This is a genomic window from Xylophilus sp. GW821-FHT01B05 (genome assembly GCA_038961845.1).
Classification (GTDB): domain Bacteria; phylum Pseudomonadota; class Gammaproteobacteria; order Burkholderiales; family Burkholderiaceae_C; genus Xylophilus.
Genome location: CP152408.1, coordinates 5563290 through 5619118, shown reverse-complemented (window position 1 = coordinate 5619118; position 55829 = coordinate 5563290). Strand labels below are relative to the sequence as shown.

General features: G+C 68.2%; 49 protein-coding genes (2 of these 49 cut by a window edge). 25 read left to right on the top strand and 24 right to left on the bottom strand.

Annotated elements, in window-relative coordinates; genetic code table 11:
• Positions 1–1510: the 5' portion of a TonB-dependent receptor gene (locus AAFF27_26200; GenBank protein XAH23430.1), read on the bottom strand. Its footprint begins 623 nt before the window's first position; only the first 1510 of its 2133 coding nucleotides appear in the window; the start codon lies at positions 1508–1510; the stop codon falls past the left edge of the window.
• Positions 1511–1637: 127 nt separating this feature from the next.
• Positions 1638–2156 (bottom strand): fasciclin domain-containing protein, encoded by a 519-nt coding sequence (locus AAFF27_26195; protein XAH26331.1) that lies wholly within the window; start codon positions 2154–2156, stop codon positions 1638–1640.
• 447 nt (positions 2157–2603) lie between these two features.
• On the opposite strand from AAFF27_26195, the gene AAFF27_26190 reads away from it, so the two are divergent.
• On the top strand, positions 2604–2813 hold the full coding sequence (locus AAFF27_26190; protein XAH23429.1) for a hypothetical protein: 210 nt from the start codon (positions 2604–2606) through the stop codon (positions 2811–2813).
• Between the two features lie 79 nt (positions 2814–2892).
• On the opposite strand, the gene AAFF27_26185 is transcribed toward AAFF27_26190, so the two are convergent.
• On the bottom strand, positions 2893–5085 hold the full coding sequence (locus AAFF27_26185; GenBank protein XAH23428.1) for a malate synthase G: 2193 nt from the start codon (positions 5083–5085) through the stop codon (positions 2893–2895).
• Between the two features lie 167 nt (positions 5086–5252).
• On the opposite strand from AAFF27_26185, the gene AAFF27_26180 reads away from it, so the two are divergent.
• Positions 5253–6188, top strand: a complete 936-nt coding sequence (locus AAFF27_26180) for a LysR family transcriptional regulator (GenBank protein XAH23427.1) — start codon at positions 5253–5255, stop codon at positions 6186–6188.
• A gap of 5 nt (positions 6189–6193) precedes the next feature.
• A complete protein-coding gene (locus AAFF27_26175; GenBank protein ID XAH23426.1) occupies positions 6194–6832 on the top strand; it encodes a response regulator transcription factor in 639 nt (212 codons plus the stop codon).
• A gap of 401 nt (positions 6833–7233) precedes the next feature.
• Here AAFF27_26175 and AAFF27_26170 read toward each other — a convergent pair whose 3' ends face one another.
• Positions 7234–7365, bottom strand: a complete 132-nt coding sequence (locus tag AAFF27_26170; GenBank protein XAH23425.1) for a hypothetical protein — start codon at positions 7363–7365, stop codon at positions 7234–7236.
• A 37-nt stretch (positions 7366–7402) separates the two neighbouring features.
• Positions 7403–10003, bottom strand: coding sequence for a PAS-domain containing protein (locus AAFF27_26165; protein XAH26330.1), 2601 nt, complete (start codon positions 10001–10003; stop codon positions 7403–7405).
• 273 nt (positions 10004–10276) lie between these two features.
• Here AAFF27_26165 and AAFF27_26160 point away from each other — a divergent pair, with 273 nt between their 5' ends.
• On the top strand, positions 10277–11623 hold the full coding sequence (locus AAFF27_26160) for a dicarboxylate/amino acid:cation symporter (protein ID XAH23424.1): 1347 nt from the start codon (positions 10277–10279) through the stop codon (positions 11621–11623).
• A 61-nt stretch (positions 11624–11684) separates the two neighbouring features.
• Here the strand turns inward: AAFF27_26160 and AAFF27_26155 are convergent, their stop codons facing one another.
• A complete protein-coding gene (locus AAFF27_26155) occupies positions 11685–13547 on the bottom strand; it encodes a subtype B tannase (protein XAH23423.1) in 1863 nt (620 codons plus the stop codon).
• 259 nt (positions 13548–13806) lie between these two features.
• On the opposite strand from AAFF27_26155, the gene AAFF27_26150 reads away from it, so the two are divergent.
• Positions 13807–14262 (top strand): DUF2214 family protein, encoded by a 456-nt coding sequence (locus AAFF27_26150; GenBank protein ID XAH23422.1) that lies wholly within the window; start codon positions 13807–13809, stop codon positions 14260–14262.
• 161 nt (positions 14263–14423) lie between these two features.
• Here the strand turns inward: AAFF27_26150 and AAFF27_26145 are convergent, their stop codons facing one another.
• Positions 14424–14762 carry a PsiF family protein gene (locus AAFF27_26145; GenBank protein ID XAH23421.1) on the bottom strand — a complete coding sequence of 113 codons (339 nt, stop codon included), beginning with the start codon at positions 14760–14762 and terminating at the stop codon, positions 14424–14426.
• Positions 14763–14902: 140 nt separating this feature from the next.
• Between AAFF27_26145 and argS the strand changes: the two genes are divergently transcribed.
• The 6 genes from argS (at position 14903) to AAFF27_26115 (ending at position 21347) form a co-directional block, all read left to right on the top strand.
• Positions 14903–16576 carry an arginine--tRNA ligase gene (gene argS, locus AAFF27_26140; GenBank protein XAH23420.1) on the top strand — a complete coding sequence of 558 codons (1674 nt, stop codon included), beginning with the start codon at positions 14903–14905 and terminating at the stop codon, positions 16574–16576.
• 17 nt (positions 16577–16593) lie between these two features.
• Positions 16594–17277: an SPOR domain-containing protein gene (locus AAFF27_26135; GenBank protein XAH23419.1), complete on the top strand. Its 684-nt coding sequence runs from the start codon at positions 16594–16596 to the stop codon at positions 17275–17277.
• A gap of 50 nt (positions 17278–17327) precedes the next feature.
• The gene (locus AAFF27_26130) at positions 17328–17993 is read left to right on the top strand and encodes a thiol:disulfide interchange protein DsbA/DsbL (GenBank protein ID XAH23418.1); all 666 of its coding nucleotides are present in this window, start codon (positions 17328–17330) and stop codon (positions 17991–17993) included.
• A gap of 180 nt (positions 17994–18173) precedes the next feature.
• Positions 18174–18818 carry a lipopolysaccharide transport periplasmic protein LptA gene (gene lptA / locus AAFF27_26125; protein ID XAH23417.1) on the top strand — a complete coding sequence of 215 codons (645 nt, stop codon included), beginning with the start codon at positions 18174–18176 and terminating at the stop codon, positions 18816–18818.
• Positions 18815–19621: an LPS export ABC transporter ATP-binding protein gene (lptB, locus tag AAFF27_26120; GenBank protein XAH23416.1), complete on the top strand. Its 807-nt coding sequence runs from the start codon at positions 18815–18817 to the stop codon at positions 19619–19621. Before lptA ends, lptB begins: the two co-directional genes overlap by 4 nt.
• 148 nt (positions 19622–19769) lie before the next feature.
• Complete coding sequence (locus AAFF27_26115) at positions 19770–21347, top strand: RNA polymerase factor sigma-54 (protein ID XAH23415.1); 1578 nt, start codon at positions 19770–19772, stop codon at positions 21345–21347.
• Positions 21348–21359: 12 nt separating this feature from the next.
• Here AAFF27_26115 and AAFF27_26110 read toward each other — a convergent pair whose 3' ends face one another.
• Positions 21360–21692: a YegP family protein gene (locus tag AAFF27_26110; GenBank protein ID XAH23414.1), complete on the bottom strand. Its 333-nt coding sequence runs from the start codon at positions 21690–21692 to the stop codon at positions 21360–21362.
• Between the two features lie 120 nt (positions 21693–21812).
• Here AAFF27_26110 and AAFF27_26105 point away from each other — a divergent pair, with 120 nt between their 5' ends.
• Positions 21813–23189: a THUMP domain-containing protein gene (locus AAFF27_26105; protein ID XAH23413.1), complete on the top strand. Its 1377-nt coding sequence runs from the start codon at positions 21813–21815 to the stop codon at positions 23187–23189.
• Here AAFF27_26105 and AAFF27_26100 read toward each other — a convergent pair.
• On the bottom strand, positions 23161–23583 hold the full coding sequence (locus AAFF27_26100) for an RcnB family protein (GenBank protein XAH23412.1): 423 nt from the start codon (positions 23581–23583) through the stop codon (positions 23161–23163). The genes AAFF27_26105 and AAFF27_26100 overlap by 29 nt on opposite strands.
• Before the next feature lie 118 nt (positions 23584–23701).
• Here AAFF27_26100 and AAFF27_26095 point away from each other — a divergent pair, with 118 nt between their 5' ends.
• The 5 genes from AAFF27_26095 (at position 23702) to ureC (ending at position 27721) form a co-directional block, all read left to right on the top strand.
• Positions 23702–24544: an urease accessory protein UreD gene (locus AAFF27_26095; protein ID XAH23411.1), complete on the top strand. Its 843-nt coding sequence runs from the start codon at positions 23702–23704 to the stop codon at positions 24542–24544.
• Between the two features lie 105 nt (positions 24545–24649).
• A complete protein-coding gene (locus AAFF27_26090) occupies positions 24650–24952 on the top strand; it encodes an urease subunit gamma (protein ID XAH23410.1) in 303 nt (100 codons plus the stop codon).
• A 32-nt stretch (positions 24953–24984) separates the two neighbouring features.
• Positions 24985–25593 (top strand): HupE/UreJ family protein, encoded by a 609-nt coding sequence (locus AAFF27_26085; GenBank protein ID XAH23409.1) that lies wholly within the window; start codon positions 24985–24987, stop codon positions 25591–25593.
• Between the two features lie 14 nt (positions 25594–25607).
• On the top strand, positions 25608–25913 hold the full coding sequence (locus tag AAFF27_26080; protein XAH23408.1) for an urease subunit beta: 306 nt from the start codon (positions 25608–25610) through the stop codon (positions 25911–25913).
• Positions 25914–26002: 89 nt separating this feature from the next.
• The gene (ureC, locus tag AAFF27_26075; GenBank protein XAH23407.1) at positions 26003–27721 is read left to right on the top strand and encodes an urease subunit alpha; all 1719 of its coding nucleotides are present in this window, start codon (positions 26003–26005) and stop codon (positions 27719–27721) included.
• Here the strand turns inward: ureC and AAFF27_26070 are convergent.
• Genes AAFF27_26070 through AAFF27_26050 form a run of 5 tightly spaced genes read right to left on the bottom strand, consistent with a single transcriptional unit; the run spans position 27706 to position 35615 of the window.
• Entirely contained in the window at positions 27706–29103 is a 1398-nt protein-coding gene (locus AAFF27_26070; GenBank protein ID XAH23406.1) for a heavy metal sensor histidine kinase, read from the bottom strand. The genes ureC and AAFF27_26070 overlap by 16 nt on opposite strands.
• Before the next feature lie 2 nt (positions 29104–29105).
• A complete protein-coding gene (locus tag AAFF27_26065) occupies positions 29106–29786 on the bottom strand; it encodes a heavy metal response regulator transcription factor (GenBank protein XAH23405.1) in 681 nt (226 codons plus the stop codon).
• Positions 29783–32935, bottom strand: a complete 3153-nt coding sequence (locus AAFF27_26060) for an efflux RND transporter permease subunit (GenBank protein ID XAH23404.1) — start codon at positions 32933–32935, stop codon at positions 29783–29785. Before AAFF27_26060 ends, AAFF27_26065 begins: the two co-directional genes overlap by 4 nt.
• Positions 32932–34113, bottom strand: coding sequence for an efflux RND transporter periplasmic adaptor subunit (locus AAFF27_26055; GenBank protein ID XAH23403.1), 1182 nt, complete (start codon positions 34111–34113; stop codon positions 32932–32934). Before AAFF27_26055 ends, AAFF27_26060 begins: the two co-directional genes overlap by 4 nt.
• A gap of 5 nt (positions 34114–34118) precedes the next feature.
• On the bottom strand, positions 34119–35615 hold the full coding sequence (locus AAFF27_26050; protein XAH23402.1) for an efflux transporter outer membrane subunit: 1497 nt from the start codon (positions 35613–35615) through the stop codon (positions 34119–34121).
• Positions 35616–35808: 193 nt separating this feature from the next.
• Between AAFF27_26050 and ureE the strand changes: the two genes are divergently transcribed.
• From ureE to AAFF27_26030, 4 genes are all read left to right on the top strand, one after another.
• Positions 35809–36444 (top strand): urease accessory protein UreE, encoded by a 636-nt coding sequence (gene ureE, locus AAFF27_26045; GenBank protein ID XAH23401.1) that lies wholly within the window; start codon positions 35809–35811, stop codon positions 36442–36444.
• On the top strand, positions 36371–37132 hold the full coding sequence (locus tag AAFF27_26040) for an urease accessory UreF family protein (GenBank protein XAH23400.1): 762 nt from the start codon (positions 36371–36373) through the stop codon (positions 37130–37132). Before ureE ends, AAFF27_26040 begins: the two co-directional genes overlap by 74 nt.
• Positions 37133–37294: 162 nt before the next feature.
• Entirely contained in the window at positions 37295–37945 is a 651-nt protein-coding gene (ureG, locus tag AAFF27_26035) for an urease accessory protein UreG (protein XAH26329.1), read from the top strand.
• 5 nt (positions 37946–37950) lie between these two features.
• Complete coding sequence (locus tag AAFF27_26030; GenBank protein ID XAH23399.1) at positions 37951–38415, top strand: PIN domain-containing protein; 465 nt, start codon at positions 37951–37953, stop codon at positions 38413–38415.
• Positions 38416–38916: 501 nt separating this feature from the next.
• On the opposite strand, the gene AAFF27_26025 is transcribed toward AAFF27_26030, so the two are convergent.
• The 5 genes from AAFF27_26025 to AAFF27_26005 form a co-directional block, all read right to left on the bottom strand.
• Entirely contained in the window at positions 38917–40314 is a 1398-nt protein-coding gene (locus tag AAFF27_26025) for an efflux transporter outer membrane subunit (protein ID XAH23398.1), read from the bottom strand.
• Entirely contained in the window at positions 40311–43472 is a 3162-nt protein-coding gene (locus AAFF27_26020) for an efflux RND transporter permease subunit (GenBank protein XAH23397.1), read from the bottom strand. Before AAFF27_26020 ends, AAFF27_26025 begins: the two co-directional genes overlap by 4 nt.
• A 14-nt stretch (positions 43473–43486) precedes the next feature.
• Positions 43487–44683, bottom strand: coding sequence for an efflux RND transporter periplasmic adaptor subunit (locus tag AAFF27_26015; protein XAH23396.1), 1197 nt, complete (start codon positions 44681–44683; stop codon positions 43487–43489).
• A gap of 224 nt (positions 44684–44907) precedes the next feature.
• On the bottom strand, positions 44908–45711 hold the full coding sequence (locus AAFF27_26010) for a hypothetical protein (GenBank protein ID XAH23395.1): 804 nt from the start codon (positions 45709–45711) through the stop codon (positions 44908–44910).
• Between the two features lie 20 nt (positions 45712–45731).
• A complete protein-coding gene (locus AAFF27_26005; GenBank protein XAH23394.1) occupies positions 45732–47438 on the bottom strand; it encodes an FMN-binding glutamate synthase family protein in 1707 nt (568 codons plus the stop codon).
• A gap of 182 nt (positions 47439–47620) precedes the next feature.
• Here AAFF27_26005 and AAFF27_26000 point away from each other — a divergent pair, with 182 nt between their 5' ends.
• The 4 genes from AAFF27_26000 (at position 47621) to AAFF27_25985 (ending at position 52508) form a co-directional block, all read left to right on the top strand.
• Entirely contained in the window at positions 47621–48457 is an 837-nt protein-coding gene (locus AAFF27_26000) for a UPF0149 family protein (protein XAH23393.1), read from the top strand.
• A gap of 244 nt (positions 48458–48701) precedes the next feature.
• On the top strand, positions 48702–50444 hold the full coding sequence (gene araD / locus AAFF27_25995; GenBank protein ID XAH23392.1) for an L-arabinonate dehydratase: 1743 nt from the start codon (positions 48702–48704) through the stop codon (positions 50442–50444).
• 172 nt (positions 50445–50616) lie between these two features.
• Positions 50617–51603: a tripartite tricarboxylate transporter substrate binding protein gene (locus AAFF27_25990; protein ID XAH23391.1), complete on the top strand. Its 987-nt coding sequence runs from the start codon at positions 50617–50619 to the stop codon at positions 51601–51603.
• Positions 51600–52508 (top strand): dihydrodipicolinate synthase family protein, encoded by a 909-nt coding sequence (locus AAFF27_25985; GenBank protein ID XAH23390.1) that lies wholly within the window; start codon positions 51600–51602, stop codon positions 52506–52508. Before AAFF27_25990 ends, AAFF27_25985 begins: the two co-directional genes overlap by 4 nt.
• Before the next feature lie 66 nt (positions 52509–52574).
• Here AAFF27_25985 and AAFF27_25980 read toward each other — a convergent pair whose 3' ends face one another.
• The 5 genes from AAFF27_25980 to AAFF27_25960 form a co-directional block, all read right to left on the bottom strand.
• Entirely contained in the window at positions 52575–53603 is a 1029-nt protein-coding gene (locus AAFF27_25980; protein XAH23389.1) for an alpha/beta fold hydrolase, read from the bottom strand.
• Positions 53604–53623: 20 nt separating this feature from the next.
• Positions 53624–54613 (bottom strand): tripartite tricarboxylate transporter substrate binding protein, encoded by a 990-nt coding sequence (locus AAFF27_25975; GenBank protein ID XAH23388.1) that lies wholly within the window; start codon positions 54611–54613, stop codon positions 53624–53626.
• A gap of 134 nt (positions 54614–54747) precedes the next feature.
• Complete coding sequence (locus AAFF27_25970; GenBank protein XAH23387.1) at positions 54748–55227, bottom strand: CinA family protein; 480 nt, start codon at positions 55225–55227, stop codon at positions 54748–54750.
• Positions 55224–55766 carry a phosphatidylglycerophosphatase A gene (locus AAFF27_25965; GenBank protein XAH23386.1) on the bottom strand — a complete coding sequence of 181 codons (543 nt, stop codon included), beginning with the start codon at positions 55764–55766 and terminating at the stop codon, positions 55224–55226. Before AAFF27_25965 ends, AAFF27_25970 begins: the two co-directional genes overlap by 4 nt.
• Positions 55767–55808: 42 nt before the next feature.
• A protein-coding gene (locus tag AAFF27_25960; protein XAH23385.1) for a glycerophosphodiester phosphodiesterase family protein crosses the window boundary here: on the bottom strand, positions 55809–55829 show its final stretch. The gene runs 1350 nt beyond the window's last position; only the last 21 of its 1371 coding nucleotides appear in the window; its start codon lies off the right edge, out of view; its stop codon occupies positions 55809–55811.

Here is a 55829-nt window from a genome sequence, read left to right as displayed (position 1 = left end):
TGGCGGCCAGGTCGGTGTTGAGGCCGGCCAGGCCGCCGGCGCGGTAGGCGGCTTCGTTCAGCGTGGGCGTCTCGAAGCCGCGCCCGATGCTGGCAAAGGCCTGCATGGCGGGTGTCAGGCGCCAGCGCACGCCGGCCACGGGCGAGGTGCCTGAGTAGTTGGTGGCGCCGCTGTCGTCCGGGTTGCCCGGCACGATGTAGTGGTCGGCAGAGCGAAAGCGCACGCGCGAGTGGCGCAGGCCGGCGGTCCAGGTCCAGTCGGCGGTTTCCCATTCGGCCTGCACATAGGGGTCGAGCGTGGTGGCGCGGTTGACCTCGTCGCGCCGCAGCGCGCCTTGCACGCCGAGCGCGGTCGGGGCGGCGGCGCTGCCGGTGAAGTTTTGGTAGCCGCGCCGCACTTCGCGCTGCACGTCAGAAGCCAGGCCGGCGGTGATGGTGAAGCGGCGGGCGTCGGGGCCCGTGCCTTCGCGTTGGTCAAAGCGCCAGCGCGCGTTCCAGCCGGCGTAGTCACGGTCCAGGTCGATCACGCCGCCGGGGTAGCTGGCCGGCACTTGCGTTGCGGGCGGGATGGCTTGGTACTGCAGGGCGCTGCGTGTGCCGCCGTAGGCGATCAGCTCCAGCTGGTGGCCGCCGCCCAGGCCTTGCTGCCAGGCCAGGCCGAGCTGCGATTGCTCGGTTTCCTTGCGCGTGTTGTAGCGCTGGGCGTTGGCGGTGGTCTGGCGCGGGTCGGCGTTGAACTCGGCGCGGGTCAGGCCCAGCGGGTCTTGCGCGCTGCCGGATTGCCGGCTGCCCAGCAGCACGATGCGGCCGGCGGTGTCGCCCGAGCCATAGCGGCGCGACAGCTTGAGCGTGCCGCTCTGCCGGTCCGCCGCCGACTGCGGCCGCGCGCCATCGGTGGAGAAGGCCGAGGCGTCGAGCGCGTAGCTCCATTCGCCGACCGTGCCCAGCGCTTGCGTGGACGCGCGCCACAGCCCGTCTGAGCCCGCAGCCAGGCCGGTGCGCACTACGGTGGGCGTGCTGCCATCGGCCGTGGTCAGCGCGATCACGCCACCAGACGACGCGCCGTACAACGCTGAGAAAGGTCCGCGGATCACCTCGATGCGCTCGGCCAGGCCCAGCGGAAAGTTGGCGGTCTGGCCCTGGCCGTCGGGTGCGGTGGCGGGAATGCCGTCGACAAACAGACGTATGCCGCGCACGCCAAAGGTCGAGCGCGCGCCAAAGCCGCGGATGGAGATCTGCAGGTCTTGCGCGTAGTTCTGCCGGTTCAGCACCACCAGGCCGGGCACGCGGCCGAGGCTCTCCGACAGGTTGATTTGCAACTGGCCGGCGCGGATCTCTTCGCCGTCGATCACGTCGATGGAGGCGGGCGATACCCAGCGCTGGCGATCCGGCGCGGCGCCGGTGATGACCACCGGTCGCAGCGTGGGGTCGGCCGTGCCGGCTGCATCCTCGGCCGCCTGGACGGCGCTGGGCAGAAGCGAGGTGCCCGCGAGCAGCGTCGCGAGCAGCATGGGCGGTGTAACAGTCGGCATCGGCCAAGTCTGGCACAGCACTGCCGCTCTGTGCCGGTTTCAAAGGAAAAGTGCCTTTAGCCCAGGTGCTACCTGGGCTTATAGCTATCTATTTGGTAGCTATCCTTTAGCCCGGCAGCAGCACATGGTCCACCACGTGGATCACACCATTGGATTGGTAGACATTGCTGGTCGTGACCGTGGCCCAGCCGCCCTTGGCGTCCGTGATGACGATGCTGGCACCGCGCATGCTTGCGGTCAGCGTGCCGCCGCTGGCCGTATTGAGCACGGCGCGGCCGCCCCCTGCGCGGATCAACTGGCTGAGCGCGGCGGCATCGAGCCGGCCAGGCACCACGTGGTAGGTCAGCACCTTGGTCAGCGTGGGCTTGTTGGTGGGCTGCAGCAGCGTGTCTACGGTGCCGGCGGGCAGTAGCGCGAAGGCCGCATTGGTCGGCGCAAACACCGTGAACGGGCCCGGGCCCTTGAGGGTGTCGACCAGGCCGGCCGCCTTGACGGCCGCGACCAGCGTGGTGTGGTCTTTGGAGTTGACCGCGTTGTCGATGATGTCGCGGTTCGGGTACATCGGCGCGCCGCCGACCATGACCGGGCCGGGCATGGAGGACTGCATCGGCATGGAGTTGGCCATGGGCGGTGGCGCCATGCCGTTGACGGAAGGGCCATTGGGCGTCATCACGCCAGTGCCGCCGTTGGTGGTCATGGGATTGGAGCGCGCATCGACCGAAGATGTGCCGCCGCCGTACATGCCGCCGGAACAGGCGGTGAGCAAGGCGGTGACGCCAGCTGCAAGAACAAGTTGCTTCATGGAGAGCTCCTGGTTGGATCGTGACAAAAGGGCGAACAGCATTTGTTTGCCTGATGTCTTTACGCAGCGGTTTGGCGTTTGGTTTGTAGGATGAAACCCCGAGAGGAAAGCTGCATCTGGCGTGGGGTTTGCTGCGTGGGCGTGGGCGTGGGCGTGGGCGGTGGAAGGCAGGGAGGCTGTGTGCTGCTGCTGTCGATTGCGGCGGTAATCGGCGCCGCACAATCGGAATCCGCACAACGAGCCCCAATTGAAGAGCTGGAGCGACAAGCCATGACAAGCCCCAAACATGTGAGCGAACCACTGGCCCACTACGGCCCCCTGACAGCGGCCGAGGATGCCAATATCAAAGGAGCGATGGCGGCGATGAAGCGTGCGGCGCTGCGGGCGCGGCAATTGGCCGAGCAGACGGGCACGGACCTGATCGTCGTGCGTGCGGGGCAGGTGGTGCGTGTTCCCCCGCGCAGCAAGACCGCGCCATGATGCTTTCCTGAGGCCCGCGCAGGCCACAACGAAAACGGCGCCCGCAGGCGCCGTTCTTTCATCACTGATACCTGCAGCTTCAGGCCGCAGCAGCCTTCACCTTCAGCCGCCACGCATGCAGCAGCGGCTCGGTATAGCCGCTGGGCTGCTCGATGCCCTTCAGCACCAGATCCAGCGCAGCCTGGTAGGCGGCCGAGGTGTTGAAGTGGCCGGCCATGGGCTGGTACAGCGGGTCGCCGGCGTTTTGCTGATCGACCACGGCGGCCATGCGTTCGAAGGTTTCCTTCACCTGTGCCTGGGTCACCACGCCGTGCAACAGCCAGTTGGCGATGTGCTGGCTGCTGATGCGCAGGGTGGCGCGGTCTTCCATCAGGCCGACGTTGTGGATGTCGGGCACCTTGGAGCAGCCCACGCCCTGGTCGATCCAGCGCACCACGTAGCCGAGGATGCCCTGCGCGTTGTTGTCCAGCTCTTGCTGGCGATCGGCGGCGCTCCAGTTCACGGCGGGGGCGATGGGCACCTGCAGCAGGCCGGCCAGCAGCGCGTCGCGCTCGGCGGCGGCGTCGGTCTTTTCCAGCGCTTGCTGCACCTCGGCCACGTTGACCTGGTGGTAGTGCAGCGCATGCAGCGTGGCGGCGGTGGGCGAGGGCACCCAGGCGGTGTTGGCGCCGGCCTTGGGGTGCGCGATCTTGGCCTTGAGCATGTCGGCCATCAGGTCAGGCATGGCCCACATGCCCTTGCCGATCTGCGCCTTGCCGCGCAGGCCGCAGGCCAGGCCGACCAGCACGTTGTTCTTCTCATAAGCCGTGATCCAGGGCGTGGTCTTCATGTCGCCCTTGCGCAGCATGGCGCCGCCCTGCATGGCGCTGTGCATCTCGTCGCCGGTGCGGTCGAGGAAGCCGGTGTTGATGAAGGCCACGCGCGCGGCGGCCTCGGCGATGCAGGCCTGCAGGTTGACGCTGGTGCGGCGCTCTTCGTCCATGATGCCCAGCTTCACGGTGTTGGCGGGCAAGCCCAGCAACTGCTCGACGCGGCCGAACAGCTCGCTGGCAAAGGCGACCTCGGCCGGGCCGTGCATCTTGGGCTTGACGATGTAGACGCTGCCGGTGCGCGAGTTGACGATGTCTTCCTTGCCGCGGCGCTTCAGGTCGTGCAGCGCGATGGTGGTGGTGACGACCGCGTCCAGGATGCCCTCAGGAATCTCCTTGCCGCCGTCCCACAGGATGGCCGGGTTGGTCATCAGGTGGCCGACGTTGCGCAGGAACATGAGCGAGCGGCCATGCAGGCGCACCGGCTGGCCGTTGGCGCCGGTGTAAAGGCGGTCGGGGTTCAGGCTGCGGGTGAAGGTCTTGCCGCCCTTGCTCAACTCTTCGGTCAGCGTGCCTTGCAGGATGCCCAGCCAGTTGGCGTAGGCGACGACCTTGTCCTCGGCATCGACCACCGCCACCGAGTCTTCCAGGTCCAGGATGGTGGACAGCGCGGCCTCGACCACCACGTCTGACACGCCGGCCGCATCGGTCTTGCCGATGGCCGTGCCGCGGTCGATCTGGATGTCGATGTGCAGGCCGTTGTGCACCAGCAGCACGGCCGAGGGCGCACCCGCATCGCCCTGGTAGCCGACGAACTGCGCCGGCGTCTTCAGGCCGGTCTTGCCGCTCTGGAGCGTGACCACCAGTTGGCCGCCTTCCACCGCATAGCCGGCGGCATCGGCGTGCGAGCCGCCGGCCAGCGGCACGGCATCGTCCAGAAACTGGCGCGCAAACGCGATCACCTTGGCGCCGCGCAGCGGGTTGTAGCCCTTGCCTTTGTCGGCGCCATCGGTCTCGGGGATGGCATCCGTGCCGTACAGCGCGTCGTACAGCGAACCCCAGCGCGCATTGGCGGCGTTGAGGGCGTAGCGCGCGTTCAGGATCGGCACCACCAGTTGCGGGCCGGCCTGCAGCGCCAGCTCGGCGTCGACATTGGTGGTGGTCGCCTTCACGCCGGCGGGCTGGGGCTGCAGGTAGCCGATCTGTTCCAGAAAGGCGCGGTAGGCCGGCAGGTCTTGAATCGGGCCGGGGTGGGCCTTGTGCCAGTCGTCGAGTGCGGTCTGCAGGCGGTCGCGCTCGGCCAGCAGCGCGGCGTTCTTCGGGGCCAGCTCATGGACGATGGCATCGAAGCCCTTCCAGAAGACTTCGCTGGCGACGCCGGTGCCGGGCAGGACCTGCTCTTCGATGAAGCGATGGAGAACGGTGGCGACCTGAAGGCCGTGGACGTTAGTGCGTGCGGTCATGGTGAAGCGCCTTGGATGAGCGTGAGTGAGTGGGGAATCGCAGCCGATGGCATCGGCCCGTGTGGCAACTGTATTGGATCTCTCCACCAGCATTAAGCGCCTCGATGTCGATTAATTCGTGACTTTTTAAGATGCAATCCGGCGGCGCACCACGATAATTACCGCCCATGGACAAGCTCAAAGCGCTGGAAACCTTTGTCTCGGTCGCCAGCCGCGGCACGCTCACTGCGGCCGCGCAGGCCGAGGGCGTGGCGCCGGCCATCATCGGCCGCCGCATCGACGCGCTGGAGGCCCAATTGGGCGTGAAGCTGCTGGTGCGCACCACGCGCCGCATCACGCTCACGCATGAGGGCAGCGCCTTCCTGGAAGACTGCCAGCGCGTGCTGGCCGAGCTGGCAAACGCCGAGGCGGCGGTCAGCGCCGGTGGGCTGAAGGCGCGCGGCCACTTGCGCATCACCGCGCCGGCGGGCTTTGGCCGGCGCCACGTCGCGCCGCTGGTGCCGCTTTTTCGGGATACCCATCCGGAGGTGACGATCTCCCTGAACCTGAGCGACCGCGTGGTGGACCTGGCGGGCGAGGGTTTCGACTGCGCCGTGCGTGTCGGTGACCTCCCTGACTCGGCGCTCGTCAGCGCGCGCATCGCGGACAACCGGCGGCTGTGCGTGGCTACGCCGGACTATCTGGCGCGCCGCGGCACGCCGCGCCATCCGTCGGAACTGGCGCAGCACGACTGCCTCACCCTGTCGAGCGACGCCTCGCAGACCCGGGGCTGGGCCTTTAGCCTGCCGACCGAAGGCGGCGCGGGCGAGGTGGTGCATTTCAGGCCCGGCGGCCCGCTCGACTGCTCCGACGGGCAGGTGCTGCACGACTGGTGCCTTGGGGGCTGGGGCATTGCATGGCGCAGCACCTGGGAGGTCGAGGCCGAGATTGCCGCAGGCCGCCTGCTGGCCGTGCTGGAGGATTTCGCCGCACCGCCCAATGGCATCTACGTGGTGTTTCCACAGCGCAAACACCTGCCCCTGCGCGTGCGGCTGTGGATCGACTGGCTGCGCCAGCACTACGCGCAACCTGAATTCTGGCGCCGGGGCCTCGTGGCAGACTGAGGACCATGTCCCTGCCCACGCTGCTGATTGCCGATGACCACCCGCTGTTCCGGGCCGCCGTGCTGCACGTGTTGCACGAGCGCCTGCCGCAGTTCCGCACGCTGGAGGCCGCGAGCGCGGCCACCTTGGGGGCGGCATTGCAGGAGCATCCCGAGGTGGAGCTGGTGCTGCTGGATCTGAGCATGCCGGGCACGCGGGGCTTCTCCGCCCTGCTGCATGTGCGGGGCGAATACCCGCAGCTGCCGGTGGTGGTGATCTCGTCCAACGACCATCCGCGCGTGATCCGCCGCGCCCAGCAGTTCGGGGCGGCCGGCTTCATCCCGAAGTCGGCACCGGCCGAGGCCATGGGCGAAGCCATCGCCGCCGTGCTGGACGGCGGCAGCTGGTTCCCGCCGATGGCAGCCGAGCGCTCCGAAGCCGATGCCGAGCTGGCGACCCGCCTGGCGCAACTGACGCCGCAGCAGTTCCGCGTGCTGCTGTGCCTGGCCGACGGCCTGCTGAACAAGCAGATCGCCCATGAGCTGAAGCTGGCCGAGAACACCGTCAAGGTGCATGTCACGGCCATCCTCAAGAAGCTGGAGTGCTACAGCCGTACCCAGGCGGCGGTGCTGGTGAAGAGCCTGGAGCCGGAGAGCGGGCCCTGACTGCCCTTGGAACCAGGTCTTTGAGATATCCGGGCTTGCGTGCCTTGCAGGCGGCGGGTGCCGGGATGTGCGCCCGGCGGCGCAGTCACCTTCTTTTGCTTCGCCAAAAGAAGGTAACCGAAGAAAAGGCGACCCCACTGTGGCGGTCTGCTGCGCAGACTGCTCTGCGGTACTCGGAATCGGCAGGCGGCTGCGGAACTCGCTGCGCTCAAACAGTCCTCGCCGTCCCTTCGCTTCGCTACGGGCAACCTGCCGACTCCTCCGTTCCTCGACGCCACAGAGGGGACCCCGGCCAGCCACACGGGCCTTCGCTGCGCTCGGCCCGGCTCCCGCCATCAGCAAAACACCAGAACTATCGAACAGACCACAAGACCTTGAAAGGGATGGCCCCTAGTGTCGCGTCAAGCATGATCTGCCGGTGTGCGCTTGCCCTCGCCGCGCATCGCTGCGTTGCAGCCCTTGCCCAGGCGTAAAGCCTGGGCTGCGGCCTGCGCCTTGCGCTGCACGCCGATGCCTTCGCACCCATCCTTCACCTCACGCTTGACGCGACACTAGAACGTACCCACGTTCTCAGTGTCGCGCGCTTTCGCGCAAGCGCAGCAGGGTCTGGCTCATCAGCGCTCGCAGCGCGGGCGGGCGCACGGGCTTGGCCAGGAAGGCCCAGCCCTGTTCCGCCGCATGGCGGCGCAGCGTGGCGTCGCGTTCCGCCGTGACCAGGATCACCGCCGGGGCCTTGCCCCAGCGCCGGCACAGTTCGGCATAGACGTCGGGGCCGTGGTGGCTGCCCAGGTGCACGTCCAGCAGCACGAGCTGGGGCGCCTGCCCGGGCTGCGCCTGCGCCAGGGCTTCTGGGGCGCCCCCGGCGAAGGGCACCTGGCAGCCCCAGCGCTGCAGCAGGGCCTGGGTGGCGGCGCAGGTCTGGCTGTCGTCCTCTATCACCCAGGCGTTGCCGCCATGCAGCGGCGCGTCGTCCACCTGCTCGCTGGCGTGGGGCGGGGGGCCGATCTGCGGCACGGCGGCCGGGTCGCCCAGCGGCACACGCACCCAGAACACGCTGCCGCGGCCCAGTTGGGAGCGCACGCCGATCTCGTGGCCCAGCAGCCGGCCCAGGCGCTCGACGATGGCCAGCCCCAGGCCGGCGCCACGGTCGCCGTCGCGCCCCTCGTCGAGCCGGCGGAACTCCTCGAAGATCTCGCGCTGCAGGGCTTCGGGGATGCCCGGGCCCTGGTCGTGCACCTCTATGCGCACGTGCTCGCCGTCGCGCCGGCAGCCGATGACGATGCGCCCGCGCGGGCTGTAGCGGATGGCGTTGGACAGGAAGTTCTGCAGGATGCGCTGCAGCAGGGTCTCGTCCGTGCGCACCGCGCAGCGCGTGTCCACGCACGACAGCCGCAGGCCCCGGCTCTCCGCCAGGATGCCGAAGTTGTGCCGCAGCACCTGCAGCATGGGCCCCAGCGCCACGGCGCGCACATGCAGCTCCAGCTGGCCCGACTCCATGCGGGCGATGTCCAGCAGGCTGTTGAGGATGGCGTCCTGCGCCGCCAGGGCGCCATCGATGCTGTCTACCGCATGCCGATCGGCATCGGCATGCAGGTGGCTGCGCAGCAGCGAGGTGAACATGCGCGCCGCATTCAGCGGCTGCAGCAGGTCATGCACGGCGGCGGCGATGAAGCGGGTCTTGTAGCGGTTGGCCTGCTCGGCCTCCCGCTTGGCCTGGGCCAGATCGCGCGTGCGGTCGGCCACGCGCCGCTCCAGCGCGTCGGCGAGCGAGCGCAGCTCGCGTGCGGTGTTCTTGTAGCTGGTGATGTCGGCGTAGCTGGTGACGAAGCCGCCCTCGGGCAGCGGGTTGCCGCGAATCTCCAGCACCGTGCCATCGTCCTTGGCGCTCTCGTGCAGATGCGGCGTGCCCTTGCGCAGATGCTCCAGGCGCCGGCCAATGGCCGCATCTGTGGAGCCCAGGCCCAGCAGGCCCCGGCGCGCGTTGTGGCGCAGCAGGGCCTCGATCGGCTGGCCCACGCGCATCAGGTCGGCCGGGTAGCGAAACAGCTGCACGTAGCGTGAGTTCCAGGCCACCAGCTTCAGATCACCATCGACGATGACAACGCCCTGGGGCAGGTGCTCAAGGCTGCGGGAGAGGCCGGTGTCGGCCTGCTGGGCCGCCTGCACGACGCCGTCCTGCGCGGTGCGCAGCTCCTGGGCGTGCTGGCGCAGCACGGTTTCCAGCTCTTGGCGGCTGCGCTGGCGCAAGGCCGCCAGGCGTTGGCGCTGCCGTGCGAACAGCACGAGCAGGCCCAGCGCGAGCCAGCCGCCAGCGCCGGCGGCGGCGGCCCAGCGGCTGTCGGCGAGGCTGCCATGCGTCTCGTGCACCAGGTGCAATTGCCACGGGGTGCCGGGCAGCGGCTGCGTTTGCCAGAGCACGCGGCCCGGCAAGGGCGGCGTCTGCATGCGCGCCAGCGTGCCGCCGTTGTCCATGCGTTCTTCCACACGGAAATCCAGCGGCCGCAAGGGTTGGTCGGCGTACTGGCGCGTGGCGCTCAGCTCGCGGCGCTCTTCGTCGTCCAGCGGCTGCAGCAGCCGGTAGCGCCAGGCATCCTGGCTGGCCAGGAAGACGACGCCGTGCTCGTCCGAGGTGAACACGATGTCCGGCGTCTGCAGCCACTCGCGCTCAAGTTCCTGCAGCGCGATCTTGATGACCACCAGGCCCTGCGTCTGGCCGCTGTCGTCGCGGATGGCCTGGGACAGGAAGTAGCCCGGCTCGCCCGTGGTCACGCCAATGCCGTAGAAGCTGCCGCTGCCCTGCGCCAGGGCCTGCTGCACATAGGGCCGGAAGCTGTAGTCCACCCCCACGTTGCTGGTGGCGGCGCGCCAGTTGCTGGCGGCCAGGGCCTGGCCGTGGCGGTCGATCAGCGTCAGGGTGGAGGACTGGCTTGCCCCGTTGGCCTGCTCCAGCTTGTGGTTGAGGCGGGCGACTTCCTCGGGCTGCAGGGGGTGGTTCAACGCGTCGCGCAACTGACTGTCCAGGGCCAGCACCTCGGGCAGCGTGCGGTAGCGGTCAATGCCCTGCCTCAGGGTCTGGCCATACAGCGTCAGCTGGCGCTGCACGTTGTCGCTTTCCTCGTTCAGCGAACGGTGCCAGGCCAGCCTGCCGGCCAGGAGCATGCTGCCGGCCATGCCTCCCAGGAGGACCAGCAGCGTCCAGGCAATGCGGCGGCGGGGTGTGAAGAGAGGCACGCACCAATTGTCCCTGAGCGCAGGAGCAGGCCCTTCCACGGCGGCGTGCCCCAGTTTGGGGCTAGGTACTTTCCCTAGGTTGGTGCTTCCGGCTCCCAGGGGAGCCCGGCCGACTAATACCAATGGGCTATCGGCTTCCCATGCCTGCGACGGTACAACCGGCCCCCTCGACGCACCCTGATGGTGTGGTCCTCAGATTCCGGAGCCAAGCCCATGCATGCCATTCCAACGGCAGACAGCCACCACGCGCGTCTGCCCCTGCCCTTTTACCGCCAGCTGTACTTCCAGGTGGTCGTTGCCATCGTCCTGGGCGTTTTGCTGGGCCATTTCGAGCCCGCCTATGGCGAGGCGCTGAAGCCGCTGGGCGACGGCTTCATCAAGCTCGTGAAGATGATCATCGCGCCGGTGATCTTCCTGACCATCGTCACCGGCATCGCCGGCATGACGCAGCTGAGCAGCGTCGGCCGGGTCTTTGGCAAGGCCATGGCCTACTTCATGTTCTTCTCCACGCTGGCCCTGGTGGTCGGCCTGGTGGTGGCCAACGTGGTCCAGCCCGGCGCCGGCATGAACATCAACCCGGCCGATCTGGACCAGACCGCCGTCAAGTCCTACGTGGCCAAGTCGCATGAAATGACGCTGACGGGCTTCGTCATGGACATCATCCCCAAGACGCTGGTGAGCCCCTTCGTGGGCGACAACATCCTGCAGGTGCTGCTGGTGGCCGTGCTCTTCGGCGTGTCGCTGGCGCTGGCGGGCAAGGCCGGCAAGCCGGTGCTGAACTTCCTGGAAGCCCTGACGGTGCCCGTGTTCAAGCTGGTGAACATCGTCATGAAGGCCGCTCCGATCGGTGCCTTCGGCGCCATCGCCTTCACCATCGGCAAGTTCGGCCTGGGCTCGCTGGTGAACCTGGCCTGGCTGGTGGGCTCGTTCTACGTCACCTCGCTGCTGTTCGTGGTGGTGGTGCTGGGCTTCGTGGCGCGCCTGTGCGGCTTCTCGGTGTTCAAGCTGTGCCGCTACCTCAAGGCCGAGCTGCTGCTGGTGCTGGGCACCTCGTCTTCCGAGTCGGCCCTGCCGTCGCTGATGGAAAAGATGGAGAAGGCCGGCTGCAGCAAGTCGGTGGTGGGGCTGGTGGTGCCCACGGGCTACTCGTTCAACCTGGACGGCACCAACATCTACATGACGCTGGCGGCGCTGTTCATCGCGCAGGCCACCAACACCGAGCTGTCGCTGGGCCACCAGGTGGCGCTGCTGCTGGTCGCCATGCTCAGCTCCAAGGGCGCGGCCGGCGTGACCGGCGCCGGCTTCATCACCCTGGCCGCCACCCTGGCCGTGGTGCCCGAGGTGCCTGTGGCCGGCATGGCCCTGATCCTGGGCGTGGACCGCTTCATGAGCGAATGCCGCTCGCTGACCAACTTCATCGGCAATGCCGTTGCAACCGTGGTGGTGTCCCGCTGGGAAAACGCGCTGGACTACAGCCGCCTGGATGCGGCCCTGAACGGCGAGCCGCTGCCGGTCCCCGTGGCCAGCGATGTGCCGATGACGGCCCGCCCGGTGGCCTGAGCTTTCCTGCGGTCTGCCGCCATGGCGGTGCGAGCCTTCGGGCCCGCACCGCCTTTTTTATTTAATTGCCGGCGGCCAGCCTCTGGTCGATCCAGGTAAAGGCGTCCAGCACGTCGTAGTTGCCGGCGTGCCCCTGGTCCCAGAACAGGGCGTAGTCGACATCCTTGACCTTGGCGTCCGCCTTCAGGGCGCGGCTGAGGTTGTAGGCCACGGTGAAGGAGGTGTCGCGGTCGCGCGCGCCCACGCGGATGCGCCAGTGCGGCGTGATGCCATCGGTCTTGCCGACATAGGGCAGCGCGTTGATCATCTTGTACTGGTTCAGCAGATAAGCCTGCTGCGGGTTGGCGGCCCAGGTGGTGCCGGTATTGGCCAGGCCGACATCGCTTTGCGTGGCATTGACTGCGTCGCCGCCGTTGTTGTTGTTCCAGGCGTACTCGGTGAAGTTGGAATAGACCTGGGCAGCGGTGCCGAACAGGTTGGATTCGCCGCCGCTGTAGTTGCCGTAGATGGTGGTGCCAGCCTTGGTGGTGTCGGCTGTGGCCGTCGTTGCGAGGGCGGCGGTCTGGCCAACCTGGTCAAACGCCGGCACGGCCTTGAGCCGGGCTTGCTTGGCCACGAACTTCAGGTAGTTCGTCATGTCGAAGCTCGTGACCGTGCCGCTCGCATCCACGTTGATGAAGTCGTTCTTGTAGTACAGCGTTCCGCTGCCGCCGGCCACGCCATTGGCGGCGGCGCTGCCGTAGGCGTTGTAGGCGACGAAGGTCTTGCCGGCCTTGACATACGCGCTGGCCGCCTTCTTGATTTCGGTCTGCAGGGCGGCCAGCATGTTGTCGGTGGTGAGCGCCGTGCCGTCGTCGGCCTGAAGGCCCAGGCCGGACTGGTAGGTCATGAACTTGTTCATCAAGGCCGTGCTGCCCGCGGGGGCCGGGTTCGAGGCGCGGACCAGCTCATTGCCGCTCGCATCGACGATCAGCCCGGCCTTCTGATCCGCCGAGACCAGCGCGCGCGTTTCCAGCACGTTGAACATCCATTCATAGGCCAGGTCGGCACTGCCCATGTCCTGGATCGGGCAGTAGGCCACGATGGCGTAGACGCTGTCGCTGATGGAGCTCTTGCCGTCCGAGTCGACGCCGGCCGCGCCGGCGGCTTGCAGGTAGGGCAAATAGTCGGCGCTGTCGCCCGTGGCCCCGAGTTGCGTGCTCTGCGCGCCGCCGCCGCTGGTGCCGTTCACCACGATGCGGCTGGCGCTGCCCGGCATGAGGCTGTCGTTCAGGCGCAGGTAGCGCACGGCGGCCTTGGCGTCGACGATGGCGGCCGGCGCCTTGCCCTGGTAGATGCCGTCGGCGTAGACGCCGGCGGGGGCGGTGGCGCCACGGCTGCGCGAGGCCATGTTGATGTACACAAAGCCGCGGGCCAGCGCGGCGCCCACCTTGTTGGTATCGCTGGTGCTGACGTAGGTGCCGCCATTGACGATGTCGGCGCCGCTGTAGTTGGCGCTGGTGATGGGGGCCGTGCCATTCCAGCCGCCCTTGCCCCCTTGGTAGCTGGCCAGCCAGCCGGCGTTGTTGACGTTGAGCAGGATGGCGTTGTCCTGCTTGGCCGCGTCGGCCTCGCGCACAAAGACGTTCATGTTCTGGTAGCCGCAGGCCTGGTTGTCCACCGCGCCGGCGGACTGCGTGGGCGCCAGCGTCATCGGCTTGCCGACGTAGCACAGCTCCCGGTACCAGCGCACCGGCGTGCTCACGCCGTCGAGGGTGACGGTGATCGTCGTGTAGGCGGTCTTGTCGAAAGCCAGCTTGCTGTCATAGGCCCCCGCGCTGGACGGGGTGCCGCCGCCACCGCCACCACAGGCCGTCATGAGGCCGGTGGCCGAGATCGCGGCCATGGCGGCCGCAAGTGCGCGATGTTTGAATTGTCTTTGCATGCTTGTCTCTTTGGAATGAAGGGATCGGAGGGGCGCTCTCTGGGCCGCATGGCGGGGCGCAACGAGATGGCAAGGCACTTTAGGCAGCGGATGCCGGCTGCATAAGATGACGCATCGCGAGGCGTGATAACCGCGCGGCATCAGGGTTTCCCACGGGCATCAAAGCAGCGCGCGGTGTGGGGCGCCGCAGTCAGCCGCGGCTCTTGCACAATGCGCGCAACCGCGCCGTTCCGAGTGCGTCAGTCCACGAAAGCCGACCATGGTCCTCGAATCCATCCTCGCCTACCTGCACCTGATCGCCATCTTCACGATGATCGTCTTCCTCGCCAGCGAGGCCGCGCTGTGCCGCGCCGACTGGCTCAACGCCAAGGTGGTGGCGCGGCTGGCCAGGATCGACCTGGTCTATGGCCTGGCCGCCATGCTGGTGCTGGCCACCGGCCTGGCCCGCATCATCTGGGGCGTGAAGGGGCCGGGCTTTTACGGCGGCAACTGGCTGCTGCACGCCAAGGTCGGGATGTTCGTGGTGATCGCGCTGATCTCGATCAAGCCCACGCTCACCTTCCGCCGCTGGGCCAAGGCGCAGCAGGCCGGCGGCGCGCTGCCGGCCGAAGCCGAGATCAAGGCCACCCGGCGCCTGGTGATGGTGCAGGCGCACCTGCTGCCGCTGATCCCGCTGGCGGCAGTCTTTCTGGCGCGTGGCTTCGGCGGCAAGTAGGCCGCCCCAAAACAAAACCCCGCGCGGCAGGCCGGGCGGGGTTTGGGATCTGGATATCAAAAATAATAGCTGGTAGCCCTGGTCAATCCTGCATTTCAGGTAGTTTTATATATGAAAAGCTTGATGGACGCCGGCAATAAGCTATTAAATAAGTAGCATCATCAGGCGGCGGGCTTGTTGCTCAGGCAACTGCTCATGAAGCTCTTGCGGTCATCGCCCTTGAGCGCCTTGGTCTTGGCGTCGGCGTTGCAGGTCTTCATCTTTTCCTGCTGCGTGGCCGGCTTGGCAGCCGCTGCCGGGGCGCCGCCGGCGCTCAGGCATTCCTTCATGAAGGCCTTGCGGTCGTCGCCGGTCTTGCCGGTGGCGTCCTTGTTGCAGGTGGCCATCTTGCCCTGCTGGGCCGTCACGGGCTTGGCGGCGGGGGCGTCGGCGGCATGCACGGCGCTGACAAGGGACAGGGCCAGGCCGGCGGCCGCGGCGAGGGAGAGCAGTTTCTTCATGGTGGATTTCTCCTGCATCAGATGAAGGTTGAGCGAATCCCGGACGGGACCCTGCCCCATAACGTCATAACCGGAAGTTGGGATGACGTCCGCAGTGTGCCCGACAAAGGCGCGTTTGAGGTGGCCCGTAAAATCCGCCGATGCTCTCCGTGAAACACGATCTGCTCGCGGCCTTGGCCGACGCGCTGGAACAAATGCTGCCCGGCGCCGCCACGCGCGCCGTTTTTGAATCCCCCAAGGTGGCGGCGCATGGCGATTTCGCCACCACCGCCGCCATGCAGCTGGCCAAGCCGCTGGGCAAAAACCCGCGCCAGCTGGCCGAGTCGCTGCGCGACGCGCTGCAGGCCACGCCCGCCTTCCAGCGCTGGACCTCGGCGGTCGAGATCGCCGGCCCCGGCTTCCTCAACATCCGCCTCACGCCCGAGGCCAAGCAGCAGACCGTGCGCGAAATCCTCGCCGCCGGCGACGGCTACGGCGTGCAAGCGGCCAGCGGCGACAAGGTGCTGGTCGAATTTGTCTCGGCCAACCCGACCGGCCCGCTGCACGTCGGCCACGGCCGCCAGGCCGCGCTCGGCGATGCCATCTGCAACCTGCTGGCCACGCAGGGCCAGAACGTCTGGCGCGAGTTCTATTACAACGACGCCGGCGTGCAGATCCAGACCCTGGCCAACAGCACCCAGTTGCGCGCCAAGGGCTTCAAGCCCGGTGACGCCGAGTGGCCCGAACAGGCATACAACGGCGACTACATCGCCGACATCGCCGCCGACTTCCTCGCTAAAAAAACCGTCAAGTCCGACGACCGCGAATACACCGCCAGCGGCGACGTCAACGACATCGACTCGATCCGCCAGTTCGCCGTCGCCTACCTGCGCCGCGAGCAGGACCTGGACCTGAAAGCCTTCCAGGTCCGCTTCGACAACTACTACCTCGAATCCAGCCTCTACACCAGCGGCCGCGTTGCGCAGACGGTGCAAAAGCTGATCGATGCCGGCAAGACCTACGAGCAAGACGGCGCGCTGTGGCTCAAGTCCACCGATTACGGTGACGACAAGGACCGCGTCATGCGCAAGCAGGACGGCAGCTACACCTACTTCGTGCCGGATGTGGCCTATCACATCGCCAAGTGGGAGCGCGGCTTTCACAAGGTCGTCAACATCCAGGGCACCGACCACCACGGCACCATCGCCCGCGTGCGCGCCGGCCTGCAGGCCGCTGGCGTCGGCATCCCGCAGGGCTACCCCGACTACGTGCTGCACACCATGGTGCGCGTGGTCAAGGGCGGCGAAGAGGTCAAGATCAGCAAGCGCGCCGGCAGCTACGTCACCCTGCGCGACCTGGTCGAATGGACCAGCACCGACGCCGTGCGCTTCTTCCTGCTCAGCCGCAAGCCCGACACCGAATACACCTTCGACATCGACCTCGCGGTGGCCAAGAACAACGACAACCCGGTCTACTACGTGCAGTACGCCCACGCGCGCATCTGCTCCGTGCTGGCCGGCTGGGGCGGCGACCGCGCCACGCTGACCGATGCCGGCCTGGCGCCGCTCGACACACCGGCCGCGCAATCGCTCATGCTGCAGCTCGCCAAGTACCCCGAGATGCTCACCGCCGCCGCCAAGGACTTCGCCCCGCACGACGTCACCTTCTACCTGCGCGACCTGGCCGCCGCTTATCACAGCTACTACGACGCCGAGCGCATCCTGGTCGACGACCTGCCCACCAAGACCGCGCGCCTGGCCCTGGTCGCTGCGGTGGCGCAGGTACTGCACAATGGCCTGGCGGTGCTGGGCGTGTCGGCCCCGGCCAAGATGTGACAAGAGGGACACGGCTCATGCGCAAGAAGCGACAGGCTCATCGGGGCGGGACATTTCTGGGCATCGTCATCGGTGTCATGCTGGGCCTGGGCGCGGCGCTGGCCGTGGCGGTCTACGTCACCAAGGTGCCGGTGCCCTTCCTCAACCGCAACGCCGGCCGCAATGCCGACCAGGACGCGGCCGAAGCCCAGAAGAACCGCGACTGGGACCCCAACTCCGCCCTGGCCAACAAGCGCAGCGTGCGGCCGCCGCCGGGCGCCGCAGGCAGCGTGGGCACGACCGATGGCACGGCGCCGCCCACCAGCACCGCAGTGGCGCCGGTAACGGCCCCCACCGCTCCCGCCGCCCGTGCGGCCGCCAGCACGCCGGCGCCATCGGCCGACCCGCTCGGCGACCTGGCCGCCGCCCGCTCGGCCCGCGCCACCGCCCCGGCCCCCACCGTGCCGCCGCCAGGCAATGCCGAGCCCTTCGAATACTTCATACAGGCCGGCGCCTTCCGCACCAGCGATGACGCCGAGGCGCAGCGCGCCCGGCTCGCCATCATGGGCTGGGAAGCCCGCGTCACCGAACGCGAGCAGGCCGGCCGCACCGTCTACCGCGTGCGCGTGGGCCCCTTCGTGCGCCGCGACGAGGCCGACCGCCTGAAGGAAAAACTCGACGTCGCCGGCATGGATTCCAGCCTGGTGCGCGTGCAGCGCTGAACTTTTTCCAAATGTTGCGCCTCAGACCCCCTCAAGGAGAATCTCTGTCCATGCTCAACCGTCGTAATTTCAATCTGTCCACCACCACCGCCGCCGTGGCGGCCGCCACCCTGCCGCTGGCGTTGACATCCCAGGCCCATGCCCAGGGCGCTCCGCCCAAGGCCGGCAAGGACTACGTGGTGCTCGGCAAGCCGGTCGCGGTCGACGCCCCGGCGGGCAAGATCGAGGTGATCGAGTTCTTTTGGTACGGCTGCCCGCACTGCAATGCCTTCGAGCCCGCCTTCGAGCGCTGGGCCAAGGCACAGCCGGCCGACGTAGCGCTCAAGCGCGTGCCGGTGTTCTTCCGGGACGACTTCCTGCCGCAGCAAAAGCTCTACTACGCGCTCGAAGCCCTGGGCAAGATCCCCGAACTGCACGTCAAGGTCTTCAACGCCATCCACGCCGAGCGCCAGCAGATCAACCGCGACGGCCCGATCGCCGACTGGGTCGCCAAGCAGGGCGTGGACAAGGCCAAGTTCCTGGAGGCCTACAACTCCTTCTCGGTGGCAGCCAAGGTCAAGCGCGCGGCGCAGCTGCAGGACCAGTACCAGGTCGAAGGCGTGCCATCGCTCGGCATCGCCGGCCGCTACATCACCGACGGCTCGATGGCCGGCAGCATGGACCGTGCGCTGCAGGTCACCGATCTGCTGATCGCGGAAGCGCGCAAGAAGGCCTGAGCCCAAGTCGCCCCGCAAATAACAAAAGCCCGCGCATGCGGGCTTTTGTTATTTGCGGGGCATTTGCCTACTACATCGGGCCTCGCCTGGGTGGAGAGACATGGAATCGAGCGGCATTTGTCCCACAGACGCGGGCAGTGCCCACATCGTCGTTAGAATGCCTGCAAGATTCGTGCCCTTATGAAGCCTACCCTCGCATCCCTCTTTTTCGCCATGGCCGCCTTGCTGTCGGCCGGGGCCGCACAGGCCGAGAAGGCTGACCGCACCAAGCCCGCCAACATCGAGTCCGACGCGCTGCGGCACGACGGCCTGCAGCAGATCAGCGTCTTCACCGGCAACGTCGTGATGACCAAGGGCACCATCGTGATCCGTGGTGCGCGGCTGGAAGTGCGGCAGGACGCCGACGGCTACCAGTACGGACTGGTCTTTGCCGAGCCAGGCAAGCTCGCCTACTTCAAGCAAAAGCGCGACACGGCGCCCGGCGCCCCCGACGAATTCATCGAAGGCGAAGGCGAGACCATCGACTACGACGGCAAGATCGACCGGGTCAAGTTCATCAAGCGTGCCGTGGTGCGCCGGCTGGCAGGGGCCACGGTGAACGACGAGGTGCACGGTGACGTCATCGTCTATGACAACGTGACCGACGTGTCCACCGTCGACGGCAATCCGGGCGCCAACAGCGCCAAGAACCCAGGCGGCCGGGTGCGCGCGGTGCTGGTGCCCAACAGCGCGCCGCCGGCACCTGGCGCTGCGCCAGCGGCGCCGCCGCCCGCCAGCGGGCCCGGGCTGCGCCCCAGCAAGACGCTGAGCGGGGTTCCGCAATGACCGAGCCCGTCCTCACAGCCGAGCGCGAGACGCCCGGCGGAAGTGCCCATCCCGTCACCACCGGCAGCCGGCTGGAGGCGCGCCACCTGCGCAAGGCCTATGGCAGCCGCACGGTGGTGAAGGATGTGTCGCTCTCCGTGCAAAAGGGCGAAGTGGTCGGCCTGCTGGGCCCCAATGGCGCGGGCAAGACCACCTCCTTCTACATGATCGTGGGCCTGGTGCGCTCCGACGGCGGCGACATCCAGATCGACGGCCAGCCCATTGACGGACTGCCGATCCATCGGCGCTCGCGCCTGGGTTTGTCTTACCTGCCGCAAGAAGCCTCGATCTTTCGCAAGCTCACGGTGCAGGAGAACGTGCGCGCGGTGCTGGAACTGCAGCATGACGAAGACGGCCGCCCGCTCAAGAAACTAGAAATCGAGGAGCGCCTGACCGCGCTGCTGGCCGAGCTGCGGGTCGACCACCTGCGCGACTCGCCCGCGCTCGCGCTCTCGGGCGGCGAGCGCCGCCGCGTGGAAATCGCCCGCGCGCTGGCCACCCAGCCGCGCTTCATCCTGCTGGACGAGCCCTTCGCCGGTATCGACCCGATCGCCGTGATCGAGATCCAACGCATCATCGGCTTCCTCAAGGATCGCGGCATTGGCGTGCTGATCACCGACCACAACGTGCGCGAGACGCTGGGCATTTGCGACCACGCCTTCATCATCAGCGATGGCCGGGTGCTGGCCCAGGGCACACCCGAGGAGATCGTGGAGAACGCCGACGTGCGCCGCGTCTACCTGGGCGAACACTTCAGGATGTGATCACTTTGGTTCACCCCCAGGCTTCGCACTTCGTGTCTTCGCCAACCCCCTTCCGGGGGCGGGCCGGCCGCTTCGGGCGGCCGTGCGCAGCGGCCCTGCGAACGGCGGGCCGCGCTGCGCGCAGCCGCTTGGGGAGTGGCGCCGTCGTATGAAACAGGGTTTATCGCTTCGGGTTTCGCAGCATCTGGCGCTTACGCCGCAGCTGCAGCAATCGATCCGGCTGTTGCAGCTGTCCACGCTGGAGCTGAGCCAGGAAGTCGAGCAGATGCTCGACGACAACCCCTTTCTTGAAATCACGCAGGAAGAGGCCGCGCGCGAAGAGTTTGGCGTGGCGCAGGCGGATGCGCCCGCAGGCGATGACGCTCCTTTTTCTGTAGCTGATGGCCCAGGCAGCACAACGGCTTCAGCCACAAATGATGCGCAAGCCGAAGGCGAGTCAGAAGGCGAGCGCCTGGACGAGCCCGGCTGGGAGGGCGATGGCGGTGTCGAGGTCGCGCCCGACGACAGCGAGTGGGGCGGTGACGCGCCGGCGCGCAAGAACAACCTGGGCGACGACGGCGAGGTCGACGCCACCGAGCTGGCGCGCAGCCAGGAGTCGCTGCAGTCACACCTGCACCGCCAGGCGCTGGCGCTGCGGCTTTCGCCCGAGGACAGCGCTGCGCTGCGCTTTTTGATCGAATCCCTCAACGACGACGGCTACCTGGAAGACTCGCTGCCCTCGCTTGCGCTCGGCCTGGCCGGCCCCGGCGAAGAGCAGGCCGAAGAGGTCGAGGAACTGGTGCACCGCTTCACCATGGCGCTCAGCCTGCTGCAGCACCTGGAGCCGACCGGCGTCGGCGCGCGCGACCTGCGCGAATGCCTGACGCTGCAACTGCGCGCCCTGCAGGCCACGGAAGACGACGATGCGGCAGACCCCGAGGTGCTGGCCGCGGCACTGGCGATCTGCGCCCAGCCCATGGAGCTGCTGGCGCGGCGCGACGTCAAGCGCCTGGTGGCCGCCTGCGGCGCCGACGACGAAACCACGCGCATCGCGATGGCGCTGATCGCGCGGCTCGAGCCCAAGCCCGGCCGGCGCTTTGTCGACGTCGAGCGCAACATCGTCGTGCCCGATGTCATCGTGCGCCGCATCGGCCGCGGCACCCAGGTGCGCTTCCAGGTGCAGCTCAACGCCGAGGTCATGCCGCGCCTGCGCGTGCACGACATCTACGCCAGCGCGCTGCGCCAGCACAGGGGCGAAGGCAGCGCCGCGCTGCAGCAGCGCCTGCAGGAGGCGCGCTGGTTCATCAAGAACATCCAGCAGCGCTTCGACACCATCCTGCGCGTGTCCAACGCCATCGTCGAGCGGCAGAAGAACTTCTTCGTGCACGGCGAGCTGGCCATGCGCCCGCTGGTGCTGCGCGAGATCGCCGACGAGCTGGGCCTGCACGAGTCCACCATCAGCCGCGTGACCACCGCCAAGTACATGGCCACGCCCTATGGCACCTTCGAGCTGAAGTATTTCTTTGGCTCGGCGCTGGGCACCGAGACCGGCGGCAATGCGTCGAGCACGGCAGTGCGCGCGCTGATCAAGCAGTTCGTTGCCTCAGAGAGCACCAAGAAGCCGCTGTCGGACAGCCAGATCTCCGAGATGCTCAAGGAGCAGGGCATCGAGTGCGCGCGCCGCACCGTGGCCAAGTACCGCGAGGCGCTGCGCATCGCGCCGGCCAACCTGCGCAAGGCGCTGTAGCCTGCCTGCCGATCAGCTGTGGTCCTTGACCGTCTTGCTCGGCCCGTTGGCCTTGACCGAGGCAATGCCGGTTTCGCGCGCCGCCTCTGACGAATACATCTGGCTGCTGCCAATCACCTCGTGGTTGCCCGCCTTCAGGTTGAAGAAGGGCTTGCCGTTGGTGGAGGTCTTGCGCTCGTAGCGCGCGTCCTGCGGGCTGTTGGTCTGCACCGATGCAATACCGCCCTCGGCCGCACTCTTGCTCTGGTAGACCTCGCTCGACAGAATGGTTTCCGCGTTGCCGGCTTTCAGGACAAAGTGGTAGTGGCCCTTCTCGTTCTTGTGCAGTTCAAACCAACCGGACATGGCGTACTCCTTGGGGGTGAAAGCGGATCGGTCGTACGTTTTACCGGGCCGGCCTGATCGAATCGTAAGCAAACGCTTCTGCGGCGGCGCGCGGTGCACCCCTTATCCTCGGGGGCTTCCATGAACCAGATTCAACTCTTTCTCCCCTGCGCCGCCGGCGTCGAGGGCTTTCTTGCCGACGAGGCGCACCGCCTGACCGGCCTTGCCGGCATGGACCTGCAGACGCTGCGCGGCGGCGTGCTGCTGCGCGCCTCGTGGCAGGACGCCATGCTGCTCAACCTGCACAGCCGCCTGGCGCAGCGGGTGCTGGTGCAGCTCTCGCACACGCCCTACCGCAATGAACAAGACCTTTATCAGGCCGCCTCCGAAGTGGCCTGGGAGATCTGGTTCACCACGCGCCAGACCATCAAGGTCGAGGTGACGGCCCAGCACAGCCCGCTGCAGAGCCTGAACTTTGCGGCGCTCAAGATCAAGGACGCCATCGCCGACCGCTTCCGCCACAAGCGCGGCGAGCGGCCCAGCGTCGACACCCAGCGGCCCGACATCCGCATCCACGCCCACCTGACCACCGACACCGCCACGCTCTATGTCGACACCACCGGTGAGCCGCTCTTCAAGCGCGGCTGGCGCGAGGACAAGGGCGACGCCCCGCTCAAGGAGACCTTGGCCGCGGCCATGATCGCCGCCTCTGGCTGGGCCGATGGCGACAGCGAGGGCTTCGAGGTCTTGCCGCTGTACGACCCGTGTTGCGGCAGCGGCACCATCGCCATCGAAGCCGCGCAGATCGCCTGCAACATCGCGCCCGGCCTGCTGCGGCGCTTTGCCTTCGAGAAGCTGTTGCCCTTTCAGGCGCACGTGTGGTCGGCGCTGCGCGAGGAAACCCAGGCCGCAGTCACCGAGCCCGCAGTGCCGGTGTTTGGCAGCGATGTATCGCACCGCATGGTTGACTTTGCCCAGCGCAACGCCGAGCGCGCCGGCGTGGCGCATGCCATTGAATTCAGGGGGGGCGATGCCTTGCAGCGCATGCCGCCGGCCGAGCGTGGCGTCATGCTGCTGAACCCGCCCTATGGCGAGCGGATCGAGGCCGGCGGTATTGCGGGGCGCCACGCGGTGCGTACCTCGCGCGACCTGTACCGCCAGCCGCCGGGGCGTGAGCGCCCGACATGGGGAGAAGACACGCGCGAGCCAGAGGCTCAGCGTGGCCGGGAAGGTGGCCGCGAAACTGCTCAGACAGAAGATGGCGGCGACTTCTTCCCGCAACTGGCTACGCACTGGAAGCGCAACTACGCAGGCTGGACCGCCTGGATGCTGACCCCCGACCTGAAACTGCCAGGGCGCATGCGCCTGAAGGAATCGCGCCGCGTGCCGATGTGGAACGGGCCGATTGAGTGCCGGATGTTCCGTTTTGACATGGTCCAGGGATCGGCGCGCGCCCCCCGCGTGGCGGAGGGCGGCGCGCCGCCGGCGGCTACTGGTTCGTCAGGATCTGCGCAATGATGCCGGTCGTGATGGCCACCAGCAGGTAGTCACCGCCGCTGGCCTGTACCCAGTGGTAGCCGCGTGGCGGCTGATGCAGGCGGTGGCCGCGCCAGTCATCCACCACGTACTGGCGGTTGCGGTATTCGCCGGGCAGGCGGCCGCCGCGGTAATAGGCCGGGCCGTAGCTGGGGCCACGGCGGTCATCGCGCATGTCCGGGCCACGGGGTCCCGGGCGGTTGTACTGCGGTCCACCGGGGCCGCCAGGACCACCACCGCGGCGGTCCCATTGCTGTTGATCGCGCTGGCCGCCGCGGTCAGGGCCGCCACGGTCGTAGTTCTGTGCCAGGGCTGCACCCGTGCCACCTAGCAGTAGCGCTGCCAGCACGGAGAGCGTTGCGAATCGATTTGTCATGGAGAACTCCAGTCATGGACGGACTGAGGATCGTCTACGCAGTAGTGCGCGACGGTTGTAGGCCCATGGCGTTGTTACATATGAATGCATTCTGGCGCACGCCCTACACTCGCGCCCCATGCCCTGGCACGCCCGACTCGACCTTGATTACCGCCACGATCTGCATGGCGGCACCCCGCGCACTACGGCGCGCTTTCGCCACGAGGGGCCGCTGCGCATTCTGCAAAGCCTGTACCCCGAGGGCGAGGCCATCTGCCACAACGTGCTGGTACACCCGCCCGGCGGGCTGGTGGGCGGCGATGTGCTGGACATCCGCGTCGATGTCGCGCCCGGCGCGCACGGGCTGGTGACCACGCCGGGCGCCACGCGCTTCTATCGCTCGGAGGGCGAGACGGCGCTGCAGCGCACGCAGATCAGCGTGCAAGAAGGCGCACGCATGGAGTGGCTGCCGTTGGAGGCGCTGTGCTTTGACGGCTGCCTGGCGGAAAACCGCCTGGTCTTCGACCTGGCGCCGGGCGCCGAGCTGATCGGCTGGGATGTCACCGCCTTTGGCCTGCCGCATGCGAACAAGCCCTTTCTGCGCGGCAGCCTGCGCCAGCACCTGGAGATGCCCGGCGTCTGGCTGGAGCGCGGCCGCATTGCGGCGGATGACGCGCTGCTGCTCGATTCACCGCTCGGCCTGGCCGGCCACCGCTGCATGGCCTCGATCTTCCTCGCCAGCGGCACGCCCCTGGGCCGCGAGGCGCGCGAGCGCGCGCTGGATGCGGCCCGCGCGGTGATCGATGCCCACCCGCTGTGCGCGACTGCCGGCGCCACCAGCCCGGATGCGCGGCTGGTGCTGGTGCGCGTGCTGGCGCCGGTGGTCGAGCCGGCGATGCAGCTGATGCAGCAGGTGCGTGCCGCCTGGCGCGAAGCCTGTTGGGACCTGGCCTCGACCCGGCCGCGTATCTGGGCCTTGTAGCAAGCCCGGCATACGCCAGATGCCGTACGCAGAAGGGGCGGCCTGGCAGGCTTCCTGCTTTACCATCGTTCTCTTCGATCCGATGATCTGCCCGAGGCTTCCGGCATGGAACTCACGCCCCGCGAAAAAGACAAGCTCCTGCTCTTCACCGCTGCCCTGCTGGCCGAACGCCGCAAGGGCCGCGGCCTCAAGCTCAACTACCCTGAATCCGTGGCGCTGATCAGCGCCGCCGTGATGGAGGGCGCGCGCGACGGCAAGACTGTCGCCCAGCTCATGAGCGAGGGCCGCGAGGTACTGACCCGCGCCGACGTGATGGACGGCGTGCCCGAGATGATTCCTGACATCCAGGTCGAGGCGACCTTCCCCGACGGCACAAAACTGGTCACCGTGCATCAGCCGATCGCCTGATCTCCCCCTTTCCCTTCCCGAGGATTTCTTCCATGTCCAGCACCCGTTCCGGCCGCGTGGCCCTGCTGTCCTTGATCTGTGCGCTGCCGCTGGCGGCGGTGGCCCATACCGGGGTGGATGGCGCGGCCCACCACCACGGTTTTGCCACCGGCTTTCTGCACCCGCTGACGGGCGCCGATCACCTGGCGGCCATGGTCGCCGTGGGGCTGTGGAGCGCACTGGCCGCGCGCCGCGCCTGGCCCGATCTGCTCTGGGCGCCGCTGGGCTTTGCGGCCATGTTGCTGGCGGGCGCGCTGGCCGGGCTGGCGGGCGTGCAGTTGCCGGGCGTGGAGCCGATGATCGCGGCCTCGCTCTTGGTGCTGGGCTTGTTGGTGGTCACGCGCTGGCGTTTGCCGGGCTTCGCGGCCGCTGCACTGGTCGGCGTATTCGCTGTATTCCACGGCGTGGCGCACGGCTATGAATTGGCTGGCGAGTCGGATGCGGCGCTGACGCTGGCCGGCATGCTCAGCGCCACGCTGCTGCTGCATGTGGGCGGCATTGCGCTGGGTTGGGCGCTGCGCCATTCCAACGTCTGGCTGCCGCGCATCGCGGGTGCCGCCGTGGCGTTGTTGGGCGCGGCCTTGCTGGCCGGCGTGGCCTGAACGGGGCGCGCAGCATGATCCCGGGCGAACTCATCGTCGACGAGGGCGAACACGCCCTCAACACCGGCCGCCGCACCATCACCTTGCTGGTGAAGAACGCCTCCGACCGCCCGATCCAGGTCGGCTCGCACTACCACTTTGCCGAGACCAATGGCGCGCTGGATTTTGACCGCGCCGCCGCGCAGGGCATGCGCCTCAACATCGCCTCGGGCACGGCGGTGCGCTTTGAGCCCGGGCAGCAACGCACGGTCGAGTTGGTGGACTACGCCGGCGACCGCGTGGTGTACGGCTTTCGCGGCCTGACGCAGGGGCCGCTGTAGTTTCAGAATTTTGAAGAAAAAGGCCTGTAGCCCAGGCTGCGCCTGGGCTTATAGCTATAGTTTTAATAGTTAACGAACGAGACCTCCCCATGGCCACCATCGGACGCCGCGCCTATGCGGAAATCTTCGGCCCCACCGTGGGCGACCGTGTCCGCCTGGCGGATACCGACCTGCTGGTCGAGGTCGAGGCCGACTACACGCTGCGCGCCGGCAGCTACGGCGAAGAGGTCAAGTTCGGCGGCGGCAAGACCATCCGCGACGGCATGGCGCAGTCGCAGCGCACCAACGCCAGCGGTGCCATGGACCTGGTGCTGACCAATGCGCTGATCCTTGACCACTGGGGCATCGTCAAGGCCGACATCGGTATCAAGGACGGCCGCATCGCCGCCATCGGCAAGGCCGGCAACCCCGACACCCAGCCGGGCGTGGATATCGTCATCGGCCCGGGCACCGAGATCCTGAGCTGCGAAGGCAGCATCGTCACCGCCGGCGCCATCGACAGCCACATCCACTTCATCTGCCCGCAGCAGATCGAAGAGGCGCTGGCCTCGGGCACCACCACCATGCTGGGCGGCGGCACCGGGCCGGCCACCGGCACCTTTGCCACCACCTGCACGCCTGGCCCGTGGAACATCGCGCGCATGCTGCAGGCGGCCGATGCCTTCCCCATGAACCTGGGCTTTCTGGGCAAGGGCAACGCCAGCCGCCCCGAGGCGCTGCACGAGCAGATCGATGCCGGCGTGATCGGCTTGAAGCTGCACGAAGACTGGGGCACCACGCCTGCCGCCATCGACAACTGCCTGTCTGTGGCGGAAGAGACCGATACCCAGGTGGCGATCCACAGCGACACGCTGAACGAATCCGGCTTTGTCGAGAACACCATCGCCGCCACCAAGGGCCGCAGCCTCTGCGCCTTCCATACCGAAGGCGCGGGCGGTGGCCATGCGCCCGACATCCTGCGCGTGGTGGGCGAGAGCAACTTCTTGCCCTCATCCACCAACCCGACCATGCCCTACACCGTCAACACGCTCGACGAACACGTCGACATGTTGATGGTCTGCCACCACCTGAACCCCGCCATCCCGGAAGACTTGGCCTTTGCCGAGAGCCGCATCCGCAAAGAGACCATCGCCGCAGAAGACGTGCTGCACGACCTGGGCGCGATCAGCATGTTCAGCTCCGACAGCCAGGCCATGGGCCGCGTCGGCGAGATCACCATCCGCTGCTGGCAGACCGCGCACAAGATGAAGCAGCAGCGCGGCACCCTGCCGGAAGACAGCGCGCGCAACGACAACTTCCGCGCCAAGCGCTACATCGCCAAGCTCACCATCAACCCGGCCATTGCGCACGGCATCAGCCACGAGGTTGGCAGCCTGGAAGTCGGCAAGTGGGCCGACATCGTGCTGTGGAAGCCGGCCTTTTTTGGCGTCAAGCCCTCGGTGATTTTGAAAGGCGGCTTCATCGCCATGGCCGCCATGGGCGACCCCAACGCCTCCATCCCCACGCCGCAGCCGGTGCACTACCGGCCGATGTTTGGTGCCTATGGCGGCGCGATAGCGCGCGGCTCGCTCACCTTCGTCTCGCAGGCCGGGCTGGGTAATGGCATCAAGGAAAAGTTTGGCCTGGCCAAGACCTTGAGCGCGGTGAAGAACATCCGCCAGGTACGCAAGCAGCACCTGATCCACAACAGCGCCACGCCGGTGATGGAGATTGATGCGCAAACCTACGCGGTGCGCGCCGATGGCCAACTGCTGACCTGCGAGCCGGCCAGTGTGCTGCCGATGGCGCAGCGCTACTTTTTGTTCTGAGTCGGGGCGTTTTCCAGCGCCACGCCAAACCCCACCGTCGTCACGCCCTGCTCCGAGCGCGCAAACACCGTGCCGCCATGCATCGCGGCCACGGCCTTGACGATGGCCAGGCCCAGGCCGTGGCTCTCATTGCTGTTGGCGCGGGCGGCGTCCACGCGGTAGAAGCGGTCGAACAGGCGCTCCAACTGGGCCGGCGCAATCGGCGCGCTGGCGTTGGAGAAGGCCACCACGGCCGTGCCTTGCTGCCGCGTGATCTGCACTTCTATGGCCGTGCCGGGCGATGAGTGCTGGATGGCGTTGTGCAGCAGGTTGGACAGGGCGCGGCGGAACAGCGAGGTCTCGATCGGCGCCACCACGTCGCCGGCCACATGCACCGTCACGCCGGCGTCGTCCAGCAGCACGTCGAGGAATTCCACCGTCTTGCCGACCTCGTCGCCAATGGATGAGGCCACCAGCATGCGCGCCCGCTCGCCCTGTTCGGCCCGCGCCAGGAACAGCATGTCGGCGACGATGGCGCGCAGCCGCTCCAGCTCTTCCAGGTTGGACTGCAGCACGTTGCGCAGTTGCTCTGCATCGCGCTCGCGCGCCAGCGCCACCTGGGTCTGGCCGATCAGGGTCCCGATCGGCGTGCGCAACTCGTGCGCCACGTCGGCGTTGAAGGTTTCCAGCTGGCGGTAGGCCGCGTCCAGGCGGTCGAAGGCGGCGTTGAGGGATGCGCCCAGGTCGGCCAGCTCACGCGGCAGGCGCGGCAGGTCCAGGCGCTGGCCGCGGTTGTCCGGCCCGATGCGGTGCGCGTCGGCCGACAGCCGCGCCACCGGCCGCAGCCCGAGCCGGGCAATCCAGTAGCCCAGCGCGGCCACCAGCAGGGTGCCGGCCACGGTCACCAGCAGCAGCGCCGACTCGAAGGCGCGCATGGTCCTGTCGAAGGGGTGCGTGTCTATGCCGACCATCAGTTGCACGGCCGGGCGCACCTCGTTGGCCGGCAGCAGGTGGCCCAGGACATGCAGTGTTTGCTGCTCTGCGCCGCTGCCGGCCTGGATCTTGACGATGCCGGGCGCGTTGCGCGTGGCCTGGGCCACCTGCTCCGGCGCATCGCCGTAGCGAAAGGCCGGATCATCGCTCCAGAGCCAGAAACGCACGTCCTTGGAGGCGTTGAGGCTGGCCAGCCGGTCTTGCGCATGCGCCGCGAGCTGGGGCGAGCGGCTGTGCACCAGCATGTACTGCACGCCTTCCAGGCGGCCGGCGATTTCCTCGCGCTGGTGGCGCCGCAGCTCGTGGTTCAGCACCTGGTGCAGTACCAGGCCGATCAGCGCAAAGCCCGCGAACGCCGCCACGGCAAACATCAGGGCCAGCCGGACGGCGATGGAGTTGCGCAGGCGCATGCCTAGCCTTGTTGCTCGCGCTCTTCCAGCACGTAGCCCATGCCGCGGATGGTGTGCAGCAGGCTGTGGCTGAAGGGCACGTCGATCTTGGTGCGCAGGCGCTTGATGGCGACCTCGACCACATTGGTGTTGCTGTCGAAGTTCATGTCCCAGACCAGCTCGGCGATCGATGTCTTGGACAGGATCTCGCCCGGCCGGCGCGCCAGCACGGCCAGCAACGCAAACTCCTTGGCCGTGAGGTCTATGCGCTGGCCCTCGCGCGTGGCGCGGCGGCTGATCAGGTCTACCTGCAGGCCGCCCACGCGCAGCAGGGTCGGCTCCTGCGCGCGGCCACGGCGGTTGAGTGCCTGCAGCCGGGCCAGCAGCTCGATGAAGGAGAAGGGCTTGACCAGGTAGTCGTCCGCGCCTTCGCGCAGGCCCTTCACGCGGTCGTCCACGCCGTCGCGAGCGGTCAGCATGATCACCGGCGTGTTCTTCACGGCGCGCAGCGAGCGCAGCACCTCGAAGCCATCCAGCCCGGGCAGCATGACGTCGAGCACGATCACGTCGAAGTCGTAGTGCAGGGCCAGGTGCTGGCCGTCGATGCCGTCATAGGCCACGTCCACGGTGCAGCCCTGCTCGGTCAGGCCCTGGTGCAGGTAGTCGGCGGTCTTGCGCTCGTCTTCGACGATCAGGATTCTCATGCGGCGCTTTCGTGCGGGCCCGGCAGCGCCTTGCGCGCCTGCTTGCGGCGCACATACCAGTGGTGTGCGCGGTCCAGGTACAGGTAGACCACCGGCGTGGTGAACAGCGTGAGCATCTGCGACAGGATCAGCCCGCCCACCATGGCGTAGCCCAGCGGGCGGCGCAGCTCGGAGCCCGCGCCCTGGCCCAGCATCAGCGGCAGGCCGCTGAGCAGCGCGCACATGGTGGTCATCATGATCGGTCGGAAGCGCAGGATGCAGGCCTCAAAAATGGCGTCGCGCGGCGACATGCCCCGGTCGCGCTCGGCATGCAGCGCAAAGTCCACCATCATGATGCCGTTTTTCTTGACGATGCCGATCAGCAGGATGATGCCGATCAGCGCGATCACGCTCAGGTCATAGCCGCCGGCCATCAGGATCAGCAGGGCGCCGACGCCGGCCGAGGGCAGGGTCGAGAGAATGGTCAGCGGGTGGATGTAGCTCTCGTAGAGCAGGCCCAGCACGATGTAGACCGCGATCAGCGCCGCCGCGATCAGGTAGGGCTGGCTGCGCAGTGAATCGCCAAAGGCCTGGGCCGTGCCCTGGAAGCTGCCGCTCACGGTGGCCGGCATGCCCATCTGCGCCTGCGCGTTGTTGATCGCATCCACCGCCTGCCCAAGCGAGTTGCCCGGCGCCAGGTTGAAGGAGATGGTCACCGCCGGGAATTGCCCCTGGTGGCTGATCGACAGGTAGCCGGTCTTGCTGGTGTCCACCGAGACAAAGGTCGACAGCGGCACCTGCTGCCCGGTGAGCGGAGAGGTCAGGTACAGCCGGCTGAACAGCGCAGGGTCGCCCTGCAGCTCGGGCGTGACTTCCAGCACCACGTGGTAGCTGTTGAGCTGGGTAAAGAACTGCGCCACCTGGCGCTGGCCGATCGCGTTGTTGATGGTGGCGTCCACCATCTGCGGTGTGATGCCGTAGCTGGAGGCGCGCTGGCGGTCTATGGTCAGCGTGGCGATGGGGGCGGCGTTCTGCTGGTCCGATGTCACGTCGGTGAGCTGCGGCAGCGAGCGGAACTTCGTGGTCAGCCGTGGCGCCCAGGTGTTGAGCTCGTCCAGGTTCGGGTCGGTCACCGTGTACTGGTACTGGGTGCGCGACTGGCGGCCACCCACGTTGATGTCCTGGCCGGCCTGCATGAACAGCGTGATGCCCTGCACCGGCGCCAGCTTGGCGCGCAGGCGGGCAATGATCTGGTCGGCGTTGGCGACGCGGCCCTCGTCCTTGGGCTTGAGCGCGATAAAGAAGTTGCCGGAATTGAAGGTGGAGGCGCCCGCCTGCATGCCGAAAGAGGCCACGTCCGGGTCTTGCCGGATGATGTCGGCCAACTGCAGCATGCGGCCGTGCATGACCTCGGACGACGAGTCCTGCGCCGAATCAGCCTGGCCCGAGATAAAGCCCGTGTCCTGCTGCGGGAAGAAGCCCTTGGGGATCACCACGAACAGCGCCACCGTGGCCGCGACGGTCAGCAGAAAGCTCATCAAGGTGGCGAACGGGTGGCGCAGCACAAAGCCCAGGCCGCGCCGGTAGCCGCCCAGCAGGGCGTCAAAGCCGTGCTCGAACCATTGGTAGAGGCGGCCATGTTTTTCCTGCCCCGTATGGGGCTTGAGAAAGCGCGCGCACAGCATGGGCGTGAGCGTGAGCGACACCACCACCGACAGCGCAATGGTCAGCGTCACCGTCACCGCGAACTCGCGGAACAAGCGGCCGACGATGCCGCCCATCAGCAGCAGCGGGATGAACACCGCCACCAGCGACACCGAAATCGAGATGATGGTGAAGCCGATCTCGCCCGCGCCTTTCAGCGCTGCCTCCATCGGCGGCATGCCGTCTTCGATATGGCGGTAGATGTTCTCCAGCATCACGATGGCGTCATCCACCACAAAGCCGACCGCGATGGTCAGCCCCATCAGCGATAGGTTGTCCAGGCTATAGCCCAGCACGTACATCACCGCCGCCGTGCCCAGGATGGCCAGCGGCACCGTCACGCTGGGGATCAGCGTGATCGTGATGTTGCGCAGGAAGACGAAGATCACGCCCACCACCAGCACGATCGACAGCACCAGGGTGAACTCCACATCCTTGACCGATGCGCGAATGTTCTGCGTGCGGTCGGCCAGCGTGCTGACCTTGATGCTGGGCGGGATGGATGCCTGCAGCTGCGGCAGCGCGGCCAGGATGCGGTCCACCGTGTCGATCACGTTGGCGCCGGGCTGCTTGGTGATGGCCAGCATGATGGCGCGGCCGTTCTCTATGCCGTTGTCGGCCGGGGCTGCGGCGCCGGCAAAGCCCCAGGCGGCGATCTTGCTGTTCTCAGGGCCGTCCACCGCCACGCCGATGTCGCGCACCCGTATCGGCGCGCCATTGCGCCAGGCCAGCACCACGTCGTTCCACGGCGCGGCCGACAGCAATTGGTCATTGGTGTAGACGGTGAAGGCCTGCCGTGCGCCGTCCAGCGTGCCGGTGGGGGCGTTGACCGTGGTGGTGGCGATCACGCCGCGAATGTCTTCCAGGCTCAGGCCCAGGGCCTTGAGCTTCTCGGGGTTGGCCTGTATGCGCACGGCGGGTTTCTGCGCGCCGAAGATGTTGACCAGGCCCACGCCGGAGATGCGCGAGATCTGCTGCGCCAGCACGTTGTCTGCGTAGTCGTTGACCTGGGTCAGCGGCAGCACCTTGGATTGCACGCCCAGGATCAGCACCGGCGCGTCGGCCGGATTGATCTTGCGAAAACTCGGCGCGCTCGGCAGATTGGTCGGCAACTGGCCCGAGGCGGCATTGATGGCCGTCTGCACATCCAGCGCCGCGCCGTCGATGGCGCGGTTCAGGTCGAACTGCAGCGTGATCTGGGTCGAGCCCAGAGCGCTGCTCGACGTCATCTGGGTGAGCCCGGCGATCAGCGAGAACTGCCGCTCCAGCGGCTGCGCCACGTTCGATGCCATGGTCTGCGGGCTCGCGCCCGGCAGGTTGGCCGACACCTGGATGGTCGGGAAATCGACCTGCGGCAGTGGCGCCACCGGCAGCAGCGGCCAGGCCGCCAGGCCGATCAGCAGGATCGCCAGGCCCAGCAGCGAGGTGCCAATGGGCCGCTTGATGAAGGTGGTGGAAATGCTCACGGGCGGGCCCCTGCCGCTGCGGGCTTGGCCTCCGCCACACGGGCGCCGGGCCGCAGGCGGTACTGGCCGTCCAGCACCACGCGCTCGCCTTCGGCCAGGCCCTTGCCGATGACGGTCTGGCCGTCGCTGGTATCGACCACTTCCACCGGCCGTGGCTGCACCTTGTTGTCGGCATCCACCACATAGGCGAAGTAGCCGTCCTGGCTGCGCTGCACTACCGCGGCCGGCACCGCCAGCACGTCGCTGCGCTCGCCCAGGGTGATGCGCGCATCGACCGACTGGCCTGGCCACAGCTTGTGCTCGGCATTGGGGAAGTGCGCCTTGAGCGCCACCGTGCCGGTGGTGGTGTCGATCTGGTTGTTCAGCAGCACCAGCCGGCCGGTGCCCAGCACCTCTTGCGTGTCATGCGTGACGGCCGTCACCTGCAACTGGCCCGGTGTTGCGCGCAGCGCGCGGTTCACCGCCTGGAAGCTGCTCTCAGGCAGAGTGAACTGCACCGCGATCGGGTCGATCTGGTTGATGACGACCAGGCCCGTGGTGTCGGCCGCATGCACGATGTTGCCCGGGTCGACCAGGCGTGCGCCCACGCGCCCGCTGATCGGCGCGGTGATGGTGGTGTAGTTGAGCTGCACCTGCGCATAGTTGATCTGTGCGTCATCGGTCTGCTGCGCGGCCTGCAACTGGTTGACCAGGGCCTTTTGCGTGTCCAGCGTTTGCTGCGTTGTGGCGTCTTCCTTGATCAGCATCTCGTAGCGCGCCAGGTCAGCACGTGCGTTGGCCAACTGGGCGGCATCCTTGGCCTTTTGCGCCACGACCTGGGCCAGTTGCGCCTGGTAGCTGCGGGGATCGATGCGTGCCAGCACCTGGCCGGCCTTCACGTCCTGGCCTTCGGTGAAGGCCACCGAGTCGAGCTGGCCATCAACCCGCGAATGCACCGTCACCGACGCAATCGGCAGCGCCGTGCCCACGCCGCGCAGCGTGATCGGCACGGTCTTGCGCGCCACGGCCACGGTGGTGACCGGCACGGCGGGCGCTTCGGCCACGGGGGGCGCAGCGGCCCAGCGGTGGCGCAGGTAGAGCGCGGCGGCCACCAGCAGCACCAGCACGATGAGGATCAGCAGGCCGCGGCGCGGACGATGCGGGAGAGGAGAAAGGGCGGGGCTTGTCGAGGCGTCCATCGGGGTCATTCCTGGGCCGTGGCCGTGAGGGCTGTTGCGTTGGCGGGGGCGTCCTTGGCCTGTGCCGGCCGGGCGTTGGGTGCGGGCAGCTGCGCGGCATTCCAGCCGCCGCCCACGGCCCGGACCAGGGTCACGCTGGCGGTGAACTGGCGTGCCGCCAACTGCATGGCGGTGCGCTCGTTGCTCAGCGTCGTGGCCTGGGCGGTGATGACCGTGGTGTAGGGCGTGGTGCCGGCGCGGTACTGGGCCAGCAGCATGCGTTCGGCGTCGCGCGAGGACTGCACGGCCTCTTCCTGCTTGGCCCGCTCTTTCTCCAGTTCGCGCAGCGCCGCCAGGTTGTCTTCGACTTCCTGGAAGCCGGCCAGCACGGTCTGCCGGTAGCTGGCCGCTGCGGCATCGAAGTTGGCGCGCGCCTGGTCGTTTTGCGACTGGCGCAGGCCGCCGTCGAACAGCGTGGCTGCCAGCGTCGCGCCCAGCGCCCAGACCCGGTCGGGGGTCGAGAACAAGGGGGCGAGCCCGGCACCGGAAAAGCCGGCGCTGGCGCCCAGGGTCAGGTTGGGGTACCAGGCCGCCTGTGCCACGCCGATGGCGGCGTTGGCGGCGGCCATGCGGCGCTCGGCGCCCGCGATGTCGGGGCGGCGCTGCAGCAGTTCCGAGGGCAGGCCCACCGGCACCACCGGCAACTGCGCCACGATGGGCGCCGGTGGCAGCGAGAACTCGGTCGGCGTCTTGCCCTGCAGCACGGCGATGGCGTGCTCCAGCTGCTGGCGCGACAGGTTCACGTCAATGGCCAATGCCTCGGCGGCCGTGAGCGCGGTGTTGGCCGAGGCCACGTCGGCGCGCGTGACGATGCCCGCGCGGTACTGGCTCTGGGTCAGCTGCAAGGCCTTGCGGTAGCCCTCGATGGTGCGCGCGTACAGCTCCTTCTGCTGGTCGTACACGCGCAGCTGGAAGTAGCTGTTGACCAGCGTCGCCTGGATCGTCAGGCGCGCGCCGGCCAGGTCGGCCGCGCTGGCCTGGGCGGTGTCGCCGGCCTGCTCGACCGAGCGCCGCACGCGGCCCCACAGGTCGGGCTCCCAACTGGCGGCCAGGGAGTTGGCATGCGTGTTCTGCAGCACCGAGCTGGCGGTGTTGGTGCGCGCCCGGTTCTCGGAGGCGCTCACGCCCACGGTCGGGAAGAGCGAAGATTGCGCGCCTTGCACCAGGGCTTGTGCGGCGCGGTACTGGGCCTCTGCCTGGCGCACGGTCTGGTTGGCGCTGTTGGCCTGCTCCACCAGGGCGTCGAGCTGCGGGTCGCCGTAGAGCTTCCACCAGGCGCCGTCGGCGTCGATGGTGGCGGGCGCCGCCGCCTGCCAGGGGCCTTGCTCCTTGAAGGCCGGCAAGGTGGCGCCGGTGGGCGGCGCGGGGCGCACATAGTCAGGCCCCACGGCGCAACCCGCCAGCGTCGCGGCAAGCGCCCCTGCCAGGGCGCAGCGCGCAAGAGGAGAGGAAGAATGGAGCATGATCGAGCCGGTATTTCCAGAACGAAGCCACTCTAGGCAGGGCAGGGGAACGCCATGCTGACGCCCCGATGACATCATTGTCAGAAAGCGCCCGCCCATACAATTTTTCGCGCCTTGTTACCTTCGCCTCGCCTCGCTGCACGCCGATGGCTTCGCGAACTTCCGTCACATCACACCTGACACGACACCTCCCATGCACACGATCAGCAAGTTGATTCCCCAGGGCCGCGGCCTGGCCCCGGTCCTGCTCAAGCGCGCCGCCACCGTCGAACTCGACTGGGACGTGCGCCAGAAGAGCCGCTTTGACGCCACCGACAGCGGCGGCCGCGCGCTCGGCATCTTTCTGCCGCGCGGCACCCTGGTGCGCGGCGGCGACGTGCTGGTGGCAGAAGACGGCTCGCTGGTGCGGGTGCTGGCGGCGGCGCAGCCGGTGCTGCGCATCACGCCCTGCGCCGAGCACGGCACGCCCTTTGACCTGGTGCGCGCCGCCTACCACCTGGGCAACCGCCATGTGCCGATAGAGCTGCGGCCCGACTACCTGCAGATCGAGCCCGACCACGTGCTGGCCGACATGCTGCGCGCCATGCACCTGATCGTGCGCGAGGCGGTGGAAGCCTTCGAGCCGGAAGGCGGCGCCTACGGCGCGCACGGCGGTGGACATGGCCACGGGCACGCACATGAGCACGCACATGAGCATGGCCACGAACACCCGGCGCCGGCAGCTGCCCCGCATGTGCATGGCCCGGACTGCCAGCATGACCATGGCCACAGCCACGCGCCGGCACCGGCACCAGTGCAGTTCCACGCACAGCGCCCGGCCCGTGGCTGAGGCTGCCGAAGCCGCGCCGGGCTTTACGCCCGGCCTGCTGCAGCTGATCTGGCTGGCCTCGCCGGCCTTGCCGGTGGGTGGGTTTTCTTACTCAGAAGGGCTTGAAGCCGGCGTGGAGTGGGCGGGAGTAGCTACAGAAAAAGTAGCGTCCGACTGGATCACCGACCAACTGCAGCTGGCGCTGGCGCGCGGTGACCTGGCCGTGCTGGCGCAGGCCGTGCCTGCCGCCCGTGCCGGTAACGTCGAGCGGCTGCGCACGCTCGATGCCTGGGTGCGCCAAACCCGCGAAACCAGCGAACTGCGCCTGCAGGCCGAGCAAATGGGCCGCTCGCTGGCCGACTGGCTGCGCGGCCTGCACCCGGACGACGCCGGCCTGCTGGCCGGCTGGCAGCCGACCTACCCGGTCGCGTTTGCGGTCGCTGCCGCGCGCACCGAGGCGGCGGTGGTCGATATCTGCGCCGCCTTTGCCTTTGGCTGGGCCGAGAACATGGTGCAGACCGCGCTCAAGTCGGTGCCGCTGGGCCAGAGCGCGGGCCAGCGCATCCTGGCGCGGCTGGCCGGCGCCATCCCGCAGGCCGTGGCCCATGCCATGGCGCTGGGCGACGACGACCGGCAGGCGCTCAGCCCCATGCTCGCCATCCTCTCTGCCCGTCACGAAGTGCAATATTCACGTCTGTTCCGAAGCTAGGATGAAACTACACCCCCAGGCTACGCGCTTTGCGTCTTCGCCAACCCCCTTGCAGGGGTCACATCCTGCGGCCTGGCAAAGCCTGCTCCGCGGCCCTTTGTGCCTTTGCGTTGCGTACGCTGCGGATCACGCGCAACGCAATGGATAACTGAGATGACTACTATGAGTTCTGCCCTGCACCACATCGCCAACCGCACCAAGAAACTGCCGCCGCTGCGCGTGGGCATAGGCGGCCCGGTCGGCTCCGGCAAGACCACGCTGCTGGAAATGCTCTGCAAGACCATGCGCGACAAGTGGGACCTGATCGCCATCACCAACGACATCTACACCAAGGAAGACCAGCGCCTGCTGACCGTCAGCGGCGCGCTGCCGGCCGAACGCATCATGGGCGTGGAAACCGGTGGCTGCCCGCACACGGCGATCCGGGAAGATTGCTCGATCAACCTTGAGGCCATCGACCGCATGCTCACCGAATTCCCGGACGCCGACGTGGTGTTCGTCGAATCCGGTGGCGACAACCTGGCCGCCACCTTCAGCCCCGAGCTGAGCGACCTGACGATCTACGTGATCGACGTGGCGGCGGGCGAGAAGATCCCGCGCAAGGGCGGCCCCGGCATCACCAAGAGCGACCTGTTCGTGATCAACAAGACCGACCTGGCGCCGCACGTGGGCGCCAACCTGGCCGTGATGGAGGCCGACACCAAGCGCATGCGCGGCGCACGCCCCTTCGTCATGACCAACCTCAAGACCCAGACCGGGCTGCAAGAGGTGATTGCCTTCATCGAGCAGCGCGGCATGCTGCAGGCGGCTTGAATCCGATGCGGCCCTGCCTGGTGCTGGACACCAACATCGTGCTCGACGTGTTTCTGTTCAATGACCCGGCGGCGCAGCCGGTGCGCGCCGCGCTGGAGGCCGGCACGCTGGACTGGGTTGCCACGGCCTCGATGCGGGTGGAGCTGGCGCGGGTGCTGGGCTATCCGCAGATCGTGTCGCGGCTGGCCTTCTACGGGCTGGCTGACGTGCAGGTGCTGGCGCAGTTCGACCGTTATGCGCGCATCGTGCCGGTCGCGCCCAAGGTGCCCGTGACCTGCAAGGACCCGGACGACCAGGGCTTCATCGACCTGGCCGTGGCGCACCGCGCGCAACTGCTCAGCAAGGACCGCGCGGTGATCTGCATGCGTAAGCGCCTGGCGGCGCTGGGCGTGGTGGCCGGCACCGTCATGGCGTCTGCGGTGGTCGATCCGTCGCAGTTGCTACCGGCGCGCCCGACCCCATCCGCGTAACAGCGCGGAACCGGCTTTGCCGGGCCGCTGCAAGTGTCTTCTGGAAAGCATCCCCTTCAAGGTATTGAGATATCCCTTGGCGGCGTGCCTTGCAGGCGGCGGGTGCCGGGAGTTCGCCCCGGCGGGCGAGTAACTTTCTTTCGTTTCGCCGAAAGAAAGTCACCAAAGGTCGCGAAGCGGGGCTGCGCTCACTTCGCAAAGCGAAGTTATGCGACAGACCAAAGGGCGACCCCACTGTGGCGGTCCGGCTTTGCCGGACTGCTTTGCGGTGCTCGGAATCGGCAGGCGGCTGCGGAACTCGCCTGCGGCTCAAACAGTCCTCGCCGTCCCTTCGCTTCGCTGCGGGCAACCTGCCGATTCCTGCGCTCCTCAACGCCACAGAGGGGACCCCGGGACAGCCACACGGGCCATCGCTGCGCTCGGCCCGGTATTGGGTGTTTGGCTATTGGTCTTCGGCTACCCAACGCCGTTAAGGATGCGGCTGCACGCAGTGAGCGCGGGTCATCCCCAACCACCGCCCATGGTCTTGTAGAGCGTGATGCGGTTCGCCTGCTCCGCCAGTTGCAGCGTGATCAGGTTCTGCCCTGCGGTGTAGAAGGCGCGCTCGGACACCAGCACGTCGAGGTAGCTGTCCATGCCGGTGCGAAAGCGCGCCTGCGACAGGCGCAGCGCGGTTTCCGTGGCGTCGCGCAGCGAGCGCTGGGCGTCCAGCTGCTCGCCCAGCGTGGCGCGTGCGTCCAGCGCATCAGACACCTCGCGGAAGGCGGTTTGCAGCGTCTTCTCGTACTGCGCCACGTTGATGTCGCGCGTGATGCGCGCCACGTCCAGGCTGGCGCGCAAGGCGCCGCCGCTGAAGATCGGCAGCACGATCTGCGGTGCGAAAGTCCAGCTGCCATTGCCGTTGGCAAACAGCCGGTCCAGCTCGCGGCTGGCGCTGCCGGCGGAAGCGGTCAGGCTGATGCGCGGGAAGAAGGCCGCACGCGCCGCACCTATGTTGGCGCTGGCGCCCTGCAGCGTGTGCTCGGCCGCCAGCACGTCGGGCCGGTTCTGCAGCAGCTCGGACGGCAGGCCTTCCGGCACGGCTACCAGCGCGGCGGCAGGTGCCGCCGGGTCGGCCGCGCGGGGCAGCAAGGTGTCGGGCACGCTGGCGCCGACCAGTAGCGCCAGCGCATTGCGGTCTTGCGCCACCAGGCGGCTGTAGCTGGCGACGTCGGAGCGGGCCGTATCCACCGTGGTGCGCGACTGCGCCAGCGTCAGCCCGGATTCCGAGCCCAGCGCATGCGCCTGCCGCGTCAGGTCGTAGGACGCCTGCTGGCTCTTGAGCGTGTCCTGCGCCAGCTGCAGCCGGCGCTGGTCGGCCGCCAGCGTGAGCCAGGCGTTGGCGACGTCGGCCACCAGGCTGATCTGCACGCTGCGGCGCGTCTCGGCGGTGGCAAAGAAGGTCTCCAGTGCGGCGTCGTCCAGGTTGCGCAGCCGGCCAAAGAAGTCGATCTCGTAGCTGGCAAAACCCACGCCCGCATTGAACTGGTTGAGCGTGGAGGCGCGGCCGCTGGCGGCGGTGTCGGCGGCGGCACCGGTGCGGCTGCCGGCCACGGTGGCATTCACGGCCGGGAACAGGTTGGCGCGCTGGATGCCGTACTGCGCGCGGGTGCGCTCGATGTTGAGCGCCGCCACCCGCAGGTCGCGGTTGTGCTCCAGCGCCAGCCCGACCACTTGGCGCAGGCGTTCATCGAGGAAGAAGCTGCGCCAGTCCAGCGCGGGTGCCGGCGTTGCCGTATCGGGCGCGACGCGCGCGGGCGCCCAGGTGCCGGGGATGGGCGCTGCAGGCCGTTGGTAGTCCGGTGCCAGGCTGCCGCAGCCGGCCAGCACAGCGCAGGCGATGAGGCTCAGGCGCTTCATGCTGCGGCCTCCGGCGCGTGCCCGTGAGCCGGCTCAGCAGTGCTGCGCTGGCGGAAGAAGCTGCGGATCAGCACAAAGAACAGCGGCACAAAGAAGATGCCCAGCACCGTGGCGGTCACCATGCCGCCAAACACCGCCGTGCCGATGGCCTGGCGCCCGGCTGCGCCGGCGCCGGTGCCCACCACCAGCGGCAGCACGCCAAAGCCAAAGGCCAGGGAAGTCATCAGGATCGGGCGCAGGCGCAGCCGCACCGCTTCCAGCGTGGCGTCGAACACGTTCTTGCCCTGCTCTTGCAGCTGCTTGGCAAATTCCACGATCAGGATGGCGTTCTTGCATGAGAGGCCGACCGTGGTCAGCAGCCCGACCTGGAAGTACACGTCATTGGACATGCCGCGCAGGCCGGTGAACAGCACCGCGCCAATGATGCCCAGCGGCACCACCAGGATCACCGAGAACGGCACCGACCAGCTCTCGTACAGCGCGGCCAGGCACAGGAACACGAACAGGATGGACACCGCATACAGCAGCGGCGCCTGCGCACCGGATCGGCGCTCTTCAAACGAGGCGCCCGTCCACTCGTGGGCAATGCCCTGCGGCATCTGCGCCATGATCTGCTCGACCTTGTTCATGGCGGTGCCCGAACTCACGCCCGACACCGCGCTGCCCAGCATCTCGAACGCGGGCTGGCCGTTGTAGCGTTGCAGCTGTGGCGAGCCATAGCTCCAGCGCTGGCTGGAGAAGGCCGAGAACGGCACCATCTGGTTACTGCTGTTGCGCACCGTCCAGCGCTTGATGTCGTCGGGCAGCATGCGGAAAGGGGCATCGCCCTGCATGTAGACCCGCTTGACGCGGCCACGGTCGATGAAGTCGTTGATGTAGGTGCCGCCCAGCGCGCCCGACAGCGTGCTGTTGACGTCAGCCGTGGCCAACCCCAGCGCGCCGGCGCGGCGGTCGTCGATGTCCACTGCGAACTGGGCCGTGTCGTCCAGGTTGTTGCTGCGTACGCCGGTGAGCACGGTGTCTTTGCGCGACAGCTCCAGGAAGCGGTCGCGCGCCTGCACCAGCGCCTCGTGGCCCAGGTTGCCGGTGTCTTCGATGTAGAAGTTGAAGCCCGCGCTCGACCCCAGCCCGCGCACTGCGGGCGGCTGCAGCACGAACACGCGCGCATCGCGGATCTTGCTCAGGGCGGCGTTGGCGCGGCGCGCCACGGCTTCGGCGCTGTGCTCCTTGCCCGGGCGCTCGGCCCAGGGCTTGAGCTTGATGAAGGCGCGGCCCGAGCCCTGGTCGCCCGACAGGCCGGTGGTGACGTTGTAGATCACCACTTCTGGCTGCTGGCGGATGTAGTCCTCGAACTGGCGCACCACCTGCTGGATGCGCGCGTCGGTAGAGCCCGGCGGCATGCGGATTTCGGCGGTCAGGATGCCCTGGTCTTCGATGGGCAGGAACGAGGTCGGCAGGCGCATGAACAGCACGGCCATGCCGCCCGCCAGCAGCAGGTAGACCAGCATGCTGCGCTTGCCGCGCCGCACGATGCCGTGCACGCCGCGCTGGGTGCGGTCGGCCGTGCGGTCAAAGCCGCGGTTGAACCATAAAAAGAAGCGGTCGGCCCAGCCCAGCGGCCCGCGGCGCACCAGCCGGTGGCCGGCTGCGTCATGCGGCAGGTGCTTGAGCATGGTGGCGCACAGCGCCGGCGTGAGCGTGAGCGCCACCAGCACCGACAGCGCCATGGCCGAGACGATGGTGACCGAGAACTGCCGGTAGATGATGCCGGTCGAGCCGCCAAAGAAGGCCATCGGGATGAACACCGCCGACAGCACCAGCGCAATGCCCACCAGCGCCGGCGTGATCTCGTCCATGGACTTGCGCGTGGCCTCCTTGGGGCTCAGGCCCTCTTCGGTCATGACGCGCTCGACGTTCTCCACCACCACGATGGCGTCGTCCACCAGCAGGCCGATGGCCAGCACCATGCCGAACATGGTCAGCGTGTTGATCGAATAGCCCAGCAGCGACAGCACGCCAAAGGTGCCCAGCAGCACCACCGGCACGGCAATCGCGGGGATCAGCGTGGCGCGGAAGTTCTGCAGGAACAGGTACATGATCAGCACCACCAGCAGCATGGCCTCGGCCAGCGCCTTGACGACTTCTTCGATGGAGGCCTGCACGAAGGGCGTGGTGTCGTAGTTGACGCGTGCCTTCATCTGGCTGGGGAAGAAGGGCGCAAGCTCATCGATGCGCTTGACCACCGCCTCGGACACCTTGAGCGCATTGGCGCCGTTGGCCAGCACCACGCCCATGCCGGCCGAAGCCTGGCCGGCCAGGCGCGACTGGATGGTCAGGCTCTCGGCGCCCAGCTCTACCCGGGCCACGTCCTTCAGCAGCACCAGCGAGCCATCGGCTGCGGTGCGCAGCACCACGTTCTCGAACTGCTCGGCGGTCTGCAGCTTGCTGCGCGCGGTGACCGTGGCGTTCAACTGCTGCTGCGCGGTGGCCGGCAGGCCGCCTAACTGGCCTGCCGAGACCTGCGCGTTCTGCGCCTGCAGCGCCACGCTTATGTCCGACGGGATCAGGTTGTACTTTTCGAGCTTGCCCGGGTCGAGCCAGATGCGCATGGCATAGCCCGAGCCCAGCACCTGCACCTCGGCCACGCCGTCCAGGCGGCTGATGACATCGACCAGGTTGCTGGCGATGTAGTCGCCGACGTCGGTGCGGGTCAGTGCCGGGTCTTCCGAGTAGAGCGACACGATCATCAGGAAGTCGCTGCCGGCCTTGGTCACCGTCACGCCCTGGCTTTGCACCGCCTGCGGCAGCCGTGGCATGGCCTGCTGCAGCTTGTTCTGCACCTGCATCTGCGCCACGTCGGGGTTGGTGCCGGCGTTGAAGGTGAGCGTGGTGCGCGACTGGCCCGACGAGCTGCTGGTCGCGCCCATGTAGATCAGGTTGTCCAGCCCCTTCAACTGCTGCTCGATCACCTGGGTGACCGAGTCTTCCACCGTCTTGGCCGAGGCGCCGGTGTAGTTGGCGGTGATGGAGACCGAGGGCGGCGCGATGTTGGGGTACTGCTCCAGCGGCAGCGTGCTGATGGAGATCGCGCCCGCCAGCATGATGACGATGGCGATGACCCACGCGAAGATGGGCCGGTCGATGAAAAAGCGTGCCATGGCGTGCGTGGTGCTCAGCGGACGACGGCCGTATCAGGGCCTGCACCGTTGGTGGCTGCTGCGGCCGCGACCTCTACCGCCTTCACCTTGTCGCCCACGCGGGCCTTCTGCGAGCCTTCCACGATGACCCGGTCGCCCGCGGCCAGCCCGCTGCGCACCTGCCAGCGGTTGCCCACTGCGCGCCCGACCACCACGGCGCGGCGCGCCACCTTGTCCTCGGCGTCCACCACCAGGGCCGTGGAGCGCCCCACCGCGTCGCGCAGGATGCCTTGCTGCGGCGCCAGCAGCGCGTTCTCGTCCACGCCTTCTTCCAGCACCGCGCGCACATACATGCCGGGCAGCAGCAGGCCGTCGGGGTTGGGCACGGTGGCGCGCAGGGTGACCGCGCCGGTGGTGGCGTTCACGCTCAGGCCGGCGAACTGCAGCAGGCCTTCATGGCCGTAGCTGCTGCCGTCTTCCAGGATCAGGCGCACGCGCGCCGCACCGGCACCGTTGCGGGTCAGCCGGCCGGCGGCCAGCTCGCGCTTCAGGCGCAGCACCTCGGCGCTGGACTGGGTCACGTCCACGTAGAGCGGGTCGATCTGCTGCACCGTCGCCAGCGCTGTTGTCTGGTTGGCGGTGACCAGTGCGCCCGGCGTCACGGTCGAGGTGCCAATGCGCCCGGAGATGGGCGAGGCCATGCGCGTGAAGTCCAGGTTGATGCGCGCCGTCTCGACCGCCGCCTGCGCCGTGGCCACGTCGGCCCGGGCTTGCGCCAATGCGGCCTGGCTCTGGTCGTTGACCTGCTTGCTGACCGCGTCGATCTTCACCAGCTCGGCATTGCGGTTGGCCGTGACCTCGGCCACGCTGGCCGTGGCGCGGTTGCGCGCCAGCGTGGCCTGCGTGCTCGACAGCGCGGCCTGGTAGGTCGATGGGTCCAGCTGGTACAGCACCTGGCCGGCCTTGACCGTGGCGCCTTCGGTGAACTGCCGCTTCTGCACGATGCCGCCGACCTGGGGCCGGATGTCGGCACTGAGAAAGGCGCTGGTGCGCCCCGGCAGCTCGGTGGTGAAGGCCTGGCGCTGCGGCTGCAGCGTCATGACCCCGACCTCCGTCGGGCCCGCAGGCGCGGCTGGCTCGGATTTGGGAGAGCAGGCGGTCAGGGCTGCGGCCAGGGTCAGCAGGGGCAGGCTGCCCCAGGCCAGGGCGCGCGGCGATCGGGTGGAGATCATGGAATGGGCGGATCGCAGTGGGGTGAGGGCAGGCGCGGACAACCCTCAATAGTGTTGGCGAAATGTAAATTGATTGTGAAGGTGCGACACAGGGTTTTGCACCGCGTTTGTTTTTGTCCATGCCGCGCTGCAAGAGTTCTGCCAGCGCTGAGGAATATTGGTAAAAAGTGGCTTTGGCCCAGGTGTGGCCTGGGCTTATAGCTATACTTTTAATAGTTTGGCTGCTAGCCCTCTGCTGCCAATGCCCAGGCCGCCCGGGCCCGCTGCAGGTCGCGCCCCCAGCGCCGGTCCGCCGGCAGGCGCCGCAGCCAGCGCATCTGCCGCACGCTGGTGCGCAGCAGCGCCTGCACCACGGTTGGCTGCAGTTGCAGCCAGTTTGCCCAGACCTCGCGTGCGGGCTCGAAGGCGCCGGCCTCTTGCACATGCAGGGCGGTGGAGTGCAGGTAGCAGAGCAGGTCGCGCGCCTGGCACTGCGGCAGGGCCAGCACGGCGGCGGGGTCGTCCTCGAAGTCGACGTAGCCGATCACGCCGTCCGGGCAGCGCACCAGGTTGCGGGCAAAGGCCTGGCTCAGGCAGGCGCCGGCGCTGTGGGCGGTGCCGATGGCGTCCAGGCCGGCGTGGAACAGGCCCAGCATGGCCTCTGGCGCGGCGCGGACGGCGGTGTTCATCTCTACCGCGAGCGAGGGCGTGTCCTGCCCGGGCTGGCCCAGGTGGGCCAGCAGCAGGCCTTCGGGCCCTTCGGCCAGCACCTGCGGCACGCGCAGGCCGAGCGCGGCCAGGGCGCGCAGGCGGTTTGCCTCGGTGGCAATGGCTTCAGGGCCGCCCAGGTTGGGCACCGGCACCAGCAGCGGCAGCCGCGCGGCGCGGGCCAGCGCGCCCAGCACCCAGTAGGGCCAGCGCGCGTGGCGTGTGCCGGCCTTCTTGAGCCAGACCTGGCTGCTCTGCAGCGGGTAGTGCGCCAGCGGCAGCGTTTGCGTGGGGGCGGTGGTGCGCAGGAACTGGGCGCAGGTATCGGGGGGCAAAGGCATCGCCGCAGTTTGCCACCGCGCTAGGCGGTGGCCACGCTGCTGCCGCCGGGCGCCGAGGGTTCGAGCAGCGGCTGCGCTGCGCGAAAGCTGTGGGCGCTGGCCAGCGGCCAATATTGGCGGAACACGGCGTGCTGGTTGGCGAGGTCGCCCAGCAGCGCGCCGGGCTCCACGCGCATGACCAGGTTGGCCAGCAGCCGCACCTCGGTGTCGGTGACGCGGCGCACGATGTGGTGGGTGGTGATCTGCTGCGGGTGCTCCAGGCCGGCGGCCTGCACCAGCTCTTGCAGCGCGTGCAGCGTCTGGCGGTGGAAGCTGGCCACGCGCGTGGCTTTGTCCGGCACCACCAGCGCCTGCTGGCGCAGCGGGTCTTGCGTGGTGACGCCGGTCGGGCAGGTGCCGGTGTGGCAGCTCTGCGCCTGGATGCAGCCCAGCGCCATCATGAAGCCGCGCCCGGCGTTGCACCAGTCGGCCCCCAGCGCCATGAAGCGCGCCAGGTCGAAGGCGGTGATGACCTTGCCGGCGCAGCCCAGGCTGATGCGCCCGCGCAGGCCGGCGCCGATCAGCGTGTTGTGCACCAGCAGCAGGCCTTCCTGCACGGGCGCGCCGACGTGGTCGGTGAACTCGACCGGCGCGGCACCGGTGCCGCCCTCGGCGCCGTCGACCACGATGAAGTCGGGCGTGATGCCGGTCACCAGCATGGCCTTGACGATGGCAAACCATTCCCACGGGTGGCCAATGCAGAACTTGAAGCCCACCGGCTTGCCGCCCGAGAGCCGGCGCAGCCGGGCGATGAACTGCATCATCTCCACCGGCGTGGAGAAGGCGCTGTGCGAGGGCGGCGAGATGCAGTCCACGCCCTGCGGCACGCCGCGCGCGGTGGCGATCTCGATGGTGACCTTGGCGCCGGGCAGGATGCCGCCGTGCCCGGGCTTGGCGCCCTGGCTCAGCTTGATCTCGATCATCTTCACCTGCGGGTCGCGCGCGTTGGCGGTGAACTTCTCTTCGCTGAAAGTGCCGTCGTCGTTGCGGCAACCGAAGTAGCCCGAGGCCACCTCCCAGATCAGGTCGCCGCCATGCACGCGGTGGTGCTGCGAGATCGAGCCCTCGCCCGTGTCATGCGCAAAGCCGCCGGCCTTGGCGCCCTGGTTCAGCGCCAGGATGGCATTGGCCGAGAGCGAGCCAAAGCTCATGGCCGAGATATTGAAGACGCTGGCGTGGTAGGGCTGGGTGCAGGGCTCGACCGATGGCGATGGGTGCTCGGCCGAGCCGCCGATCCAGATGCGGAAGTCGTGCGAGGCCAGCCTGGTCGGTGCCATCGAGTGGTTGATCCACTCATAGCCCTGCAGGCCCACGTCCAGCTGGGTGCCGAAGGGGCGGTTGTCGGGCTCGCCCTTGGCGCGCTGGTACACCAGCGAGCGCTGGGCGCGCGAGAAGGGCAGGGTCTCGGTGTCGCCCTCTATGAAGTACTGGCGCACCTCCGGGCGGATGGTTTCCAGCAAGAAACGCATGTGGCCGATCACCGGGTAGTTGCGCAGGATGGCGTGCTGGGTCTGCCGCAGGTCGCGCAGGCCCACCACGCTCAGCACCGCGAAGACCAGCGGCAGCGGCCACCAGTCGGGCGTGAAGGCCCAGCAGGCCCACAAGCCCAGCAGCAGCCCGGCAACGCACAGCGCCAGCGTGGTGTAGCGCATGGGGAGCGCGCGAAGGGACGAGGGGACTGCGGACATCGGGGGGCTCCAGGGGGCGTTCTAGGCAATGTGGCCGCGCACTGCGCTGGCGCGCGGCCACGGCGGATCATAAGAGTGCCCTTGGAAACGGCACACGGCTACACTTTGCCGCCGCCTGCGGCCCGCCTGGACCGCCTTGTAACGGCGCTTTTCTCCCCCCACGACCCCACCTTTTGCCCGCCATGTCCGCCGATACGCCCGCCCCCGCTCCCGACACCTCTGTTCTCGGCTCTGCGCTTGCCCCCGAAGACTTCGACGTCCTTGACGAGATCCTCGACGAGCTGCGCACCCGCGACGACGAGGTGCCGCAGTGGGAGTTCTGCGACGGCTTCATGGCCGCGCTGGTCTGCAGCCGCCGCAGCATTCCCCAAGACGAATACCTGCCGGTGCTGCTGGGCGAGGGCGCCGCGCCCGCCGCCGACGATGCGCCCATGAGCGCGCTGAGCACCTTCTCTGGCGTGATCCAGCAGCGCCGCTTCCTGGAGCTGTGGCAGCGCCGTTGGGACGACATGGTCACCTCGCTCGACACCGAGGTGAAGTCGCTCGACGACGAGCGCAGCTTCCAGCCCGAGGTGATGGATGTGCTCGGCTCGATCCTGTCCCTGCCCGAGGCCGAGCGCCCCGATATCGAGGGCGAGGACATCCCCGCCATCGGCCAGGTCTGGGCGCTGGGCTTCATGTACGCGGTAGAGAACTGGCCCGAGGACTGGGCCGCGCCGCGCGACAAGGAAGCCGCCCAGTGGCTGGACGAGGGGCTGACCGCCATCGTCGCCCTGACCGAGCCCGACACCGGCAAGCCCGCCTTCAGCATGTTCAGCGAAGACGGCCCGCCCAGCGTCAGCGAAGCGCGGCTCGATGCCTATGGCGAAGCCATCTGGGCGGTGTATGACCTGCGCCGCCTGTGGAAGAGCATGGGCCCGCGCGTGGAGACCATCCGCCGCGACGCCAACCAGCCGGGCCGCAACGACCCTTGCCATTGCGGCAGCGGCAAGAAGTTCAAGAAGTGCCACGGGGCTTGAGGGCCTGAGGCTGCTGGGCTATGAGGTCCGCAGCCTGGGCATGGGCAAGTGCTTGCTTCAGTAATAGCTATTAAATAGATAGCTAATAGCCCGGTCTGCATAAGGGCTAGGGGCACTTTTTACCAAAAATGATGGCGCTTGCCTTGCGTCAGCCGTGGACCCGGCGTTTTCCCTCTATTGAAGGGCGAATGATAGCGCTATCATGTGACGTCATCCCTCTCATGCAACCCGCCCCGACCGCCCCATGACCGACTCCAAACGCAAGACCCCCGAAGAACTCCGCAGCCATCGCTGGTATGGCGTGAAGGACCTTCGCTCCTTTGGCCACCGCTCGCGCACCGCGCAGATGGGCTACCACCGCAGCGACTACGCGGGCAAGCCGGTGATCGTGATCATCAACACCTGGAGCGACATCAACCCCTGCCACACCCACTTCAAGCAGCGGGTGGAAGAGGTCAAGCGCGGCATCTGGCAGGCGGGCGGCTTCCCGGTGGAGCTGCCGGCCATGACGCTGTCCGAGCCGTTCCAGAAGCCCACCACCATGCTCTACCGCAACCTGCTGGCGCTGGAGACGGAAGAAAACCTGCGCTCCTACCCGGCCGACGGCGTGGTGCTGATGGGCGGCTGCGACAAGACCACGCCGGCGCTGGTGATGGGCGCGATCTCGATGGATCTGCCGACCATCTTCGTGCCCGCCGGCCCGATGCTGCGCGGCGACTACAAGGGCGAGTACCTGGGCTCGGGCTCGGACACCTGGAAGTACTGGGCCGAGCTGCGCGCCGGCAACATCAACGAGGACGACTGGCAGGACGTGGAAGACGGCATTGCCCGCTCGCCCGGCCACTGCATGACCATGGGCACGGCCAGCACCATGACCAGCTGCGCCGAGGCGCTGGGCCTGACGCTGCCGGGCGCGGCCAGCATCCCGGCGCCGGATTCGCGCCACGCGCAGATGGCCACGCTCACCGGCAAGCGCATCGTCGACATGGTGTGGGAAGACCTGAAGCCCTCCGACATCCTCACGGCGGCCTCCTTCAACAACGCCGTCACCACGGCCGTGGCGCTGGGCGGCTCGACCAACTCCATCGTGCACCTGATCGCCATGGCGCGGCGTGCCGGCGTGGACCTGGACCTGGACCGCTTCGACGCCATTGCGCGCACCATCCCGCTGCTGGCCGACCTGCGCCCCTCGGGCCGCTTCCTGATGGAAGACTTCTACTACGCCGGCGGCCTGCGCGCGCTGCTGGAGCGCCTGGGCGACAAGCTCGACCGCAGCTGCCTGACCATCACCGGCAAGACCCTGGGCGAGAACATCGAAGGCGCCAAGGTCTACAACGACGAGGTGATCCGCCCGCTGGCCAACCCGGTCACGCAAAAGGACAGCCTGGCTGTGCTGCGCGGCAATATCTGCCCCGACGGCGCCGTGATCAAGCCCGCCGCGATGGAGCCGCACCTGCGCAAGCACACCGGCCGCGCGGTGGTCTTCAAGGACCAGGCCGACCTGTACGCGCGCATTGATGCGCCTGATCTGCCGGTGACCAAAGACAGCGTCATCGTGCTGCAGCACGCCGGCCCGCAGGGCGCGCCCGGCATGCCCGAATGGGGCCAGCTGCCGATCCCGCAAAAGCTGCTGAAGGAAGGCGTGCGCGACATGCTGCGCATCAGCGACGCGCGCATGAGCGGCACCAGCTACGGCGCCTGCGTGCTGCATGTCACGCCCGAATCCTTCATTGGCGGGCCGCTGGCCTTTGTGCGCGATGGCGATGAGATCACGCTCGACGTAGACGCGCGCCTGCTGCACCTGCACATCAGCGACGAGGAAATGGCCGCGCGCAAGGCGGCCTGGGTGGCGCCCAAGCCGCACTTCACACGTGGCTTTGGCAAGATTTATCTCAAGCACATCAAGCAGGCCAACGAGGGCTGCGACTTCGACTTCCTGGAGACCGAGCCGGCTACCGAGGAGGCTGGCGACCCGATCATTCGCTGATACGGCTTCGCAATCAAAGCGATAACGGCGTTGCTTCGCCTTGCCGTGCTGAAGCACTGTCTGCGGCTTCGCGCCTTGTTCTCACTTTGATTGCAAACCCGTGCGAGCACACCGCTCCAGAGAGGCGCGCAGACGCCTCCTTTTTTTGCCATCCACCATCGAGGAGACAAGCATGCATTCCACCTACCGCCGCAGCATCCTGGCTGCCGCCTGCGCCGCCACCGCCCTGATCGCCTCTGGCGCCGCGCTGGCCCAGGGCGGGGCTTATCCGGACAAGCCCGTCACCATCATTGCGCCCTTCCCGCCGGGCGGCTCTACCGACATCATGGCGCGCCTGCTGGCGGCCGAGCTGCAGCCGCTGCTGGGCCAGACCTTCCTGGTCGACAACAAGGGCGGCGCCAACGGCGGCATCGGTACCGCGCAGGCGGCCAAGGCGGCGCCGGACGGCTACACGCTGCTGATCTCGGGCGTGGGCTCCAACGCCATCAACTACGGGCTCTACCCCAAGCTGCCCTACGCCGACAAGGACTTCATCCACATCTCGCTGCTGGCCACCGGGCCGAACGTGATCGTGGCGCACCCCTCGTTTGCGGCCAAGTCGCTGGCCGAGCTGGTGCGCATGGCCAAGGCCGCGCCCGGCACCATCCAGGCCGCCAACTCGGGCAATGGCTCGTCCAACCACCTGAGCATGCACATGCTGGAGCAGGCGGCGGGCTTCAAGATGGTGTCGGTGTCGTACAAGGGCGGCGCCCCGGCCATCAACGACGCCGTGGCCGGCCACGTGCCCATCCTCACCCTCAACCAGGACGTGCTGCTGCCCTTCGTCAAGGCCGGCAAGCTGCGCCCCCTGGCCGTCACCAGCGAGAAGCGCAACCCGGCCTACCCCGATGTGCCGACGGTGGCCGAGCAGGGCTACCCGGGCTTTGCGGCCGAATCCTGGTTTGGCCTGTCGGCCCCGGCCGGCACGCCGCAGGCGGTGATCGACAAGCTCTCGGCCGCCACCATCAAAGCCATGGCCAGCCCGCGCATCCGCGAGAAGCTCGAAGCCGTGGGCTTTGTCGTCGTGGGCGGTACGCCGGCCCAGGCCAATGCCTTCGTCAAGAACGAGATCACCAAGTGGAGTGAAACCGTCAAGACCTCGGGGGCGACCGTCGAATGAGCCTTGCCAACGCGAAGGGCCTCTACATCGTCGCCCAGACGCCCTTCACCGAGCAGGGCGCGGTCGACCTGGACAGCATTGACACCCTGGCCGACTTCTACCTGCGCCACGGCGCCAACGGTTTCACCGTGCTGGGCGTGGCGGGCGAATCGGTCAAGCTCACGCCGGACGAGGCGCTGGCCGTGGCCGGGCGCTACATCGCCCGCGCGGGCGGCAAACCGGTGGTGGTGGGCGTAAGCAACGCCAGCATCGCCAACCTGCGCGAGCTGACCGCGCGCGTGATGGACCAGGGCGCGGCCGGCGTGATGATTGCGCCGCCGCACGGCCTGAAGACCGAAGACGAGCTGTTTGCCTACTTCAGCGGCGTGTTCGCGCAGATCGGCGACGTGCCCACGGTGCTGCAGGATTACCCGGCCTCTACCGGCGTGTGGATGTCGGTGCCCAGCATCCTGCGGCTGATCGAGGCCTTTCCGCAGATCCAGGTGCTGAAGGAAGAAGACCTGCCCAGCCTGGGCAAGATCAGCCGGCTGCGCGCCGCGCCCGGCCGGCGCATCGCCATCCTCACCGGCAACAACGGCGTCTACCTGCCACAAGAGCTGGCGCGCGGCATCGACGGGCCCATGGCCGGCTTCTCGTACCCCGAGATGCTGTCGGGCGTGTACCGGCTCTACACGCAGGGCCAGGTGGAAGAGGCGCACGACCTGTTCGACCGCTACCTGCCACTGCTCAACTACGAGAACCAGAGCCAGTGGGGCGTGGCCGTGCGCAAAGAGGTGCTGCGCCGCCGCGGCGCCATCCGCAGCGCCGCCATGCGCCAGCCGGGGCCGAAGCTGAGCGCTATCGATCTGCTGGAGATCGACCGGCTGGTACGGCGCGTCGAGGCTGCTGCACTGCTCGAAGTTTGAAGGAAATACGCCTTTTGCCCAGGTGGGGCCTAGGCATATAGCTATTAAAAACAGAGCGGCCGGCCGCTAGCGCCCCGCGCCCTCGATCAGCTCGCGCAGGGCCTCGCTCCAGAGTGCGTGCGCCGGGCCCGAGGCCTGGTGGCCGAAGGGCGTGTCCATCTCCAGGTAGCGCAGCGGACGGTGGCCGCGGGTGCGGGCCATCGCGGCCTGCATGGTCGGGTCGGGCGGAAACAGCAGGTCGCTGTTGGCCACCACATGCAGCACGTTGGCACGCACCTGCTCCAGCCGCGGCCGCGCATCAAAGGCCTGCGCGGCGCGCAGCAGCGTGACCAGCGCATTGCCGTCGAACTCCCGCGCCCAGGCCGCCGCAGCGGCCTGGATGTGCGCCTGGCGCTGCGGTGGCGCCCAGCCGCGCGCCGCCAGCACGGCATCCATGCCGTAGGCGTACATGGTCTCGGTGCGGATCTTCTCCAGCGTGGGCACGATGCCGCCGCGCTCGTAGTAGTGGCCGCCGTTCCAGTGCGGATCGGCGCGCAGCGTGGCCAGCAGCGCGTCCATGCCCAGATGCCGGTTGGGCGCCAGCCGTGGCGCCGAGACGATGACCCCGATCGCATCCACCCGGCCCGGCTGGTCGAGCGCCCATTGCAGCGCCTGGAAGCCGCCGAAAGACGGCCCCACCACCGTGCGCAGGCGCTGCACGCCCAGGTGCTCCAGCAGCCGGCGTTGCACCTCGACGACGTCGGCCAGCGTGATCTCGGGGAAGTCCGGGCCGTAGGGCCGGCCGCTGCGCGGATCGATGCTGCCGGGGCCGGTCGTGCCGTAGCAGGAGCCGAGCATGTTGGAGCACACGATGTAGTAGCGCTCGGTGTCCAGCGGCTTGCCCGGCCCGATCAGCGGCGCCCACGAGCCTTCGGCCGTGCCCTGGCCGTGCGCAAGCATCTGGTGGCTGGCGGTGTAGCCGTGCGTGACCAGGATGGCGTTGCTGCCGTCCTCTGCCAGGCGGCCATAGGCGGCATAGGCCACGGTGACCTGGGGCAGCACGCTGCCGCAGGCAAGGCCCAGCGGGCCGAAGGTATGGCGCAGATCGGATGGCATGGGAACGAGGTGGTCTCAGGTCAGGAAGCGCGGATGCCCGCAGATTGGATGATGCGGCCCCAGCGCCGGGTCTCGTCGCGCACAAAAGCGTCGAAGCTGGCCGGGTTGCCGGTGAAGACCTCCCAGCCCTCGGCCTCGACCTGGCGCCGCACCTCGGGCACCTGCATGGCCTGGGTGGTCGCCGCGTTGAGCCGCTCGACGATGGCCGCCGGCGTGCCGCGCGGGGCGTCCAGGCCGCCCCACGAGGTCACGACCAGGTCCGGGTAGCCGCATTCGACGAAGCTCGGCACGTCCGGGTAGACCGGATTGCGCTTCTCGCTGGTGACGGCCAGGGCGCGCAGCTTGCCGGCCCGCACGTGCGGCAGCAGCGTGTCCTGGTTGGTGGCAAGCATGGGCGCCACGCCGGACAGCACGTCTTGCAGCGCCGGGCCGCCGCCCTTGTAGGCGATGTGCGTCAGGCGTATGCCGGCGGCGCGCTGGAAGATCTCCATCGTCAGGTGGCCGGAGGTGCCGTTGCCTGCGCTGGCGAAGTCGATCTTGCCGGGCTCGGCCTTGGCCAGCGCCACCAGTTCGGCGACGGTCCTGGCCGGGAAGTCCGGGCGCACGACCAGCACGTTGGGCCCCTGGAAGGCCGACGCGATGTGCACGAAATCCTGCAGGTAGTCGAAGGGCTGCTGCAGCAGGCTGGCATTGATGGTGTTGAAGACCCCGGTGAGCAGCAGGGTGTAGCCGTCGGCCGGCGCCTTGGCCACCACGGCGGTGCCGATGCCACCCCCGCCGCCGCCCCGGTTGTCCACCACGAAGGACTGCCGAAAGACCTTGCCGTACTCGTGCGCCAGCAGCCGCGCCATGCGGTCGGTGGAGCCGCCGGGCGGTACCGGCGCAATGATCTTGACCGGGCGGCTGGGCCAGGCATCGGCCGCGCCGGACGCATGGCCAGGCAGGGCCAGGGCGCCGAGTGCGGCAGCGAAGGCGCGGCGGCCAAGCGGGTGCGCAAGCGCTTGCGGCATGGGTGTCTCCTGTCGTTGTTACCGCTAACATTCTGCGGCCGGCAGGAGGCGTTTTCAGGCGGAAGAGGGTTTTTCCTAGGCTGGAGAATCTTGTGGAAAAGTGCCTCTAGCCCAGGACGGCTCTGGGCTAATAGCTATATATTTAATAGCTGCAGCAGCCGCGCCCGCGCATGCGCCACCGTGGCGGCACGCACCGCCGCGCGGTCGCCGGCAAAGCGCTGCGTCTCCGTCTGCACTTGCCCGCCCACCGCAAAGCCAAACCACACCGTGCCCACCGGCTTGGCCGCGCTGCCGCCCGTGGGGCCGGCCACGCCGGTCACGGCCACGCTGACCTGGGCGCGCGAATGGGCCAGCGCGCCTGCGGCCATGGCGCGCGCCACGGGTTCGCTGACGGCGCCGTGGGCGGCGATAAGGGCCGGGTCCACGCCCAGCGAATCGGTCTTGGCGGCGTTGGAGTAGGTGACAAAGCCGCGCTCGAACCAGTTGCTGGAGCCGGCCAGGTCGGTGCAGGCCGCGGCGATCATGCCGCCGGTGCAGCTCTCGGCCGTGGCCAGCATCCAGCCGCGCGCCAGCAGGGCGCTGGCCACGGCAGACCAGTCGTGGCCAGTGCTCATCGGTAGTACTTCCAGGCGGCGATCACCAGCAGCGTGCAGAACGCCGCCACGAAGTCGTCCAGCATGATGCCGAAGCCGCCGCGCGCGCCCGGGCCGTGGAAGGCGCGATCCGCCCAGCCCACCGGCCCGCGCTTGACCGCATCGAAGATGCGAAACAGCACAAACGCGCAGACCTGAGCCAACAGCCCGGCCGGCGTCACCAGCCACAGCACCAGCCAGAAGGCGACGATCTCGTCCCAGACCACGTTGGACGGGTCCAGCGTGTTCAGGTTGCGCGCCGTCACCGTGCAGGCCCACCAGCCCACCAGCGTGCTGCCGGCGATCAGCCAGCCGATCTGCGCCGACGTGAGCCAGTGCTGCAGCACCAGGAAGGACAACCAGCCCCACAGCGTGCCGGCCGTGCCCGGCGCAATGGGCGACAGGCCCGAGCCAAAGCCCAGCGCAATCCAGTGCGCAGGGTGGGCGCGCATGAAGCGGGCGCTGGCGCGCAGGGGCGGGGAGGCGGGAGCGGCGGTAGGCGAGTCGGCGGATGCAGTCATGGGCTCGCATCATGCCGCAGGCCTTGCGCGGCTGCGGCTGTACTAGCGCCCGCTCTCGCGCAG

Bases quoted from the DNA above. Each gene is read 5' to 3' on its own strand.
- argS (XAH23420.1), top strand. From the start codon at position 14,903: ATGCTCTCCGTGAAACACGATCTGCTCGCGGCCTTGGCCGACGCGCTG.
- AAFF27_26100 (XAH23412.1), bottom strand. From the start codon at position 23,583: ATGACAAATCGATTCGCAACGCTCTCCGTGCTGGCAGCGCTACTGCTA.
- AAFF27_26195 (XAH26331.1), bottom strand. From the start codon at position 2,156: ATGGCCAACTCCATGCCGATGCAGTCCTCCATGCCCGGCCCGGTCATG.
- AAFF27_25975 (XAH23388.1), bottom strand. From the start codon at position 54,613: ATGCCGCAAGCGCTTGCGCACCCGCTTGGCCGCCGCGCCTTCGCTGCC.
- AAFF27_25965 (XAH23386.1), bottom strand. From the start codon at position 55,766: ATGACTGCATCCGCCGACTCGCCTACCGCCGCTCCCGCCTCCCCGCCC.
- AAFF27_26110 (XAH23414.1), bottom strand. From the start codon at position 21,692: ATGTCCGGTTGGTTTGAACTGCACAAGAACGAGAAGGGCCACTACCAC.
- AAFF27_26095 (XAH23411.1), top strand. From the start codon at position 23,702: ATGCCCTGGCACGCCCGACTCGACCTTGATTACCGCCACGATCTGCAT.
- ureE (XAH23401.1), top strand. From the start codon at position 35,809: ATGCACACGATCAGCAAGTTGATTCCCCAGGGCCGCGGCCTGGCCCCG.
- AAFF27_26165 (XAH26330.1), bottom strand. From the start codon at position 10,003: ATGGCCGGCAGCATGCTCCTGGCCGGCAGGCTGGCCTGGCACCGTTCG.
- AAFF27_25970 (XAH23387.1), bottom strand. From the start codon at position 55,227: ATGAGCACTGGCCACGACTGGTCTGCCGTGGCCAGCGCCCTGCTGGCG.
- AAFF27_25980 (XAH23389.1), bottom strand. From the start codon at position 53,603: ATGCCATCCGATCTGCGCCATACCTTCGGCCCGCTGGGCCTTGCCTGC.
- lptA (XAH23417.1), top strand. From the start codon at position 18,174: ATGAAGCCTACCCTCGCATCCCTCTTTTTCGCCATGGCCGCCTTGCTG.
- AAFF27_26155 (XAH23423.1), bottom strand. From the start codon at position 13,547: ATGCAAAGACAATTCAAACATCGCGCACTTGCGGCCGCCATGGCCGCG.
- AAFF27_26135 (XAH23419.1), top strand. From the start codon at position 16,594: ATGCGCAAGAAGCGACAGGCTCATCGGGGCGGGACATTTCTGGGCATC.
- AAFF27_26010 (XAH23395.1), bottom strand. From the start codon at position 45,711: ATGCCTTTGCCCCCCGATACCTGCGCCCAGTTCCTGCGCACCACCGCC.
- AAFF27_26080 (XAH23408.1), top strand. From the start codon at position 25,608: ATGATCCCGGGCGAACTCATCGTCGACGAGGGCGAACACGCCCTCAAC.
- AAFF27_26145 (XAH23421.1), bottom strand. From the start codon at position 14,762: ATGAAGAAACTGCTCTCCCTCGCCGCGGCCGCCGGCCTGGCCCTGTCC.
- AAFF27_26150 (XAH23422.1), top strand. From the start codon at position 13,807: ATGGTCCTCGAATCCATCCTCGCCTACCTGCACCTGATCGCCATCTTC.
- AAFF27_26185 (XAH23428.1), bottom strand. From the start codon at position 5,085: ATGACCGCACGCACTAACGTCCACGGCCTTCAGGTCGCCACCGTTCTC.
- ureC (XAH23407.1), top strand. From the start codon at position 26,003: ATGGCCACCATCGGACGCCGCGCCTATGCGGAAATCTTCGGCCCCACC.
- araD (XAH23392.1), top strand. From the start codon at position 48,702: ATGACCGACTCCAAACGCAAGACCCCCGAAGAACTCCGCAGCCATCGC.
- AAFF27_26105 (XAH23413.1), top strand. From the start codon at position 21,813: ATGAACCAGATTCAACTCTTTCTCCCCTGCGCCGCCGGCGTCGAGGGC.
- ureG (XAH26329.1), top strand. From the start codon at position 37,295: ATGAGTTCTGCCCTGCACCACATCGCCAACCGCACCAAGAAACTGCCG.
- AAFF27_25990 (XAH23391.1), top strand. From the start codon at position 50,617: ATGCATTCCACCTACCGCCGCAGCATCCTGGCTGCCGCCTGCGCCGCC.
- AAFF27_26085 (XAH23409.1), top strand. From the start codon at position 24,985: ATGTCCAGCACCCGTTCCGGCCGCGTGGCCCTGCTGTCCTTGATCTGT.
- AAFF27_26065 (XAH23405.1), bottom strand. From the start codon at position 29,786: ATGAGAATCCTGATCGTCGAAGACGAGCGCAAGACCGCCGACTACCTG.
- AAFF27_25985 (XAH23390.1), top strand. From the start codon at position 51,600: ATGAGCCTTGCCAACGCGAAGGGCCTCTACATCGTCGCCCAGACGCCC.
- AAFF27_26015 (XAH23396.1), bottom strand. From the start codon at position 44,683: ATGATCTCCACCCGATCGCCGCGCGCCCTGGCCTGGGGCAGCCTGCCC.
- AAFF27_26020 (XAH23397.1), bottom strand. From the start codon at position 43,472: ATGGCACGCTTTTTCATCGACCGGCCCATCTTCGCGTGGGTCATCGCC.
- AAFF27_26000 (XAH23393.1), top strand. From the start codon at position 47,621: ATGTCCGCCGATACGCCCGCCCCCGCTCCCGACACCTCTGTTCTCGGC.
- AAFF27_26025 (XAH23398.1), bottom strand. From the start codon at position 40,314: ATGAAGCGCCTGAGCCTCATCGCCTGCGCTGTGCTGGCCGGCTGCGGC.
- AAFF27_26190 (XAH23429.1), top strand. From the start codon at position 2,604: ATGACAAGCCCCAAACATGTGAGCGAACCACTGGCCCACTACGGCCCC.
- AAFF27_26175 (XAH23426.1), top strand. From the start codon at position 6,194: ATGTCCCTGCCCACGCTGCTGATTGCCGATGACCACCCGCTGTTCCGG.
- AAFF27_26040 (XAH23400.1), top strand. From the start codon at position 36,371: ATGACCATGGCCACAGCCACGCGCCGGCACCGGCACCAGTGCAGTTCC.
- lptB (XAH23416.1), top strand. From the start codon at position 18,815: ATGACCGAGCCCGTCCTCACAGCCGAGCGCGAGACGCCCGGCGGAAGT.
- AAFF27_26130 (XAH23418.1), top strand. From the start codon at position 17,328: ATGCTCAACCGTCGTAATTTCAATCTGTCCACCACCACCGCCGCCGTG.
- AAFF27_26005 (XAH23394.1), bottom strand. From the start codon at position 47,438: ATGTCCGCAGTCCCCTCGTCCCTTCGCGCGCTCCCCATGCGCTACACC.
- AAFF27_26070 (XAH23406.1), bottom strand. From the start codon at position 29,103: ATGCGCCTGCGCAACTCCATCGCCGTCCGGCTGGCCCTGATGTTTGCC.
- AAFF27_26090 (XAH23410.1), top strand. From the start codon at position 24,650: ATGGAACTCACGCCCCGCGAAAAAGACAAGCTCCTGCTCTTCACCGCT.
- AAFF27_26050 (XAH23402.1), bottom strand. From the start codon at position 35,615: ATGCTCCATTCTTCCTCTCCTCTTGCGCGCTGCGCCCTGGCAGGGGCG.
- AAFF27_26030 (XAH23399.1), top strand. From the start codon at position 37,951: ATGCGGCCCTGCCTGGTGCTGGACACCAACATCGTGCTCGACGTGTTT.
- AAFF27_26180 (XAH23427.1), top strand. From the start codon at position 5,253: ATGGACAAGCTCAAAGCGCTGGAAACCTTTGTCTCGGTCGCCAGCCGC.
- AAFF27_26160 (XAH23424.1), top strand. From the start codon at position 10,277: ATGCATGCCATTCCAACGGCAGACAGCCACCACGCGCGTCTGCCCCTG.
- AAFF27_26115 (XAH23415.1), top strand. From the start codon at position 19,770: ATGAAACAGGGTTTATCGCTTCGGGTTTCGCAGCATCTGGCGCTTACG.
- AAFF27_26055 (XAH23403.1), bottom strand. From the start codon at position 34,113: ATGGACGCCTCGACAAGCCCCGCCCTTTCTCCTCTCCCGCATCGTCCG.